Annotated in this window: 54 protein-coding genes, 1 tRNA gene and 1 pseudogene (1 of these 56 running past the window's edge); 22 read left to right on the plus strand and 34 right to left on the minus strand. The window is 64.0% G+C overall.

All coding sequences use genetic code 11. From position 1 onward, the window contains the following. The 5 genes from ACR9YP_RS01310 to ACR9YP_RS01330 all read right to left on the minus strand — a co-directional run. Positions 1–249, minus strand: partial view of an efflux RND transporter permease subunit gene (locus ACR9YP_RS01310; protein ID WP_474218832.1) — the start only. Its footprint begins 2,889 nt before the window's first position; the window shows 249 of its 3,138 coding nt (coding positions 1–249); its start codon is at positions 247–249; its stop codon lies off the left edge, out of view. A gap of 173 nt (positions 250–422) precedes the next feature. Continuing rightward, entirely contained in the window at positions 423–1,520 is a 1,098-nt protein-coding gene (locus ACR9YP_RS01315) for an efflux RND transporter periplasmic adaptor subunit (protein WP_474218833.1), read from the minus strand. 18 nt (positions 1,521–1,538) lie between these two features. Continuing rightward, positions 1,539–2,402 carry a class I SAM-dependent methyltransferase gene (locus ACR9YP_RS01320; protein WP_474220988.1) on the minus strand — a complete coding sequence of 288 codons (864 nt, stop codon included), beginning with the start codon at positions 2,400–2,402 and terminating at the stop codon, positions 1,539–1,541. 208 nt (positions 2,403–2,610) lie between these two features. After that, entirely contained in the window at positions 2,611–2,988 is a 378-nt protein-coding gene (locus ACR9YP_RS01325; RefSeq protein ID WP_474218834.1) for an antibiotic biosynthesis monooxygenase family protein, read from the minus strand. A gap of 56 nt (positions 2,989–3,044) precedes the next feature. After that, entirely contained in the window at positions 3,045–3,938 is an 894-nt protein-coding gene (locus tag ACR9YP_RS01330) for an NAD(P)/FAD-dependent oxidoreductase (RefSeq protein ID WP_474220990.1), read from the minus strand. Positions 3,939–4,137: 199 nt separating this feature from the next. Here ACR9YP_RS01330 and ACR9YP_RS01335 point away from each other — a divergent pair, with 199 nt between their 5' ends. Then, on the plus strand, positions 4,138–4,821 hold the full coding sequence (locus tag ACR9YP_RS01335) for a TetR/AcrR family transcriptional regulator (protein ID WP_474218835.1): 684 nt from the start codon (positions 4,138–4,140) through the stop codon (positions 4,819–4,821). A 20-nt stretch (positions 4,822–4,841) separates the two neighbouring features. On the opposite strand, the gene ACR9YP_RS01340 is transcribed toward ACR9YP_RS01335, so the two are convergent. The 6 genes from ACR9YP_RS01340 to ACR9YP_RS01365 all read right to left on the minus strand — a co-directional run bounded on the left by ACR9YP_RS01340 (position 4,842) and on the right by ACR9YP_RS01365 (position 10,344). Beyond that, positions 4,842–5,006 carry a hypothetical protein gene (locus tag ACR9YP_RS01340; protein WP_474218836.1) on the minus strand — a complete coding sequence of 55 codons (165 nt, stop codon included), beginning with the start codon at positions 5,004–5,006 and terminating at the stop codon, positions 4,842–4,844. Positions 5,007–5,064: 58 nt separating this feature from the next. Next, positions 5,065–6,021 carry a Vgb family protein gene (locus ACR9YP_RS01345; RefSeq protein ID WP_474218837.1) on the minus strand — a complete coding sequence of 319 codons (957 nt, stop codon included), beginning with the start codon at positions 6,019–6,021 and terminating at the stop codon, positions 5,065–5,067. Positions 6,022–6,160: 139 nt separating this feature from the next. Next, on the minus strand, positions 6,161–8,410 hold the full coding sequence (locus ACR9YP_RS01350) for a xanthine dehydrogenase family protein molybdopterin-binding subunit (RefSeq protein WP_474218838.1): 2,250 nt from the start codon (positions 8,408–8,410) through the stop codon (positions 6,161–6,163). A 1-nt stretch (position 8,411) separates the two neighbouring features. Then, positions 8,412–8,870, minus strand: a complete 459-nt coding sequence (locus ACR9YP_RS01355; RefSeq protein WP_474218839.1) for a (2Fe-2S)-binding protein — start codon at positions 8,868–8,870, stop codon at positions 8,412–8,414. A gap of 82 nt (positions 8,871–8,952) precedes the next feature. Then, the gene (locus tag ACR9YP_RS01360) at positions 8,953–9,426 is read right to left on the minus strand and encodes a methyltransferase family protein (protein WP_474218840.1); all 474 of its coding nucleotides are present in this window, start codon (positions 9,424–9,426) and stop codon (positions 8,953–8,955) included. 21 nt (positions 9,427–9,447) lie between these two features. After that, positions 9,448–10,344 (minus strand): NAD(P)/FAD-dependent oxidoreductase, encoded by an 897-nt coding sequence (locus tag ACR9YP_RS01365; RefSeq protein ID WP_474218841.1) that lies wholly within the window; start codon positions 10,342–10,344, stop codon positions 9,448–9,450. A gap of 111 nt (positions 10,345–10,455) precedes the next feature. Between ACR9YP_RS01365 and ACR9YP_RS01370 the strand changes: the two genes are divergently transcribed. Continuing rightward, positions 10,456–11,169 (plus strand): TetR/AcrR family transcriptional regulator, encoded by a 714-nt coding sequence (locus tag ACR9YP_RS01370; protein ID WP_474218842.1) that lies wholly within the window; start codon positions 10,456–10,458, stop codon positions 11,167–11,169. An 892-nt stretch (positions 11,170–12,061) separates the two neighbouring features. On the opposite strand, the gene ACR9YP_RS01375 is transcribed toward ACR9YP_RS01370, so the two are convergent. Beyond that, positions 12,062–12,138, minus strand: a tRNA-Met gene (locus ACR9YP_RS01375). 306 nt (positions 12,139–12,444) lie between these two features. Between ACR9YP_RS01375 and ACR9YP_RS01380 the strand changes: the two genes are divergently transcribed. Both ACR9YP_RS01380 and ACR9YP_RS01385 read left to right on the plus strand, forming a co-directional pair. Beyond that, on the plus strand, positions 12,445–13,914 hold the full coding sequence (locus ACR9YP_RS01380; protein ID WP_474218843.1) for a coniferyl aldehyde dehydrogenase: 1,470 nt from the start codon (positions 12,445–12,447) through the stop codon (positions 13,912–13,914). A gap of 18 nt (positions 13,915–13,932) precedes the next feature. After that, positions 13,933–14,031: pseudogene (locus tag ACR9YP_RS01385) on the plus strand (hypothetical protein); the annotation flags it as partial. A gap of 159 nt (positions 14,032–14,190) precedes the next feature. On the opposite strand, the gene ACR9YP_RS01390 reads toward ACR9YP_RS01385, so the two are convergent. Continuing rightward, a complete protein-coding gene (locus ACR9YP_RS01390) occupies positions 14,191–14,952 on the minus strand; it encodes an SDR family oxidoreductase (protein WP_438104500.1) in 762 nt (253 codons plus the stop codon). 135 nt (positions 14,953–15,087) lie between these two features. Here ACR9YP_RS01390 and ACR9YP_RS01395 point away from each other — a divergent pair, with 135 nt between their 5' ends. Both ACR9YP_RS01395 and ACR9YP_RS01400 read left to right on the plus strand, forming a co-directional pair. After that, positions 15,088–15,600 carry a CvpA family protein gene (locus ACR9YP_RS01395; RefSeq protein WP_438104499.1) on the plus strand — a complete coding sequence of 171 codons (513 nt, stop codon included), beginning with the start codon at positions 15,088–15,090 and terminating at the stop codon, positions 15,598–15,600. Between the two features lie 124 nt (positions 15,601–15,724). Further along, positions 15,725–16,507 (plus strand): SDR family oxidoreductase, encoded by a 783-nt coding sequence (locus ACR9YP_RS01400; protein ID WP_438104497.1) that lies wholly within the window; start codon positions 15,725–15,727, stop codon positions 16,505–16,507. Between the two features lie 196 nt (positions 16,508–16,703). Here ACR9YP_RS01400 and ACR9YP_RS01405 read toward each other — a convergent pair whose 3' ends face one another. Continuing rightward, on the minus strand, positions 16,704–17,180 hold the full coding sequence (locus ACR9YP_RS01405) for a DUF3775 domain-containing protein (protein ID WP_438104495.1): 477 nt from the start codon (positions 17,178–17,180) through the stop codon (positions 16,704–16,706). Between the two features lie 125 nt (positions 17,181–17,305). Between ACR9YP_RS01405 and ACR9YP_RS01410 the strand changes: the two genes are divergently transcribed. From ACR9YP_RS01410 to ACR9YP_RS01455, 10 genes are all read left to right on the plus strand, one after another. Continuing rightward, positions 17,306–18,154, plus strand: a complete 849-nt coding sequence (locus tag ACR9YP_RS01410) for an MBL fold metallo-hydrolase (RefSeq protein WP_438110516.1) — start codon at positions 17,306–17,308, stop codon at positions 18,152–18,154. A gap of 240 nt (positions 18,155–18,394) precedes the next feature. Beyond that, complete coding sequence (locus ACR9YP_RS01415; RefSeq protein WP_474218844.1) at positions 18,395–19,237, plus strand: fumarylacetoacetate hydrolase family protein; 843 nt, start codon at positions 18,395–18,397, stop codon at positions 19,235–19,237. Between the two features lie 140 nt (positions 19,238–19,377). Further along, a complete protein-coding gene (locus ACR9YP_RS01420; protein ID WP_438104492.1) occupies positions 19,378–19,989 on the plus strand; it encodes a glutathione S-transferase family protein in 612 nt (203 codons plus the stop codon). Positions 19,990–20,004: 15 nt separating this feature from the next. Then, positions 20,005–20,874 (plus strand): MBL fold metallo-hydrolase, encoded by an 870-nt coding sequence (locus ACR9YP_RS01425; protein ID WP_438104490.1) that lies wholly within the window; start codon positions 20,005–20,007, stop codon positions 20,872–20,874. Positions 20,875–21,088: 214 nt separating this feature from the next. Then, complete coding sequence (locus ACR9YP_RS01430) at positions 21,089–22,237, plus strand: alpha/beta hydrolase (protein ID WP_438104489.1); 1,149 nt, start codon at positions 21,089–21,091, stop codon at positions 22,235–22,237. Between the two features lie 65 nt (positions 22,238–22,302). Beyond that, entirely contained in the window at positions 22,303–23,274 is a 972-nt protein-coding gene (gene mbfA, locus ACR9YP_RS01435) for an iron exporter MbfA (protein WP_370987889.1), read from the plus strand. A gap of 209 nt (positions 23,275–23,483) precedes the next feature. Beyond that, positions 23,484–24,653 carry an IS481 family transposase gene (locus ACR9YP_RS01440; RefSeq protein WP_474217576.1) on the plus strand — a complete coding sequence of 390 codons (1,170 nt, stop codon included), beginning with the start codon at positions 23,484–23,486 and terminating at the stop codon, positions 24,651–24,653. Between the two features lie 140 nt (positions 24,654–24,793). Next, positions 24,794–26,266 carry an amidase gene (locus ACR9YP_RS01445; protein ID WP_474218845.1) on the plus strand — a complete coding sequence of 491 codons (1,473 nt, stop codon included), beginning with the start codon at positions 24,794–24,796 and terminating at the stop codon, positions 26,264–26,266. Between the two features lie 188 nt (positions 26,267–26,454). Next, positions 26,455–26,808, plus strand: a complete 354-nt coding sequence (locus ACR9YP_RS01450; RefSeq protein WP_474218846.1) for a nuclear transport factor 2 family protein — start codon at positions 26,455–26,457, stop codon at positions 26,806–26,808. A gap of 278 nt (positions 26,809–27,086) precedes the next feature. Further along, a complete protein-coding gene (locus ACR9YP_RS01455; protein WP_474218847.1) occupies positions 27,087–28,256 on the plus strand; it encodes an IS481 family transposase in 1,170 nt (389 codons plus the stop codon). Between the two features lie 65 nt (positions 28,257–28,321). Here ACR9YP_RS01455 and ACR9YP_RS01460 read toward each other — a convergent pair whose 3' ends face one another. Both ACR9YP_RS01460 and ACR9YP_RS01465 read right to left on the minus strand, forming a co-directional pair. After that, on the minus strand, positions 28,322–29,410 hold the full coding sequence (locus ACR9YP_RS01460; protein WP_438104485.1) for a Zn-dependent alcohol dehydrogenase: 1,089 nt from the start codon (positions 29,408–29,410) through the stop codon (positions 28,322–28,324). 156 nt (positions 29,411–29,566) lie between these two features. Beyond that, positions 29,567–31,351: an acyl-CoA dehydrogenase family protein gene (locus ACR9YP_RS01465; RefSeq protein WP_474218848.1), complete on the minus strand. Its 1,785-nt coding sequence runs from the start codon at positions 31,349–31,351 to the stop codon at positions 29,567–29,569. A gap of 222 nt (positions 31,352–31,573) precedes the next feature. Between ACR9YP_RS01465 and ACR9YP_RS01470 the strand changes: the two genes are divergently transcribed. Continuing rightward, positions 31,574–32,275, plus strand: coding sequence for an SDR family NAD(P)-dependent oxidoreductase (locus tag ACR9YP_RS01470; protein ID WP_438104482.1), 702 nt, complete (start codon positions 31,574–31,576; stop codon positions 32,273–32,275). Between the two features lie 168 nt (positions 32,276–32,443). After that, positions 32,444–33,274, plus strand: coding sequence for an enoyl-CoA hydratase (locus ACR9YP_RS01475; RefSeq protein ID WP_474218849.1), 831 nt, complete (start codon positions 32,444–32,446; stop codon positions 33,272–33,274). A 45-nt stretch (positions 33,275–33,319) separates the two neighbouring features. On the opposite strand, the gene ACR9YP_RS01480 is transcribed toward ACR9YP_RS01475, so the two are convergent. Both ACR9YP_RS01480 and ACR9YP_RS01485 read right to left on the minus strand, forming a co-directional pair. Further along, complete coding sequence (locus ACR9YP_RS01480; protein ID WP_370987883.1) at positions 33,320–33,943, minus strand: GNAT family N-acetyltransferase; 624 nt, start codon at positions 33,941–33,943, stop codon at positions 33,320–33,322. A 68-nt stretch (positions 33,944–34,011) separates the two neighbouring features. Next, positions 34,012–34,215 carry a DUF1127 domain-containing protein gene (locus tag ACR9YP_RS01485; protein WP_091890623.1) on the minus strand — a complete coding sequence of 68 codons (204 nt, stop codon included), beginning with the start codon at positions 34,213–34,215 and terminating at the stop codon, positions 34,012–34,014. A gap of 110 nt (positions 34,216–34,325) precedes the next feature. Here ACR9YP_RS01485 and ACR9YP_RS01490 point away from each other — a divergent pair, with 110 nt between their 5' ends. Together ACR9YP_RS01490 and tcuC are read left to right on the plus strand one after the other, a co-directional pair. Continuing rightward, positions 34,326–35,225: a transcriptional regulator GcvA gene (locus tag ACR9YP_RS01490; protein ID WP_438104477.1), complete on the plus strand. Its 900-nt coding sequence runs from the start codon at positions 34,326–34,328 to the stop codon at positions 35,223–35,225. 144 nt (positions 35,226–35,369) lie between these two features. Further along, the gene (gene tcuC / locus ACR9YP_RS01495) at positions 35,370–36,698 is read left to right on the plus strand and encodes a tricarballylate/proton symporter TcuC (RefSeq protein WP_474218850.1); all 1,329 of its coding nucleotides are present in this window, start codon (positions 35,370–35,372) and stop codon (positions 36,696–36,698) included. 197 nt (positions 36,699–36,895) lie between these two features. On the opposite strand, the gene ACR9YP_RS01500 is transcribed toward tcuC, so the two are convergent. The 3 genes from ACR9YP_RS01500 to ACR9YP_RS01510 are packed head-to-tail and all read right to left on the minus strand — an operon-like array spanning position 36,896 to position 39,501. Further along, positions 36,896–37,309, minus strand: a complete 414-nt coding sequence (locus tag ACR9YP_RS01500; RefSeq protein WP_438104475.1) for a Rieske (2Fe-2S) protein — start codon at positions 37,307–37,309, stop codon at positions 36,896–36,898. After that, positions 37,309–38,418: an amidohydrolase family protein gene (locus ACR9YP_RS01505; RefSeq protein ID WP_438104473.1), complete on the minus strand. Its 1,110-nt coding sequence runs from the start codon at positions 38,416–38,418 to the stop codon at positions 37,309–37,311. Before ACR9YP_RS01505 ends, ACR9YP_RS01500 begins: the two co-directional genes overlap by 1 nt. Before the next feature lie 24 nt (positions 38,419–38,442). After that, positions 38,443–39,501, minus strand: coding sequence for an amidohydrolase family protein (locus ACR9YP_RS01510; RefSeq protein ID WP_438104471.1), 1,059 nt, complete (start codon positions 39,499–39,501; stop codon positions 38,443–38,445). A 144-nt stretch (positions 39,502–39,645) separates the two neighbouring features. On the opposite strand from ACR9YP_RS01510, the gene ACR9YP_RS01515 reads away from it, so the two are divergent. After that, positions 39,646–40,128: a CinA family protein gene (locus ACR9YP_RS01515; protein ID WP_438104469.1), complete on the plus strand. Its 483-nt coding sequence runs from the start codon at positions 39,646–39,648 to the stop codon at positions 40,126–40,128. 184 nt (positions 40,129–40,312) lie between these two features. On the opposite strand, the gene ACR9YP_RS01520 is transcribed toward ACR9YP_RS01515, so the two are convergent. The 13 genes from ACR9YP_RS01520 to ACR9YP_RS01580 form a co-directional block, all read right to left on the minus strand. After that, a complete protein-coding gene (locus ACR9YP_RS01520; protein ID WP_244551202.1) occupies positions 40,313–40,579 on the minus strand; it encodes a DUF1488 family protein in 267 nt (88 codons plus the stop codon). Between the two features lie 177 nt (positions 40,580–40,756). Then, the gene (locus ACR9YP_RS01525) at positions 40,757–41,368 is read right to left on the minus strand and encodes a tetratricopeptide repeat protein (RefSeq protein WP_438104467.1); all 612 of its coding nucleotides are present in this window, start codon (positions 41,366–41,368) and stop codon (positions 40,757–40,759) included. A gap of 154 nt (positions 41,369–41,522) precedes the next feature. Next, entirely contained in the window at positions 41,523–42,992 is a 1,470-nt protein-coding gene (locus ACR9YP_RS01530) for an AMP nucleosidase (protein WP_370987876.1), read from the minus strand. Between the two features lie 161 nt (positions 42,993–43,153). Next, positions 43,154–44,488, minus strand: coding sequence for an HlyD family type I secretion periplasmic adaptor subunit (locus ACR9YP_RS01535; protein WP_474218851.1), 1,335 nt, complete (start codon positions 44,486–44,488; stop codon positions 43,154–43,156). After that, positions 44,485–46,233 (minus strand): type I secretion system permease/ATPase, encoded by a 1,749-nt coding sequence (locus ACR9YP_RS01540; protein WP_091890656.1) that lies wholly within the window; start codon positions 46,231–46,233, stop codon positions 44,485–44,487. The genes ACR9YP_RS01535 and ACR9YP_RS01540 overlap by 4 nt, the downstream gene beginning before the upstream one ends. Before the next feature lie 254 nt (positions 46,234–46,487). Then, positions 46,488–46,757, minus strand: coding sequence for a GlsB/YeaQ/YmgE family stress response membrane protein (locus ACR9YP_RS01545; RefSeq protein WP_091890659.1), 270 nt, complete (start codon positions 46,755–46,757; stop codon positions 46,488–46,490). Between the two features lie 159 nt (positions 46,758–46,916). Beyond that, positions 46,917–47,894, minus strand: a complete 978-nt coding sequence (locus ACR9YP_RS01550; RefSeq protein WP_438104461.1) for an ABC transporter ATP-binding protein — start codon at positions 47,892–47,894, stop codon at positions 46,917–46,919. After that, positions 47,891–49,306: an amidase gene (locus ACR9YP_RS01555; protein ID WP_438104459.1), complete on the minus strand. Its 1,416-nt coding sequence runs from the start codon at positions 49,304–49,306 to the stop codon at positions 47,891–47,893. The genes ACR9YP_RS01550 and ACR9YP_RS01555 overlap by 4 nt, the downstream gene beginning before the upstream one ends. Then, a complete protein-coding gene (locus ACR9YP_RS01560) occupies positions 49,303–49,500 on the minus strand; it encodes a hypothetical protein (RefSeq protein WP_018321359.1) in 198 nt (65 codons plus the stop codon). The genes ACR9YP_RS01555 and ACR9YP_RS01560 overlap by 4 nt, the downstream gene beginning before the upstream one ends. Beyond that, positions 49,497–50,558, minus strand: coding sequence for an ABC transporter ATP-binding protein (locus ACR9YP_RS01565; protein WP_438104457.1), 1,062 nt, complete (start codon positions 50,556–50,558; stop codon positions 49,497–49,499). The genes ACR9YP_RS01560 and ACR9YP_RS01565 overlap by 4 nt, the downstream gene beginning before the upstream one ends. A 79-nt stretch (positions 50,559–50,637) precedes the next feature. Then, positions 50,638–51,540: an ABC transporter permease gene (locus ACR9YP_RS01570; protein WP_438104455.1), complete on the minus strand. Its 903-nt coding sequence runs from the start codon at positions 51,538–51,540 to the stop codon at positions 50,638–50,640. 4 nt (positions 51,541–51,544) lie between these two features. Then, positions 51,545–52,498: an ABC transporter permease gene (locus tag ACR9YP_RS01575; protein ID WP_438104453.1), complete on the minus strand. Its 954-nt coding sequence runs from the start codon at positions 52,496–52,498 to the stop codon at positions 51,545–51,547. Positions 52,499–52,695: 197 nt separating this feature from the next. Then, complete coding sequence (locus ACR9YP_RS01580) at positions 52,696–54,357, minus strand: ABC transporter substrate-binding protein (RefSeq protein WP_474218852.1); 1,662 nt, start codon at positions 54,355–54,357, stop codon at positions 52,696–52,698. Positions 54,358–54,558: 201 nt separating this feature from the next. Between ACR9YP_RS01580 and ACR9YP_RS01585 the strand changes: the two genes are divergently transcribed. Further along, a complete protein-coding gene (locus ACR9YP_RS01585) occupies positions 54,559–56,154 on the plus strand; it encodes an ABC transporter substrate-binding protein (RefSeq protein WP_474218853.1) in 1,596 nt (531 codons plus the stop codon). Positions 56,155–56,175: the final 21 nt, after the last annotated feature.

Raw genomic sequence — 56,175 nt, forward strand, 5'->3', positions numbered from 1 at the left:
CACCTTCTCGAAATAGGGCAGCTCCTGGAGCTTCTTCTCGATGGGATCGGCGACCTGCTCCTGCATCTCCTGTGCGGTCGCGCCCGGCCACAGCACGGAGACGTTGACCACCTTCACCGTGAAGAACGGATCCTCGGCGCGACCGAGCTTCTGATAGGAGAAGAAGCCGGCGACGCCGAGCACGAGCATCAGGAAGAGAACCAGCGTCGGATGGCTGACGGCCCAGGCCGAAAGGTTGAAGCGCTTCATTGCTCTCTCCGAAAGAAGATGCAGTTATCAAAAAACGACAGTCGCTCTGGTCAAACCATCGTCGCGAGGCAGCGAAGCAACCCAGGGGGCCGGGCAGGTTCTGGATCGCTTCGCGCTTCAGCCCTTGCATTTGCGCGTGGGCCAAAACTCGCCTCGCAACGGACGCGTAAACTCTAGAAGGACAGCGACGACACGACCCGCACCTTCTGGCCGGGATCGAGCTTCTGGACACCGAGGGCGACGATCTTGGCACCCTCCTCGACACCACCAGTGATGATGACGTCGTTGCTGTCGTAGGACTTCACCGCGACCGGCTTGAGCGTGACCGCGCCGTTGTCGTCGACGACGAAGAAGGACGGCTTGCCGCCTTCGTTGAACAGCGCCGACAGCGGCAGCCGTGCGACGCGCTCGGTGGCGGCATCCGACAGCGTCAGCGTCGCAGTCATGCCGAGCGCGACCTTGTCGTCGGCCTCGGGCAGCGAGAATTTTGCAAGGTAGGTCCGCGTGGCGGGGTCGGCGGCCGGCGCGATCTCGCGCAGTTTCGCCGTATATTTCTTGTCCGGCTCCGACCAAAGGGTGACGCTGGCGACGCCCGACCGGGCGCGTCCAACCAGAGTCTCAGGGATTGCGACGACCGCTTCCTTTTCGGCAAAGCGCGCGACGCGGATCGAAGCCTGGCCTGCGGCGACCACTTGGCCAGGCTCGATCAGCGTTGCGGTGACGACGCCGCGGGCGTCGGCAACCAGCGTCGCGTAGGAAAGGGAATTCTTGGTCAGCTCGACCGAGCGGATTGCGCGGTCGAGGCGCGCACGGGCCTCGTCGGCGGCGGCGCGGCTTGAATCCATCGCTGCGTCGGTGGTCCAGCCCTTGGCCTTGAGGTCCTTCGCACGCTGCTCGGCGGCGGCGGCCTGGGCCAGCACGCCGGTGGCAGCGGTCTGCTCGGCGAAGGCCTGCTCGGCCTGGAGCTTCAGGTCGACCTCGTCGAGCGTGGCGAGCGCCTGGCCGACCTCAACGGTCTGCCCGACTTCCACGAGACGTTTTGCGACCTTGCCGGCGACACGGAAGCCGAGGTCACTCTCGATCCGGGGTCTGATGGTGCCGACGAAGCTGCGCTCCGGGGTCTCGGCGTCGTAATGGGCGGTGGCGACCAGAACCGGACGCGGCGGTTCGGCGTTTTGCACCACGGTATCGTTGCACGCGGCCAGGGTAGCTGCCATCAGGGCCAGCGACACGCCCGCCAAGAGCCTGGAATAAGTGGACAAAACGGGCATCTCCCCTGCTAATCGATATCAGCTTGCTGGATTGCGCGCCGTGACGATCCACGCCGCGCTCTCGATCATCAGCGACCGCTCACCGGGACGGCCCGCGAAGGCGGCACGAACCGCGGCCGAGGCGCGAGCGCGGATGTCGTCGGGCTGATCAGCGAGCACGCGCGACAGCGGGCCGACCTCGAACGTCATCTTCACCGCGTCGTCGATCGCCGCATCCCGCGTCGCGCCCTCGCCAAACGGGACAAGAACATCGAAGGGCGCGATAGCGATGTCGGTGAAGCCGGCCGCCATCAGGATCCGATCCACGCGCCCCGGGTCGCCGAACGAGAATGGACCGGGCGCTTCGGGATCGGGCGGCGCCGTCGGCGGGACGATCCCCCTGATCGCGCCCATCGGCAGGCGCATCCAATCGTTCTCGGCTACGCCGCGCCAGCAGACGAACGCGACCCGCCCGCCCGGCTTGAGCGCGCGACGCATATGGGCGAACGCCCCCGTCGGATCGCCGAAGAACATCACCCCGAAACGCGAGAACAGGATGTCGAACGCCCCCTCAGGCAACTCGGCGCTGCTGGCGTCGGCCACTCGGAACAGGGCCGGCGTATTCTGTGGCGCGAGCGCGCGCGCTCGGGCGATCAGCGGTTCGGATATGTCCACGCCCAGCACTTGGCCTCCCGCGCCGACGCGGTCGGCCAGAGTCAGAGTCGACGCGCCCGCGCCGCAGCCGACGTCCAGCACACGCTCGCCCACCGCGGGCGCGGCGGCTTCGATCGCGGCCTGGCCGAACACCGCCAGCCTGGCGTCGAGCTGGGCCTGGTGGGCGATCCAGCGCTCCCCGCTTTGGCCATTCCAGTCGGCGACGCGATCGGCATTGTGCTGTGCCATGACATATCCTCGTTCTAATTCGTTCTTGGCTAAGCTGTCCGATGCCAAAGCGCGCATCGTCTCCAGCGAGTGGCAAGGGCGAACAGGATGAAGCGATCCATTCTTCGCCGATCCTGGCTCTGTGAGCGTCGTGATGTTGAGCTGGATCATGTTCGCGGCATCGGCGAAGAGCGTCAGCGTGTCGGCTCAAAAGGCGCCATTTCCGGAGTCAGGCCGTGCAAAAGCCGGAGACGGCGACCTTCTGGAACAGGTGCGGGCTGGCTACGACCGATGAAGGATAGGCCGAAAGCTTCGCGACGAACTCGGGCTGGGTGAAGGCGGTGCGGACCGTCTCGGTGGATTCCCACACCACATAGTTCAGGTAAGTCGGGCTATCGCCGATCGCTCGATGCAGTTGCATAGAGATGAAGCCTGGTTGCTTCGTTATGATTTCGGCAGCCGCCTTGAAAGCGTCCAGGAAGCCCGCTTCGTCGGCGGGATCGACCATGAAGAGGTTGATGAGCACGACAGGCGCGGCCGCGATACCGAGTTGGCGGTCAAACGGAAATTTCTCGTCCAGGGGCTTGAATGGTTTGATGGCGGCCATGGTGGCGCTCCCGTTGATTGTGCGATTGAAACCGGCGAGATCGATGCTGCTTGCTCTCAAACCACCATCGACTGCTGGGCGAAGATACCCGCCATCGCGCCCTGCGATGATGCCTGCGTCACCGAGGGCAAAAAGGGCGTGGTGAGGTCGCCGGCGGCGTAGATGCCGGGCATGCTGGTTTGGCGGCGCTCGTCGACCTTGAGGATGATGCCGAGGGGCGTATCGACCGTGGCGAGGCCCAGCGATTCATGCAGGCTGGCGGACGGCTTGTTGCGCGGATGTGCGAACAGGATGTCGACCGCGACATCGGGGCCGGTATCGGGCTTGACGGTGGCGTTATGGGCCCCGCGTCGGGCGATCCCGGTAATCCGGCCATCGACGACGGGTATGTTGCGTCGCGCCAGATCAGCCCGGACATCGGGCGGAATGTCATGACCATTGGCGAACAGCGTCAACCTGTCGGTCCAATCGTGGAACAGCCTGACCTGATTGTGCGACTGCGGGCCGGACCAGATGAGGCCCCAATGCTGGCCGGCGACTTCAAAGCCGTCGCAATAGGGGCAGGGCACGATGGACGTGCCCCAGCCTTCGGCGTAGCCCGGAACATCAGGCATCTGGTCGGCGACGCCGTAGCTCAGGATCAGACGACGCGCCCGAAGGCTTTCGCCATCGGACGTGAGGACGTTGAAATCGTCGATGGCGCCCGAGACGCTTTCGGCCCGGCTACTTACCAGCTTGATCGCGGGATAACGCGCCAACTGCCGCCGCGCCTCGGCCAGGATGTCCAGCGGCGATTTGTGATCGTGGCCGAGCAGTCCATGCGAGTGGCCGGCGAAGCGGTTGCGCGGCAGGCCGGTATCGAGAACGGTGACCTTGCGGCGGGCACGGCCGAGCTGCAGGGCGCCAGCGAGACCGGCAAAGCTGCCGCCAATGATGATGACGTCTTCCATGGTGGGCTCCGTGTTGGGGATGGGGGAGGACGCGTTGGGCTTGGCGGTGGCCTGAGCGCGCGCGAGGCCGATGGTCGAAAGCGCAGCCAACTTCAGTAGGGCTCGTCGTTGCATGGAAGTCACCGTGGGCTTGCACATTTCAGATACTATGTGGTATCGTAATGCCAGAATTAGAATACTGTCAAGTACTGGAATTGTCGTGACCGAAAAAATCCAGGGCCGGCGCGGCCGGCCCGCCAACGAGGCGCTTGGCCAAACGATCGTCGACGCCGCGCGCGAACTCTTTGTGGAGTTGGGTTTTCAAGCGACGACATTGGACAAGCTCGCCCAGCGGGCGAAGATATCCAAGCTCAGCATCTACAGGCACTTCGAGAACAAGGAGGCGCTGTTCGGCGCGGCCATGGCGGCCGGCTGCCATCAGTTGTTTGCACCACAAGCCCTTCTTGAAGGCGTCGACGGTTCAGCCGAAGATCAGCTCACGGCGGTGGCATCATTACTGCTTCGCACGCCGTTGAGATCAGACGTCCGCAGTGTCGAAGCCATGGTCATGGCCGACAAGACGAATCAAAAGTCGTTAAGCAAGCTCCATTTCGAAGCCGGCCCCGCCCATGTCATCGCCGAAATCGAGGCCCTGTTACGTCAGTTGCACGCGAAGGCACTTTTGAACGTGCCCGATCCTCTCCGGTCCGCCCGCTTGTTTGCCGCGCTTTTCAAAGGATCCGATCTCCTGATGATCGCACGCTTTGATCAGGCGAGAGCAGAGGACGACAACGAAATCAAATTCTATTGCCAGTCGGCCGTCGCCATGTTCATCGCCGCGCATGGCGGCAACGACTATGCGGGCGGATATTTGCCTGCGCCAAGGTCAAAAGACAAAATTTGAATCGTGCGTGACCGATGTGGTCAAAAACCGCGACCGGTTTGAAATTCATGGAGGCTGAAGCGCTTTCGATTGGCAACAAGATCGCGGAAAAATACGCTCGTTGAACTATCGGTTGCGATATCAGTCCGCACGATGATCCCCGTGATGGCGCGGAAATAGTCCTGGATCGCGGGCGTGCTCTTCAAGGCGCCGCCCGCGAAATCCGTCTCGATCGCGCCGGGCGCGACGAGGATCTCGTGCCGGTCAGGGAGCCTCGATTGACCGCAGCTGGAAGGTCGGCGTCTGGCCCTTCTTGGAAGGATCCATGAGATAGCCAATCTGGCCTTCCGCTACCCAAAGCTTGTCGCCGACGCGCGCGACGCCTGTTGGTCCAGCGAATTCCTTGATCGTTTCGATTTGGGCCCGATCCCCGACGATCGTGACCTTAGAAAGCGGACCGGTGCCTTCAACCATCACGAATCCGGTCTTGTCTGCCCTAAGACCGTCCGGGAACTTGATCGGGCGCGACGTCTCAAGCTTCGTGACTGCACCAGCGACTCCCGATTTGGATTCGATGCGGAAGAGTTCGCCGCTTTGGAAGGTGTTGACGTACAAAGCGCCATCCGGCCCGAACGCAATCCCATCAAGCCCCCCCTTCAGCTTTGCGTCCTGGACCCAGACGTCGAGCTCGGAAGACCCTTTCTTCAGGCGAAGGATCTGCGGCTGCAGAGTATTCGTGACGTAGAGCGCTCCGTCCGGCCCAATCGCGAGATCGTTGCAGAGCGAAGGTTTCGCGGGCAATTGCACGCTGATTTTTCCCTCCCCGGTTTTGAGGTCAAACCCCTTAACGAACGAGCCTTCGATCGTGTTTGGACCTTTGACGCCGAGTGGGGTGGCATCGTTCGAACATACCCAAAGAAGCCCTGACGTCTCGTCGGCGAGAACGCCGAACGTCGATCGCGTATCGAATGTCCCCGGCTTGATCCAGGCTTCGGCCTCGGAGGCGCCCGGCTTGACGCGCGCGATTCCGCCGTTCGTCAAGCTGCTGGCAAAGAGCGTTCCATCCGTTGTCGCTGCCAGACTTTCCGGGAACGGCGATCCCGATAGGATCACGGTCTGCGATCGGGCCTCACTCGCAGCCGAGGCCGCGACTAGGCCTACCACCGCTGCGATGACCAGGTGGGACAGGTTTTGAAATAGGTCTGATTTGTTAGCGCACATGCGTTCCTCCAAGCTGATTATGTGGTCGACGTCACTTCTGAGGGATGTTGAGTCACTCAACCCAAGATTTTCGGCTTGCGTGAGGGAAGACGGTGGTGCTCGGGCAAGCACCGGCAAGTGGGCGATAGAGCTCAACCCATCAAGCGAAATTGACGCTTCTGTTGAGAGGCAATTCGCGTACTCGCTTCCCGGTGAGAGCAAAGATCGCATTGGCGAGAGCCGGTGCCGCCGGCGGTACCGGAGGTTCACCAATTCCTCGCACGTCCCCACCAAGCTCCAACCCCTTGACGATGATTTCCGGCGCCTGATGGAATCTCATGCCTTCGAACAGGTGAAAGTTCGTCTGGACCGGCGCAAAGTTTTCGTAGGTCAGCTCGCAGTTCATGGCATGGCCCAAAGCCCAGATGATGCCACCCCGCACCTGCGCTTCGAAATTGACGGGGTCCAGAATGCGCCCCACATCGCAAACGGCATAAACCTTGTCGATCTTGATGCCTTGAGGCGCGTAGCTCACCTCGACGACTTGAGCCATTGGCACGCCGAAGGACAAAGTCAGCGCCACGCCGCGGGCTCGTCGATCGTCGATTCGCGAGCCTTTCCAGGCGGAAATATCACGCAAGGTATGCAGCACCTTCTTGGACGGCTCATGATTGCAGAGACGAATAAGCTCTGCCATCGGATCCGCGCCCGCGGCATGGATCAGTTCGTCCAGGAAGGAGGCATGGTGAAAGCCATTGGCGGACGCTCCAACCGATCGCCACGGGCTGACTGGCACCATTTCCTTCGCCTTGTAACCCGTCACACGAAAGTTCGGTATTGCGAAAGGTTGGTCCCAAATACCGTTGACGCTTGAAACATCGGGGCCGGGGGGAACGGGCGCCTGCAACCGATTGAACCAGGACGCTCCCATCGATTGTCCCGCCACATCGATGCTCATGCTCTCGACCATGCCATCGCGAACCGTTCCCTTGGCCCGCGAGAGTTGGATCGGACGCGGATAGTCGTGCCCCATGTTCTCTTCACGGCTCCAGGTCATCTTGACCGGGACGCCTTCCATGGCCATTGCGAGTTCGATCGCCTGCAACGCGTAGGTATCGTCGAGCCTTGCCCCGAAGCTGCCGCCCATCAGCTGAGCGTGCACATAGATCTTCTCTTCCGGCAGTCGCGTCAGCTTTGCCGCATGCCCACGGAGGAAGACCGGGATCTGCGTTCCCGTCCAGATGTCGAGCCGTTCCTTCGTGTAGAGTACGACCGCATTCATGGGCTCGAGCGGCGCGTGGGCCAGATATGGGGTCCGATACTCCGCCTCAATCGGCTTGGACGAGCCGGCGAAAGCCTTCTCGACATCACCGTCATTGCGAAGCCGGCTGTCCTGCTGGTCCTTGGAGAATGAATTCTCCAGCACCTTCCACATTCCCGCCGAGTCGGCTGGATAAGGAGGATCATTCCATTCGATCTTGATGGCGGCTGCGGCCTGAAAGGCTCTCCAGGTGTTATCGGCAATGACACCCACACCGTCTTTGATCGGGACGATCTTTTTGACGCCTCTCATCTTCTCTGCGCTGGAGGCATCATATCGTTTGATCGTGCCTCCCATGCCGGGATTGGCGCGGACGGTGGCGTACACGACCCGGTCCGGACGAATATCGATCCCGTATTGTTGCGTACCGGTAGACTTGGGGACGATATCGATCCGGCGCATCTTCTTGCCGATGTAGCGCCACTCCTGTTCCGGCCGGAGCGTGACATCAATCACGGGTGCAAGTTGCGCTGCCTCAACGGCCAGCTCCGCGTAAGTGAGGGACTTGCCATCGGGCAAGATGACCTGACCGTCCCTGGTTTTCAATTGCGATCGGGACACGCCCGACCTTCTGGCCGCCGCCTCCTTCAAAGTCTCGCGCGCGACCGCGCCCGCCATGCGGAGTTTTTGATAGCCGTCGGGTACGGTGGAGGAGCCTCCTGTGATCTGCATGCCGAGAATGCGGCTCAACACTTCGCCACCTCCCCGCGCCCCACGCGCCATCATGCCATCGTCGATCGTGGAGAAGGGCAGACTGTCGTCCATCACCCGGCTGTTGAAGTAGGCCGGACTTGGTGGACCAGGATCGATGCGAACCTTGTGCGGATCCACGTCAAGCTCTTCGGCGATCAGATGAGCCTGGATGGAATACGCGCCTTGGCCCTTGTCGGCGCGCGGAGTGATGAGCGTAACGCCCTCGGCGTCGACGCGGACGTAAGGCGTGATCGCGGCTTCCCCCGCCTTGAGGTCCTTGAGCAGGGGATTGGGAGGATCCTGGCGCAATCGGTAATAGCCGAAGGCGACGCCACCGGCGATCGCAGCGGAGCCGATCAGGAACGTGCGTCTTGCAATCGTCTTGAGCCGCGCCACGCTATTTCCCCTTCATCATCTGGGCTGCCGTTTTGACGGCGCTGTGGATGCGCGTGTAAGTCCCGCATCGGCAAAGATTTCCGTCCATGGCGTCGGAGATTTCGGCGTCCGAGGGATCGGGGGTTTTGGACAGCAGGGCCGCTGCGGTCATCATTTGGCCGGACTGACAATAGCCGCACTGCGCTACCTGGTGCTCGATCCAGGCCTGCTGAACGACGTGCAGGTTCGCGGGAGTTCCTAGACCCTCGATCGTCGTGATGCTGCCGCGGACCTCGCCAGCGTTGATCGAGCAGGAGCGAACGGCGGTACCGTCGATATGAACGGTGCACGCACCGCAAAGGCCCGCACCGCAACCGTACTTCGGTCCCGAGATACCAAGCTCGTCCCGCAGCACCCAAAGGAGCGGCATTTCCGGTTCGACATCCAGATCGTAGCGCTTACTGTTGACGGTCAACTGCATTGCGAAGCTCCTGTAGTTGCGAACAACGACACCTGCCCGCCTGTCGAAGCGGAAGGCCCCGCAGGCGGCAGCTGCGGAATAGTCAGAGCCAGCGGCGAACCTCGGCCTTGTAGCGGCGGTAGTCGTCTCCGAACTTCGCTTCGAGATAGCGCTCCTCGCGGGCGATCACCTGCGTCTGGATCGCGATCAGCACCAACGGGAGCAAGGCGAAGGCGATCGGCCCGTCGAAGCCGATCGCAAGGCCGGCATAGTTAAGCGCCATTCCGAGATACATGGGATTGCGGGTCCACCGATAAGGGCCGGTCGTTGCGATGAGGGTCGTTGGCTGCGACGGCGGAACGTTGGTGCCAAGCCGCCGGAACAGCCCAGCCGCCGCAAGCATCATCGCCGCGCCGGCCACGAACAGCAGCGTGCCGGTCGCGAACAGCAACCGCCCGTCGATGCCGAAAGAGCGCAGAGTGACGAACCGCTCCGCCGCCAGCCCCAACAGTAGCGCTCCCAGATAGATGAAGGGCGGAGGGAAGCGCACACCCGCGCTGTCCGATTCGACCGCCATGCTCATCTCCAATCTGCGCTCTCAAACCACCATCGACTGCTGGGCGAAGATACCCGCCATCGCGCCGTGCGCTGATGCCAGGGTGACCGAAGGCGGCGTGATGGGGTTGGCGAGGTCGCCGGCGGCGTAGATGCCGGGCATGCTGGTTTGGCGGCGCTCGTCGACCTTGAGGATGATGCCGAGGGGCGTATCGACCGTGGCGAGGCCCAGCGATTCATGCAGGCTGGCGGACGGCTTGTTGCGCGGATGTGCGAACAGGATGTCGACCGCGACATCGGGGCCGGTATCGAGCTTGACGGTGGCGCTATGGGCCCCGCGTCGGGCGATCCCGGTAATCCGGCCATCGACGACGGGTATGTTGCGTCGCGCCAGATCGGCCCGGACATCGGGCGGAATGTCATGACCATTGGCGAACAGCGTCAACCTGTCGGTCCAATCGTGGAACAGCCTAACCTGATTGTGCGACTGCGGGCCGGACCAGATGAGGCCCCAATGCTGGCCGGCGACTTCAAAGCCGTCGCAATAGGGGCAGGGCACGATGGACGTGCCCCAGCCTTCGGCAAAACCCGGAACATCAGGCATCTGGTCCACGATGCCATAGCTCAGGATCAGGCGGCGCGCCCCAAAGCTTTCGCCATCGCCAGTGAGGACGGAGAATTTGTCGATGTTGCCGGAGATGCTGTCGGCCCGGGCATTGACCAGCCTGACCGTGGGATAACGCGCCAGTTGCCGCCGCGCCTCGGCCAGGATGTCCAGCGGCGGCTTGTGATCGTGGCCGAGCAGGCCATGCGAGTGGCCGGCGAAGCGGTTGCGCGGCAGGCCGGTATCGAGAACGGTGACCTTGCGGCGGGCACGGCCGAGCTGCAGGGCGCCGGCGAGACCGGCAAAGCTGCCGCCGATGATGATGACGTCATCCATGGTGATGGGCTCCGTTGGAGGATAGGTTGCAACCTACCCGTCTTGCACATTTCAGATACTTCATGGTATCATAATGCAAGAATTGAGATACTGTCAAGTACTGGAATTGTCGTGACCGAAAAAATTCAGGGCCGGCGCGGCCGGCCCGCCAACGAGGCGCTTGGCCAAACGATCGTCGACGCCGCGCGCGAACTCTTTTTGGAATTGGGTTTTCAGGCGACGACCTTGGACAAGGTCGCCCAGCGAGCGAAGATATCCAAGCTCAGTATCTACCGGCATTTCGAGAACAAGGAGGCGCTGTTCGGCGCGGCCATGGCGGCCGGCTGCCAACAGTTGTTTGCCCCACAGGCCCTGCCTGAAGGAGTCGACAGTTCGGCCGAAGATCAGCTCATGGCGGTGGGATCATTACTGCTTCGCACGCTGTTGAGACCGGACGTCCGCAGTGTCGAAGCCATGGTCATGGCCGACAAGACGAGTCAAAACGCGCTGAGCAAGCTTCATTTCGAAGGCGGCCCCGCCCATGTCATCGCCCAAATCGAGGCCCTGTTGCGTCAGATGCACGCGAAGGGTCTTCTGAACGTCCCCGATCCTCTCCGGTCCGCCCGCTTGTTCGCCGCGCTTTTCAAAGGATCCGATCTCCTGATGATCGCACGCTTCGATCAGGCGAGAGCAGAGGACGACAACGAAATCGAATCCTATTGCCGCTCGGCCGTCGCCATGTTCATCGCCGCGCACCGTGGCAACGACCACGCGGGCCGAAATTTGCCTGCCTCGAGGTCAAAAAAACAAAATTTGAATCGTGCGAGACCGATGTTGTCAAAATAACCGAGACCGGTTTGGGACGTCAGCATCATTCCTTTGACAAACTCCCTCGGCGAGCGCCGCATATTGCGCCACAAGATCGATCGGCATTGACGGCCTCAATGGATCGATCATCGGGATGTAGAGATACTTGGCATCTTCGAAGAAGCGCTCGGGAGGCTGAGGCATCCAGGTACTTGTCTTCCGCTGGCCGAAAATCGGCTCACCGCGCGCATCTCGACGGGTTGACTGGCCACCTCGAGAAGGGAGATTCCCGGGCGGCTCCATCTGCCGACAGGACATGAAACCTTGCATCTCCGGCTTCAGGTCGAGGTCGAAGTAGCGCTCACTCGCAGGCACGGACTCCGCAACGATCGTAAGATCATCGAAGCCCAGCTTGCGACCCTGAAGATGAAGGCGCCTTCGGGACCTCAGTGGACTCACGAAACATTAACGTCGCAGCTTCCGAAGTCTATGCTCACGGTGCTGTCTGCGAGTCGCCATCTATCGATTCGGCGAGATAGCGGCGCCTGAGCGCTTTGGCTTGTTGCTTCAAACTGCTCGCGTGCCATTTGACGGCCGATCAGGCGAGCGAGCGTCCTGAGGAGCTTATCTTCGCGGATGGAAACAACACGGGCTTCAGTGTCCGAGATCTCCTCGTCCCTTTCCCCCATGACCCAATGAAAATCCAAGGACCGCCAAGACAATCGGTGCTCGGTCAGCAAGCGCTATGTTTTCTGATCAAACGGCCAAGCTGACCGCCGCTGGAGAACGGACATTCGCAAGTGACGACACGACGTGTGGTTGCGGGGTGATTTGAACCTATAAGCTAAGTCATTGATGTTATTGGGGCCGATTTCGGGCACAAAAAATTACCCCAGCAAGTCATTCAGATTGCTGGGGTTCTCAACTAAGTTGGTTGCGGGGATAGGATTTGAACCTATGACCTTCAGGTTATGAGCCTGACGAGCTACCGGGCTGCTCCACCCCGCGTTAAACACTTGCTTTGCCTTCGCCAAAATGCCGGGGACAGTGAGGTAAGGCCGACGCTGTTGGCTTGCTCCGTCCGTCCCAAAGGCTTCCTTGGAAGGCAACCCCGGGCAACGCCCATCGGGTGCGGGGCGTATGTATCAAGGCGGGCTGCCTTTGGAAAGGGCTGCGGGAACGTTTTTTTCGACTTTATGACAGCGGATGGACCGATTTTGGGTCCGTTTGGCATGCACTTGCCAGGAGTTCCGCAAAGGGCCAGCTTGGCCGCAACAAAATCAGGGCCGGACGCCCATTTTAGGGAGGAACGCCATGGACCGTACTTTGGACCCTACCTTGGACCCTGCCTTGGACCAGTCCCTGACAGGCACCCCGCTGCGGGCGCTGCAGGATGCCTTCCATGCCATGGTCGCGCGGTCGCGGGCCGAGCCGGCGCCTGACCTGGCCGAGCGGCTCGACCGGCTGGCGCGGCTGCGCGCGGTGGTCGCGGACAATGAGGAGCGCTTCCGGCAGGCGATCTCGGCCGATTTCGGCCACCGCTCGGCGGTCGAGACCACGATTGCCGAGACCATGCTGGTGTTCTCCGAGATCCGGCATGCCACAAAACACCTGAAGAGCTGGATGACATCACAGCGGGTCGCGACCGCGCTGCAATTCCTGCCCGCGCGCAACCGGCTGATGCCGCAGCCGCTCGGCGTGGTCGGCATCATCGCGCCCTGGAATTATCCGCTGCAGCTCACGCTCGCGCCCGCGATCGGCGCCATCGCCGCCGGCAACCGTGTCATCATCAAGCCGAGCGAGCTCGTGCCGCACTTCTCGGCGCTGCTGAAGGAAACGGTCGGGCGGAGGTTCGATGCCACCGAAGTGCTCGTCACCGGCATCGAGGACGAGATCGCAAAGGGCTTTGCGCACCTGCCGTTCGATCATCTCGTCTTCACCGGCTCGACGCGGGTTGGGCGGCTGGTCGCGGAGGCCGCGGGACGCAATCTGACGCCTATTACGCTCGAGCTCGGCGGCAAGTCGCCGGCGATCATCGACGCCTCGGCCGATCTCAATGAGGCGGCCGAGCGCATCGCCTATGGAAAGCTGCTCAATGCTGGGCAGACCTGCATCGCGCCGGACTATGTGCTGGTGCCGGAGAATTCGGTGCAATCCTTTGCCGAAAAAGTGCGCGCGCAGATGCGGCGCATGTTCGGCACCGATCCCGCCAACAAGGACTACACCTCCGTCATCTCCGACCGACACTATGCGCGGCTCGAAGGCCTCGTCGCGGATGCGGCCCAGCGCGGCGCCAAGCTCCTGCAACCGGCAAGGCCTGACGATCCCAACTGGAAGGCCCACCGCAAATTCCCGCCGACGCTGATCCTCAGTGCGACCGAAGCGATGGCGGTGATGCAGGAGGAGATCTTTGGGCCCGTGCTGCCGGTGCTGGGCTATCGCGATCCGGACGACGCCATCGCCTTCGTCAACGCCCGCGACCGGCCGCTGGCGCTGTACTGGTTCGGCAAGGACAGCAACGCGCGCGACGAGGTGCTGTCACGCACCATCTCCGGCGGCGTCACAATCAACGACTGCCTGTTCCACTTCACGCAAATCAACCAGCCGATGGGCGGCGTCGGCGCATCCGGCACCGGCGCCTATCACGGCGAGTGGGGCTTTCGCACCTTCAGCAAGCTGAAGCCGGTGTTCTATCGCTCCAAGTTCAACCGCCTCGCCGACCTCTATCCGCCCTATGGCGGCAAGATCGCGCGGCTGGAGAAGTTGATGCGCTTCATGTCGTAGGGGCTGCAAGCACCGTCATTGCGCGCCGTCGACGCCTCGATCATGCCGACGCTGATCGGCGGCAACACCAACGCGCCGACCATCGTGATCGCGGAGAAGGCGACGGAGATGCGGTAGCTCTTCTCCCTCTCCCCGTTCTTACGGGGAGAGGGTTGGGGTGAGGGGCCTCTATCCGCGAACTCGGTGAGAGACGGACTCGCGGAGGCTCCCCCTCACCCGGAATTTGCTGCGCAAATTCCGGCCTCTCCCCGCACGCGGGGAGAGGCGAAGACGCGCTCAATTCAGCAAGAACCCGCCGTCCACGGTGACCACACTGCCCGTCATGTAGCGCGAGGCGTTCGACGCCAGCAGCAGGATCGCGCCGTCGAGATCGGATTCGGCGCCGACGCGGCGCTGCGGGATGCGTTTGGCCAGGCGCTCGCCTGCCGGCGTCGACCAGAAGGCGTGGTTCATCTCGGTGTCGATATAGCCGGGCGCGAGCGCGTTGATGCGGATGTTCTGCCCCGCGAGCTCCAGCGCCATCGCCCTGGTCGCCTGGATGATGCCGGCCTTGGAGATCGCGTAGGGCGACACTGCCTTAAGCACGCCGGTGCCGAGCACGGAGGCGATGTTGACGATATTGCCCGACTGCTTGCGCGCGATCATGCGCCGCGCCACTTCCGTCGCGAGGAAATAGGCGCCCTTCAGATTGGCGCCGATCACGGCATCCCAATCGGCCTCGGTCTGCTCGGTCGCGAGTTTCTCGATGGCGATGCCGGCATTGTTGATCAGCACGGTGACGGGCCCGAGCGCGGCTTCCACCGCATCGACCGCCCTGGCGATCGACGCGGTGTCGGTGACGTCGAGCGCGACGGCGGCGGCGCGGCCGCCCTTGCCGCGGATTTCTTCTTCCAGGCTTTTCAGCTTGTCGGTCTGCCGCGCCGCGAGCGCGACGGATGCGCCATGGGCCGCCAGCACCCGGGCAAATTGCCGCCCCAGCCCCTGGCTCGCGCCGGTTACGAGGATGGTTTCTTTACTGACGTCGAACAGGTCTGACATGACGATTTCCTTGGGCGTGATCGCTGAGCTTTTGCAGCCATCAATACAGACGATTTTAGCGATCTGAAACCGGAATGATCGGTTCGGCGTTCATTCGTTCCAGCGCGGCAACGTTCCCCGAGGTGAGCTCGCAGCATGAACAGTTTCGATCTTGTGGTCTATGCGGCACTCGCCATCGCGGTCGGCCTCGGATTCAGGACCGGGCTGCTGCGCAGCGCCATGACCATCCTCGCCTATCTCCTCGCCGCGCCGATGGCGGTGGCGTTGATGCCGCTGATCGCGCCGCAGATCGCAGCCAATCCGAATTCGCCGCTGCTCCAGAACTGGATCTGGTTCTTCGCCATCTTCGTGGTGGTCGGCATGCTGCTCGGGCATATCGGCCGTGTCGCGCTGAACGACACCATCGGCGAGGCCGGCATCGGCGACCGGCTCGGCGGCGCTGCGCTCGGCGCCATCAGGGTCGGCCTCGTCGCCATCACGCTGGTAGCGGTGTTCGACCAGATCGTGCCGGCCAACCGCGAGCCGCCGTTCCTCGCCGGCTCGCATCTGCGGCCGTTGTTCTCGACGGTGGGGCGGATGGGATTCAAATCGCTGCCGCCGGAAGCGGCTGCCGCGATCGACCGGCTCAAGCAGGAGCGGCGCATCTAGGGCGCATTTGCATCGCCGCAGCGCGCGCCATGCATTTTGAAGCGAGCCCGTCCCTTATCAGCGACATCGATGTTGGCTAGAGTGGCCGCATCCAAAACCTGCCTGACATTACGGGAGTGAAACAGTGGATCTTGGGATCAAAGGTCGCCGCGCCATCGTCTGCGCATCCAGCAAGGGCCTCGGGCGCGCCTGCGCCATCTCGCTGGCGGAGGCCGGCGTTCACGTCACGCTGACTGCGCGCGGTGCCGAAGCTCTGAAGAAGACCGCCGACGATATCCGCAAGGCCTATCCTGACGTGACCGTCACCGAGATCGTCGGCGACATTACGACGCCGGCGGGCCGCGAGGCCGTGCTGAAGGCCTGCCCCGAGCCTGATATCCTGATCAACAATGCCGGCGGCCCGCCGCCCGGCGATTTCCGCAACTGGACCCGTGACGATTGGATCAAGGCGATCGACGCCAATATGCTGACGCCGATCGAGCTGATCAAGGCGACGGTGGACGGCATGATGGCGCGCAAGTTCGGCCGCATCGTCAACATCACCTCGGCCGCGGTGAAGGCGCCGATCGACATCCTCGGCCTCTCCAACGGTGCACGCGCCGGCCTCACCGGCTTCATCGCCGGCCTGTCGCGCAAGACCGTGATCAACAACGTCACCATCAACGGCCTGTTGCCTGGCCCGTTCGAAACCGATCGTCTTACCGGCACCGCCAAGGCCGAGGCCGACAAGCGCGGCGTCACGCCGGAGCAGATCCTTGCCGACCGTGCCAAGCTCAACCCTGCGGGCCGCTTCGGCCAGCCCGACGAGTTCGGCTATGCCTGCGCCTTCCTCTGCGGCGCCAAGGCAGGCTTCATCACCGGGCAGAACATCTTGCTCGATGGCGGCGCGTTCCCGGGAACGCTGTAGTCGCGATTGCAGGTGTACTCCCTCGCCCCGTTCTTACGGGGAGAGGGTTGGGGTGAGGGGCTCTCTCCGCCAAGCACGGTGAGAGTTGGACTCGCGGAGACTCCCCCTCACCCGGATTGCATCTTCAGTGCAATCCGGCCTCTCCCCGCAAGCGGGGAGAGGCGAAGAGACCCGCAAGCTGGCTAGTGAAGCAAACTCACCGCTGCTTCGTCGCTTCGTCCTCGTCGCGCTCGCTGGGATCGGAGGAATCGGCGGTGAGACGCTCATTGGCCCAGTCGATACCGAATTCGTCGAGTCCGGCAGCGAGCAGATCGCCCAGCATGGGCTCGCCGAGCAGATAGTGCACCGTTTCACGGCGCGGGCTGCCATACGCGCCCCGCGCCTCCACGGCGCGCGCGCGCAAATCGTCCCAATCATCGATGGTGCCGTCGCCGCGACCGAGCCAGGTCAGCGCGACGAGATCGATCTGCTCGTCCTCGTTCAAGACGATCATGAAGCTGCCGAGCTCGTGGCCGACCGGATCGGATCCGTTGTCCTCGAGGACGCCGATCGAGTCGTCATCGCTCGGGTTCGAGCCGGAATCCGGATCGGAAGCCGCCTCCTTGACGTCGAATTCGCGCGCCTTCTCGATGATGAAGGCGACCTTGTCCGCGGAAATCGCAAGCTCTGGCATGGCTCCTCTCCGGCTTCTTTCCGGTTCCTCGCGATAACGCCACATCACCTCAGATGATCCATTGCGCTTGATGGCGGAAAGTGCGCATGTTCCAACGCAAGAGCAAGAACACGGGGATGCGCCGGATGCAGTGGAAGGTCGGCAAGGTCAGGATCACGAAATTCGTCGAAATGGAGACGGTGGGCTCGACCCGCTTCATCCTGCCGGCAGCGACCAACGACGAAATCCGCAAACTGCCCTGGCTGATCCCGCAGTTCGCCACCGAAGAAGGCCGGCTGAAGATGTCGATCCACTCGCTTGTGGTGGAGACGCCTTCGCGCCGGATCGTGGTCGACACCGGCCTTGGCAACGACAAGCAGGGCCGCGGCGTCCCGACCTGGAACAACCGCAGCACGCCGTTTCTGGAGACCATGACCGCGGCGGGTTTTCCGCCTGACAGCATTGACACCGTGCTGTGCACGCATCTTCACGTCGACCATGTCGGCTGGAACACGAGGCTGGTCGACGGCCGATGGGTGCCGACCTTTCCGAAGGCGCGCTACGTCTTCGGCAGGACCGAATATGAGTACTGGCGCGATTACACGGCCGAGCCGGATAAGGTTGCGGTGTTCAACGATTCCGTGAAGCCGGTCGTCGATGCTGACCAGGCCGAGCTGATCCCGAGCGACCACCGGCTCTGCGAGGAAATCAAGCTGATCCCAACCCCGGGCCACAGTCCCGGGCACATGAGCGTCCTGATCGAGTCCGGTGGCGAGCAGGGGCTTCTGACCGGCGACGTTGCCCATCATCCCTGCCAGATGGCGCATCTCGACTGGTGCTCGGTCGTCGATTCCGATCCCGCTCAATCGGCGGCGACCCGGCACGAGATGTTCTCGCGTTTTGCCGACACGCCGACGCTGGTGATCGGCGGGCATTATTCGGCGGGGCATATCAAGCGGGCGGGAGACGCGTTCAGATTTGTGGCTTTAGGTTGATCTCCGTGTCCCGGACGCGGTGCAGCGTGCAACGCTGCCCCGCTGAGCCGGGACCCAGAATGTCGCGGTTTGGGTCCCGGCTCTGCGCCACACCGCTTCGCGCTGCGTCGCGTCCGGGACACGAAACTCCCACTGAATCCAGAGGGCTGCAATGCGCCGCGCCGTAGGCGGTTGAATTTCCCGCCGCCCTGTTCCATGAAGCTGTTCAACCGATCGGTCCATTCCCAGGGAGAAACGAGAATGAAGCTTGTTCGTTACGGCGAGAAGGGTGCGGAAAAGCCCGGCCTGATCGATAGATCCGGCCAGTTGCGCGACCTGTCGGCGCATGTGAAGGACCTGACCGGTGAGGCCTATTCGCCAGAGTCCCTGAAGAAACTGGCAGGCCTTGACCCCGCCTCGCTGCCCGCCGTGTCGGGCAAGCCGCGGTTCGGCGCACCGGTCACCGGCATTTCGAAATTCGTCGCCATCGGCCTCAATTACAGCGACCACGCCAAGGAGACCGGCGCTGCGATCCCGAGCGAGCCGATCATCTTCATGAAGGCGAACACCTCGCTGTCCGGCCCGAACGACGCGGTCGAGAAGCCGCGCGGCTCGACCAAGCTCGACTGGGAGGTCGAGATTGCCGCGATCATCGGCACCCGTGCCAAATATGTCTCGGAAGCCGACGCGCTGAACTACGTCGCCGGCTATTGCGTCTGCAACGACGTCTCCGAGCGCAACTTCCAGACCGAGCGCCTGGGCCAGTGGACTAAGGGCAAGTCGCACGACACGTTCGGCCCGCTCGGGCCGTGGCTCGCCACCAAGGACGAGATCAAGGACGTGCAGGACCTGTCGATGTGGCTCGACGTCAACGGCCAGCGCCGCCAGACCGGCTCGACCAAGACCATGATCTTCTCCATGGCGAAATGCGTCTCCTACGTCTCGCAGTTCATGACGCTCCTGCCCGGCGACATCATCACCACCGGCACCCCGCCCGGCGTCGGTCTCGGCATGAAGCCGCCCACCTTCCTCAATGTCGGCGACGTCGTCACGCTCGGCATCGAAGGTCTCGGCGAGCAGCGCCAGGAGATCATCGCGGCGTAAGCTGCGACGACAGCTGTTGCCACACCGTCATTGCGAGGAGCGAAGCGACGAAGCAATCCAGACTATTTCCCCGGAGACAGCCTGGATTGCTTCGCTCGCAATGACGAAAACAACTGCCGGATATTCGTCAAGGTACTCCCATGAAACTCACCTTCTCCCCCGCCTCGCCCTTCGCCCGCAAGGTGCGCATCGCCGCGATCGAGCTCGGGCTGATCGACAAGATCGAGCTCGTGCCCGCAACCGTCGCGCCGGGCACGGCCAACGAGGACTATTCACGCATCACGCCGCTGAAGAAGCTGCCGGTGCTGATCACCAATGACGGCGACGTGATTTTGGACTCCTACGTCATCGTCGAATATCTCAATGAGATTGCCGGTGGCAGCCTGATCCCCGGCTACGGTCCGCGGCGCTGGAAGGCCAAGACCAACCACTCGCTGATCAACGGCATGCTCGATTCCATGCTGCTGTGCCGCTACGAGAAAATGGTGCGGCCGCAGGGCCTGCAATGGCAGGCCTGGTCGGACGACCATTGGAACAGGGCTTGGACCGGCATGGCGCGCTTCGAGAACATGCCGGAGGTGCTGAACGGCCCGTTGGACATCTCGCAGATCGGCCTCGTTTGCGTGCTCGGCTATGCCGACTTCCGCTTCGCCGATTGCGGCTGGCGCAAGGCTTATCCGAAGCTCGACGCCTTCCATCAGAAGATGCTGGAGCGGCCCTCCGTGAAGATCTCGGTGCCGCCTCCAGCGTAAATCGCAGGAGCTCTCATGAGCCTCAAATACTCGGTCAGCGATCTCACCATCCATCGCGTCATCGAGCAGGAAGCCCCCTTCTTCTCGGCGCTGGAGTTCATTCCGGGACTGACAGCGGAGGTGCTGGCCGAGAACCGGGCCTGGATGCGGCAGGCCAAGGCACTGGACGAGCAGGACACGCTGATCCTGTGCTTCCAGTCCTACGTGGTGAAGACGCCGCATCACACCATCCTGATCGACAGCTGCATCGGCAACGACAAGCCGCGGCCGCAGCGACCGAAATGGCACTTGAAGACCGACGACACTTATTTGCGCGGCCTCCACGCCGCCGGGGTTTCGGTCAATGACATCGACTTCGTGATGTGCACGCATCTGCATGCCGATCACGTCGGCTGGAACACCCGGCTCGAGAACGGCCGCTGGGTGCCGACCTTCCCCAAGGCGCGCTATGTCTTCGCCAAGCGGGAGTTCGACTACTGGACCGAGAACAATGCGAAGGCGGAGGTCCCGCCCTTTGCCGACAGCGTGTTGCCGGTGGTGGAGGCGGGGCGTCACGAACTCGTCAGCGGCGACCATCAGATCGGCGATCACATCCGCATCCTGCCGACGCCCGGCCACACGCCGGGCCATGTCGCCTTCACCATCGGACGCGGCAAGGACGATGCGGTGTTCTCCGGCGATCTCATTCACTCGCCGCTGCAGGCGCTCTATCCGGAGCTGTCGATGAAGTTCGACGTCGATCAGGCCACAGCGGCGAAAACGCGCCGCAGCTTCCTGGAGCGCTATTGCGACACCGACACGCTGTGCTGCACCGCGCATTTCCCCTCGCCGTCGGTCGGGAAGATCAAGCGCAAGGGCAGCGGATTCGTCTGCGCGGCGGTTTGATCTAGGACGGCTCGCGCTGCGAACTCCATCCTCCCCTGGAGGGGGAGGATCGGTTCGCATGGAGCGAAGCGGAATGCGAACCGAGGTGGGGTGACGGTCTATCCTCGTTGAACACTGCCCGTGGGGAGAGATCACCCCACCCCGCTCGCGCTGCGCGCGATCGACCCTCCCCCTCCAGGGGAGGGTAAGAGCTCCCGCCCTCACGGAGGAAACGATGATAACGCTCCCCGACATCCCCCTTCCCGCCAGCATCCGCACGCGTTACGTCGACGGCATCAACGGCTTGCGCGTGCATGTGCTGGAAGCCGGCTTCGAGACCAAGGGCCGCCCCAGCATCCTCCTGCTGCACGGCTTTCCCGAGCTGGCCTTCTCGTGGCGCAAGGTGATGCCGGCGCTCGCCGCCGCCGGCTATCACGTGATCGCGCCGGACCAGCGCGGCTATGGGCGCACGACGGGATGGAGCGCCGAGTACGACGACGATCTCGCGCCCTTCTCGCTCTTCAACCTGGTGCGTGATGCGCTCGCCTTGGTGTCGGCTTTCGGCTACCGGCAGGTTGATGTGGTCGGACATGATTTCGGCAGCCCGGTGGCGGCCTGGTGCGCGCTGATCCGGCCCGACGTGTTTCGCTCAGTGACGATGATGAGCGCGCCGTTCGGCGGACCGCCGCCGCTGCCCTTCAACACAGCCGACACGCCGGCAAAGCCTGCGGCCGAAGACGCAGTGCATCGCGAGCTTGCCGCGCTGCCGCGCCCGCGAAAACACTATCAATGGTACTATTCGACACGCGCGGCCAACGGCGACATGCACCGCGCGCCCCAGGGCGTGCACGATTTCCTACGCGCCTACTATCATCACAAGAGCGCGGACTGGACCGGCAACAAGCCGCACCCGCTGGAATCGTGGTCGGCGAACGAACTGGCGAAGCTGCCGACCTATTACGTGATGGACCTGAATGAGACCATGCCGGAGACGGTCGCGAAAGAGATGCCGTCGCCGGCCGCGATCGCCGCCAATCAATGGCTGCCCGACCGCGAGCTCGCCTATTACGCCGCCGAATATGGCCGCACCGGATTCCAGGGTGGGCTGCAATGGTATCGCTGCGGCACGTCGGGCGCTTTCAATCACGAACTGCAACTGTTCTCTGGCCGCAGCATCGACGTGCCCTCCTGCTTCATCTCCGGCAAGCAGGACTGGGGCACCTATCAGCGCCCCGGCGTGTTCGAGGCGAAGCAGGCGCGCGCGTGCACAAAGATGCTCGGCTGCCATCTCGTCGATGGCGCCGGCCATTGGGTGCAGCAGGAGCAGCCGGCCGAAGTCAGCCGGTTGCTGCTGGATTTCCTCGCGAAGGCCGGCACCGGCTGATTTGACCGGGGAACCGCGGCGTCCTATATAGTTTAGAATAGTTCTAAACTCGTGACAGGGCCGTCGTGAAGAATTTTGCCGATCTGACCGAGCGCGAGGTGCTTGCGGTCGCGATCTCCTCCGAGGAGGAGGACAGTCGCATTTACATGACCTTCGCCGAGGACCTGAAGGAGCGCTATCCGGATTCGGCAAAGCTGTTCGAGCAGATGGCTGAGGAGGAGCGCGGCCATCGGCACATGCTACTGGAAATGTACGAGCAGCGTTTCGGCCAGCACCTGCCGCCGATCCGCCGCGAGGACGTCAAGGGCTTTTTGCGCCGCCGCCCGATCTGGCTGACCAAGAACCTGGCGCTCGATACGATCCGCAGAGAAGTCGAGACCATGGAGCTCGAGGCCGAGCGCTTCTATGCGAAGGCCGCCGAGCAGGCCGAGGACGTCAACGTCCGCCGGCTGCTCGGCGACCTCGCCGAGGCCGAGAAGAGCCACGAGAACACTGCCGCCAGACTGACGGGCGAGATCCTCAAGCCCGACGTGCGCGCCGAGGAAGACCGGACGCGGCGACGGATGTTCGTGCTGCAATATGTTCAGCCGGGCCTCGCCGGGTTGATGGACGGATCGGTCTCGACGCTGGCGCCGCTGTTTGCGGCGGCCTTCGCCACGCACCAGAACTGGCAGACATTTCTGGTGGGCCTTGCCGCATCGATCGGCGCCGGCATCAGCATGGGCTTTGCGGAAGCGCTCTCCGACGACGGTTCGCTGACCGGGCGCGGCTCGCCCTGGCTGCGCGGCCTCACCTGCGGCGCAATGACGACGCTCGGCGGACTCGGCCACACCGCGCCCTATCTCGTGCCGGACAGCTGGGCCAACGCATTCTGGATCGCAACCGCAATCGCCTGCGTCGTCGTGTTCTTCGAATTGTGGGCGATCGCCTTCATCCGCGCGCGCTACATGGACACACCGTTCCTCCAGGCCGTATTCCAAATCGTGCTCGGCGGCGCCATCGTGCTGGCGGTGGGGATTGTGATCGGGGCGGCGTAGTAGCTTCACCCTCCGTTGTCATCGCCCGCGAAAGCGGGCGATGACAGTACGCCGCGCCAGATATGGTGAGAGCGAGCTCTCCAACGAAGGCCTCTGGAATACTGGATCGCCCGGTCAAGTGTTCAGCCCGGGGACATGACCGACGGGTGTTCGGGGACATAGCCGACACGTCATAGTGCACGGATTTGGCAGTGTGGGAGGCCAAGTCCATGCCCTGGCGAGAGGTGTCGGTGATGGATCAGCGGCGAGAGTTCGTTCGGCTTGCGATGCAGGAGGGAGCGAACCGACGAGAACTCTGTCGGCGGTTCAATATCCATCCCGATACGGGCTACAAATGGCTTGCACGATGGCAGGCCGACCAGGACATCGAGGACCGCTCGCGGCGACCGCATGCGAGCCCGGGACAGACCGATTGCGAGCTCGAGGCGCGCATTACCGCGGTACGCGATGCTCATCCGGCCTGGGGAGCTCGCAAGATAGCTCGTTGTCTCGAGCGCGATGGCTTTCGCGCGCCAGCCGTCTCAACAGTCCATCAGATCTTGCGTCGGTCCGGCCGCATCAAGCCTCCGGCCGGCGGCGCGGTGGCCAGCCAGCGTTTCGAGATGCCGGCCCCCAATCTGTTGTGGCAGATGGACTTCAAAGGCTGGGTTCGGCTCGGCAATGATGCCCAATGCCATCCTCTGACGGTCGTGGACGACCACTCGCGCTATGATCTGTGCCTGCAGGCCTGTGCTGATCAACGCACAGATACCGTGCGCAGCCGCCTGGAGAAGACCTTTCGCCTTTACGGCCTCCCGGAGGCCTTCTTCGTCGACAATGGTTCGCCTTGGGGCGATCCTTCGGGCGAACGATGGACGCGGTTCTCGGTATGGCTGCTCAAGCTCGGCATCGCGGTCATCCACAGCCGCCCATATCACCCGCAAAGCCGTGGCAAGAATGAGCGGTTCCACCGCACGCTCGCGGCTGAGGTGTTCGCGCTGCGGCACTTCCGCGATCTCGCAGAGACACAGCGCGCCTTCGACGCCTGGCGGGAAGTCTACAACTTCGAGCGACCGCACGAAGCGCTCGGACAACAGGTCCCGGCCAGTCGATATCGGCCGAGCCAGCGAGCCATGCCCGATCGATTGCCGGAGGTCGAATACGACAGCCACGAGATCGTACGCCGCGTCTCCACGACCAAGGCCTATGTCAGCTTCAAGGGATGTCTTTGGAAGGTCCCCCAGGCCTTCTGCGGCGAGCGCCTTGCCATCCGCCCCTCGGCAAACGCTGCGCAATACGGGGTCTTCTTCGCCGCCCACCAAGTCGCTATCATCGACTTGGCGAGCGGAAAAAGTGTCGGCTATGTCCCCGAACACCCGTCGGTCATGTCCCCGGGCTGAACATCAAGCCGGGCGATGACAGCGAGTTCTTGAACTCCGTCCGCTCCGTCCCGCCCGAATATCAATCGCGATCAAACAGCCGTTGCGGCATTCGGCCAAACTGCGCATCATCGTCCGACAATAAGAACAGGAGAGGTGCCGTGGCCAAATCGGAATGGAGTTTCAAGAGTGCGGTCGAGCTGTCGGCCGCATTGACCGCGAAGAAAGTCTCGGCGGTCGAGCTCACCCAGGACGCGATCGACCGCATCCAACGTCACGACGGCAAGATCAACGCGATCTGCGTCCGCGATTTCGATCGTGCGCTCGGCGCCGCGCGCGAGGCGGACGGGGCGCTGGCGCGCGGCGAAAGCAAAGCGCTGCTCGGCCTCCCCGTCACCGTGAAGGAGTCCTTCAACGTCGCCGGCCTGCCCACGACCTGGGGCTGGACACCGCAGAAGGATTTCAAGCCGGCGGAGGACGCACTGTCGATCACCCGGGTGAAGAACGCCGGCGGCATCATCCTCGGCAAGACCAACGTTCCCGTCGGCTTGGGCGATTGGCAGAGCTACAACGAGATCTACGGCACCACGAACAATCCGTTCGATCTCGACCGCACGCCCGGCGGCTCATCGGGCGGCTCGTCCGCAGCGCTCGCGGCCGGCTACGGACCGCTCTCGCTCGGCTCCGACATCGGCGGCTCGCTGCGGGTGCCCGCCTTCCACTGCGGTGTCTATGCGCACAAGCCGAGCTACAATCTCTGCCCGACGCGCGGCCATACGCCGCCGCCATTTCCGGCCATCCCGATGGAGCGCGACATGGCGGTGATCGGTCCGATGGCGCGGAGTGCAGCCGATCTGCCCTTGCTCCTGGAGGTGATGGCAGCCCCCGATCCGCTGGACCTCGGCATCGGATACAAGCTCGCGCTGCCGGAGGCGCGACACCACGTGCTGAAGGATTTCCGTGTGCTGGTGATCGACAGCCACCCGTTGCTGCCAGCGAATGCCGACATTCGCGGCGCGATCGAGAAGCTGGCGGGCCGATTGGCGAGCATGGGCGCGCGCGTCGCACGCGAGAGCCCGCTGTTTCCGGATTTCACGGAAGCCTCGCGCCTCTACATGCGCATGCTGATGAGCTTTCTCGGCGCGTTCTTTCCGCCGGACATTCTCGCCGGCGCGCGTGCGGGGGCGGCGCAACTCTCACCTGAGGACAAGAGCCTTACGGCAGAGCGGCTGCGCGGCATGACGTACACGCATCAGGCCTGGGTGTTCGACGAGGGCGCCCGCGCCGGGCTGCGCGCGCAATGGCGGCAATTGTTCAGGACATTCGATGCGGTGATCTGCCCGATCATGCCGACACCGGCCTATCCGCATGATCATTCGCCGCAGCAGGAGACGCGCCGGATCAACATCGACGGCAAGGACTATGTCTATCCGGATCAGCTTGCCTGGCCCGGCATCGCCACGCTGACGGGCCTGCCGGCAACGGCCATTCCGCTCGGTCTGTCGAAGGACGGCCTGCCGGTCGGCGTGCAGATCATCGGGCCGTTCCTCGAGGACCGGACGCCGCTGAAGCTCGCCGAACTGATCGAGCGCGAGTTCGGCGGGTTCGTGCCGCCGAAGATGTTTGACGACTAGTCCTCCCCGTCATTGCGAGCCAAAGGGTCCGCGCGAAGCGCGGCCCGATGACAGGCTCCGCGAAGCAATCCAGGCTGTCACTGCGGAACGATTCTGGATTGCTTCGTCGCAAGGGCTCCTCGCAATGACGGGGTAAAAACAACGTCGAGATTTTGCGCTACGCACATCCCCGAGAGGGAGAAAATAGAATGAGCAACGACCTCGAACAGCTCACCGCGCTCAACCGCGACTATGTCGCCTCCGTGCAGAACTGCGACGTCAAGCGCTTTGACGAGATCCTGGCGCCGGAGTTCTACTGCTCCAATCCCGACAAGACGCTGGTCGATCGCACAGCCTTCCTGGAGCAGACGGCGCGGCCGATCGCGATCCGCAATTTGCATGCGCATGACGTCATCATCCGCATCATGGGCGACTTCGCCATCATCCACGCCGCGACCAGCTACACCACGGCGGATGGCCAGCGGGCGAGTGGGCGATATACCGATTGCTGGGCGAAGACGAACGGGACATGGCTCGCCGTATCCGCGCACGTTTCGCGGTGAGTTGAGGTAACTATCTTTACACTCCGCTGTCATGCCCCGGCTTGCCGCCTTCGCTAAAGCTTCGGCGGCCGAGCACCCTTGTGGCCCCGGCGTAGCCTTGGCGGAGCCGGGACCGGGGCATCCAGTACTCCGCGGCCGCAGTTCGTTCACACAACTTCTGCCGCGGCGTACTGGATCGCCCGGCTTGATGTTCAGCCCGGGGACATGACCGACGGGTGTTCGGGGACATAGCCGACACGTCATAGTGCACGGATTTGGCAGTGTGGGAGGCCAAGTCCATGCCCTGGCGAGAGGTGTCGGTGATGGATCAGCGGCGAGAGTTCGTTCGGCTTGCGATGCAGGAGGGAGCGAACCGACGAGAACTCCGTCGGCGGTTCAATATCCATCCCGATACGGGCTACAAATGGCTTGCACGATGGCAGGCCGACCAGGACATCGAGGACCGCTCGCGGCGACCGCATGCGAGCCCGGGACAGACCGATTGCGAGCTCGAGGCGCGCATTACCGCGGTACGCGATGCTCATCCGGCCTGGGGAGCTCGCAAGATAGCTCGTTGTCTCGAGCGCGATGGCTTTCGCGCGCCAGCCGTCTCAACAGTCCATCAGATCTTGCGTCGGTCCGGCCGCATCAAGCCTCCGGCCGGCGGCGCGGTGGCCAGCCAGCGTTTCGAGATGCCGGCCCCCAATCTGTTGTGGCAGATGGACTTCAAAGGCTGGGTTCGGCTCGGCAATGATGCCCAATGCCATCCTCTGACGGTCGTGGACGACCACTCGCGCTATGATCTGTGCCTGCAGGCCTGTGCTGATCAACGCACAGATACCGTGCGCAGCCGCCTGGAGAAGACCTTTCGCCTTTACGGCCTCCCGGAGGCCTTCTTCGTCGACAATGGTTCGCCTTGGGGCGATCCCTCGGGCGAACGATGGACGCGGTTCTCGGTATGGCTGCTCAAGCTCGGCATCGCGGTCATCCACAGCCGCCCATATCACCCGCAAAGCCGTGGCAAGAATGAGCGGTTCCACCGCACGCTCGCGGCTGAGGTGTTCGCGCTGCGGCACTTCCGCGATCTCGCAGAGACACAGCGCGCCTTCGACGCCTGGCGGGAAGTCTACAACTTCGAGCGACCGCACGAAGCGCTCGGACAACAGGTCCCGGCCAGTCGATATCGGCCGAGCCAGCGAGCCATGCCCGATCGATTGCCGGAGGTCGAATACGACAGCCACGAGATCGTACGCCGCGTCTCCACGACCAAGGCCTATGTCAGCTTCAAGGGATGTCTTTGGAAGGTCCCCCAGGCCTTCTGCGGCGAGCGCCTTGCCATCCGCCCCTCGGCAAACGCTGCGCAATACGGGGTCTTCTTCGCCGCCCACCAAGTCGCTATCATCGACTTGGCGAGCGGAAAAAGTGTCGGCTATATCCCCGAACACCCGTCGGTCATGTCCCCGGGCTGAACATCGAGCCGGGCGATGACACCTGAATTGGGGCGACAAGCCTGAGCAGCCGGCAAACGCCAGTGTCAGCTATCGAACACGATCACGCTGCGCAGCGTCTTGCCGGCTTTCATGTTGGCAAAGCCCTCGTTGATCTCGTTTAGCTTCAGCTTGGCCGAGATCCAGTCCTCCAGTTGCAGCCGGCCGCGCAGGTAGAAGTCAACCAGCCGCGGCATGTCGACGCGAAAATGGTTCGAGCCCATCGAGGAGCCCTGGATCTTGCGCTCGCGCAGGAAGTCAAAGCCGTGCAGCTCGATCTTCTGGCCGAACGGGATCATGCCGACGATGGTGGCCGTGCCGCCCGAAGCGAGCATGGCAAAGGCCTGCTCCGCGGTCTCCTTGCGGCCGAGCACCTCGAAGGAATGGTGCACGCCACCATTGGTGAGGTCGCGCACCTGCTTCACGACGTCGCCGTCGGCGGGGTTGATGATGTCGGTCGCTCCCAGCTTGGTCGCGAGCTGGAGTTTTGCCGGATTGGTGTCGATGGCGATGATGCGGCCGGCGCCGGCGATCTGCGCGCCGTTGATCGCGGCCATCCCGACGCCGCCGCAGCCGATCACCGCCACGGTCTCGCCGGCCGTCACCTTGGCCGTGTTCACGACCGCGCCGTAGCCGGTGATGACGCCGCAGCCGATCAGCGCGGCGAGATCCAGCGGCATTTCTTTGCGGATTTTGACGATCGCGTTCTCATGCACCAGCATCTGCTCGGCGAAGGACGAGAGGTTGAGAAACTGGTGCAGCTTCTCTGGTCTGGACCATTGCATTCGGTTGGAGACGCCCGGCAGCATCTTCACCGTGGTGTCGGTGCAGAGCACGGTGCGCCCCGTCGTGCAGTTGTCGCAGGTGCCGCAGAAGACCGAGAGGCAGGTGACGACGTGATCGCCGGGCTTGACGTAAGTGACGTCGGAGCCGACCTGCTCGACCACGCCGGCGGACTCGTGCCCAAGCACCGCGGGCAGTGGATGCGGATAGAGCCCCTCCATGAAGTGCAGATCGGAGTGACAGAGGCCGGCGACCGCCGTGCGGATCAGGACCTCGCGCGGGCCGGGCTTCGGCAGGCTGACATCCTCGATGACGAGCGGCTGGTTGACTTCATAGAGGACGGCGGCCTTCATCGGTGTTTCCTCGGTGTTGTTGTTTCGTTTTACCTCTCCCATGGGGAGAGGTCGGCGCGAAGCGCCGGGTGAGGGGTTACGCTCCCTCGTGGGACCTGGACCCCTCACCCGATTTGCTGCGCAAATCGACCTCTCCCTACGGGAGAGGTGAAGAGCCTACGCCGCCAGAACCAGTTCGCCAACCTCGCTCATGCTGCCGTCGCGATCGCCGAGCAGCAGCGCGGCGATCTTCTGCTGCACTGGATTTTCCGTCAGCCGGAACGGATCGCTCGGCAACACGCGGTGGTCGATCACGAGACGCGACAGCAACAGCCGGCGCGCATCGCCGCGCATGTCGTGGATGCGATGCCCTTCCCAGGCCAGCGCGACGGCGCTGGCGACATGATAGAGCAGGCTGGTGGCGCGACGCGCGTCCGCCTCATTGTCGGCCTTGCCCGCGACCTCGCGTGCGAAGCCGACGGCACGATCGACAAGACCGCGCAGATTATCACGCCAGGCCTGCGGCACGGACGCGCTGTCGTCGAGCCGGGCATGCAGATCCGCGGCCAGCGCGGATTCCGCGCCATGGCGACCGACCGCGCGCCGCAGCGCATCGATCGCGACGATGTTGCCGGTGCCTTCCCAGACCGAGCCGAGATGGGCATCCCGCAGCAGGCGGGCAGTGGCGAACTCCTCGATATAGCCGATGCCGCCACGCATCTCGAGCGCATCGCCGCAGACCTTTCGCGCATCGCGCGTGGCGCGGAATTTCAGTGTCGGGGTGAGGATGCGCAAGAGTGCCGCCGCATCCTGGCTGCCGGCCTCGGCGCGATCGAGCGCGTCGGCGGTGAGGAAGCTCATCGACAGCGCCTGCTCGACCGGCAGCATGATCTTCAGCATCTGCCGCCGTCCCAGCGGCAGGTCGATGATGCGGTTGCCGAACACCACGCGGTTCTTCGCGACCGTCATTGCGTCGTGATAGGCGCGGCGCATCAGCGCGGCGGATTTGACGCCATTTGAGAGCCGCGACGAGTTCACCATCTCGGCCATCTGTACGAAGCCGCGATCGAGCTTGCCGACCGCATAGGCGATCGCGCCTTCGAGCTTGATCTCGCCCGAGGCCATCGAGCGGGTGCCGAGCTTGTCCTTGAGGCGCACGATCCGGTAGTGGTTCGGCGCGCCATCGTCGAGGAAGCGCGGCATCAGGAACAGGCCGACGCCGCGGGTGCCGGGGCCGGCGCCTTCAGGGCGCGCCAGCAGCATGACGACCTTGGCGTCCGCGTTCGAGCAGAACCATTTCTCGCCATAGAGGCGCCAATGATCGCCCTCCTGCACCGCGCGCGTGGTCAGCGTGCCGACGTCGGAGCCACCTTCCTTCTCGGTCATGAACTGGCCGCCCTGGGTCAGCTTGCTCATGTCCGTTTGCGTGAGACCATCGAGATATTTGGTCTTCAGCGCCTCACTGCCGAAATCCGCCAGCAGCTTGGCGCAGCCGTCGGTGACGTTGATCGGGCAGCCCATGCCGAATTCAGTCTGGTTGAACAGGAAGGTGAAGGCGTGCTTGGCGACCACGGGATATTTGTCCGGCCAGCCCATGATGCCCTTGCGGATCGAGAGCGCGTGGATGCCGAACTCACCGAACGCGGCCCTCTCCAGCTCGCGATAGGCCGGATGATATTCGATCCACTGCACATCGCGGCCGAACTTGTCGCGCTGATGCAGGATCGGCGTATGCCGGTCGGCAAGCCGCGCGCATTCGTCGAGCGGGCCGCCGGCGAGTTCGCCGAGGCGATCGAGATGCGGCTCGATATGGCGGAACAGCGTGTCCGGCAGATGGATGCGCAAGAGGTCCGTCAGCGCGGGATCGGCGCGATAGAAATTCATGCCTGACGTGTCGGGCGCCAGCAGGCCAGACGGCTCGGCCGCGACACGTGCTGGCTGCGCTGGGACCGGCTTGTGCATGATCGTCCTCTTCGTTTCCGCCCGACGGCAATTCTTTGCGCTTGCCGCTTGGAATGATGTCGATCATGCTCCAGAGGCGGATGCGGATAAAGCCGCAAATCGTCAGGGCGGCATGATCGCCGCGGGGGAGCAATTCGCCCTGCGGAATTGTGACCGCCCCGGCTGGTTGTCCGCGCGGACCATGCATAGATCAACGGCTCCCCGTCTCCGAGAGATCACGCCATGGAACACCCAAAATACAAGATCGCGCTCATCGTCGGCGCCGGCGAAGGATTGAGCGCGTCGCTGGCGCGGCTGTTTGCCGCCCAGAACATCCGCGTCGCCCTTGCCGCGCGCAAGATCGAGAAGCTGGGCGCGCTCTGTACCGAGACCGGGGCCAAGGCCTATGCCTGCAACGCTACGGAGCCTGAGGAGGTCGAGCGGCTGTTCGGCCTGGTCGAGCGCGAGATCGGCACGCCCGACCTCGTCGTCTACAACGCCAGCGGCCGCACGCGCGGACCGTTCCTCGACCTGGTCCCTGTCGAAGTCGCGCAGGCGATCGCGGTCAGCGCCTATGGCGGCTTCCTGGTGGCGCAGCAGGCGGCCAAACGCATGCTGCCGAACAAGCACGGCGCGATCCTGTTCACCGGCGCCTCCGCCAGCGTCAAGGGCTATGCGCAGTCGACGCCCTTTGCGATGGGCAAGTTCGCGCTGCGCGGCCTCGCGCAGAGCATGGCGCGCGAATTGTCGCCGCAGGGCATCCATGTCGCGCATTTCGTCATCGACGGCGCGATCCGCAGCGCGGCACGCGCCGAGCCGGCCGACAAGCCGGACTCGATGCTCGACCCCGACGCCATCGCGCAGAGCTATTGGAACGTATTGCAGCAGCCGCGCAGCGCCTGGAGCTGGGAGCTGGAGTTGCGGCCGTGGGTGGAGAATTTTTGAGGCGGTGTTTTGAGGCAATAGCGTCACAACAATCGTCATTGCGAGCGAAGCGAAGCAATCCAGAGATATCTCCGCGGATACAGACCGGATTGCTTCGTCGCCAGCGCAAAATTGCTTCGCAATTTTGTCGCGGGCTCCTCGCAATGACGGGCGAATAAGGGAGGCGACATGACGACGGAAACCACCATCGATACCGGCACCGATGAACTGCTCTGCGTGATCCGCGACCGCGTCGCTGTCATCACGCTGAATCGGCCCGAGGCGCGCAACTCGCTGTCCGACACGCTGACGCCAGCGCTGCGCACGATGATCCGGAGCTGCGACGAGAGTCCTGATGTCGGCGCGCTGCTGCTCACCGGCGCGGGTGAAGCCTTTTGTGCCGGCGGCAACGTCAAGGGCATGGGCGCGCATCGCGATCCGAAGAAGCTGGAGATGCCGCTCGAGGATCGTATCGCCGATCTCCAGGAGCGGCAGCGGCTGCTCACCGGCGCGCTGGTGTCGGTGCGCAAGCCGACGATCGCCGCCCTGCCCGGCCCCGCGGTCGGCGCCGGGCTTGCCATCGCCATGGCCTGCGACATCCGCATCGCTGCGCAATCCGCCTTCGTTGCCACCGGCTACGCCCGCATCGCGCTCAGCGGTGATTACGGCATCGCCTGGCTGCTCACCCGGCTGGTCGGCACCGCACGGGCGCGCGAATTGATGTTCACCGGCGACCGTGTCGACGCTGTCAGGTGCGAGGCCATCGGTCTCGTCAACCGTGTGGTGCCCGACGACAGGCTGCAAGCGGAGGCCTTCGCGCTGGCCAAATCGCTCGCCGAAGGCCCGCGCCTCGCGCTGCGCTACATGAAGGACAATCTCGACGAGGCCGTGCTGTTCGACTTCGAGACCGCCCGGGATCACGAGGCTGAACGGTTGATTCGCCTCACCACGACCGCCGATCACAAGGAGGCGGTGCAGGCCTTCATCGAGAAGCGCAAGGCGGTGTTCACGGGGAAGTAGGTGGCGCAAAAAAATGCCCGGCAGCAAGCCGGGCATCGAGTGGTGTCAGGCCGAGGCTGAGGGGCTGTCGGCCTGACGGGAAAGCGCGGCGAGCCGCCAGCTCGCACAGGGAATGTCTTTCGGTGCGACCGTGATCTCCTTGTCGAAGCGCACCAGCTTCCAATCGTCGGGATGGTTGACGAAGGCGAAGCCGGATTTGCGGGCGAGCGAGATCATGGTCTCGTTGGAGCGCAGCGTGTCGCCAAAGATGCGCTCGGCGCCGAGCGCGGCGGCGCGGCATTCGAGATTCTTCAGAAGCGCGGTGGCGATGCCGTGGCCGTGCCAGCGATCATCGACCGACAGGCCGAACTCGAGCGTCGATGTTTCCGCATGGAGCGCATAGCGCATTTCGGCGACGATGGTCTCGAAGCCGTCGACCATCATGGTCGCGACCGCGGTGAAGCGCTCGCGCTCACCGACCTCGAGGAAATCGTGCAGCAGCCCCTTCGGCAATTCGCTGATCGCGCCGAAGAAGCGGTTGTAGCGGGAGCGGGTCGAGAGCGAGCGGAAATAGTGCTGGAGCTCCTCGGTATCGCGCGGCTCGACGAAGCGAACGGTGACGGCCTCACCCTGCCGGGTGCGCAGCGTATCCGAATATTGCGTGAGATCTTCGAGGCGAAGCGTACTCATGACCGGCACCGTGCGAAAAGGGGACCGCCGGCGCCCCCGTGATCAGGCGGCGCCGGCCTGACGGCCTATCAGGCCCGCCAGAAGGGTTTGTCGGCCTCATAGGCAATGTCGGACCAGGACAGGCCGACGTCCTGTAGATCGCGCGCGGTCCAGTTGGTGAGCTCGCGCCTGTTACGGTAGCGCTCATGCCAGAGGTGGAGGGTGTCGCCGATCTGGTGGAGCAGACCTGGCGCATGATGATTTGTCATCGAATTCTGGGTCAACGTAGACATCTTCAGCTCCTGGAGCTAATTTGACCGCGAATATCTGCCTTCTGCTGCGCCGCGACAAACGACAATTTGTACCTTTTCGCATGAAATAACGTCATGTATCCTGCTGCCAAATGACTGCCAGATTGCCGTCCCTGAACGGATTGCGGGCGTTCGAGGCCGCTGCGCGCCATCTCAGCTTCACGCTGGCGGCGGCCGAGCTGAACGTGACCCAGACCGCGATCAGCCATCAGATCCGAAGGCTGGAGGAGGAGCTCGGCATCCGCCTGTTCGTCCGGCAGAACCGTGCGCTGGCGCTGACGCCGGAGGCGCGGGATTACCTCCCCGGCGTCCGCGCTGCCTTCAACGACCTGCGCCTCGCCACCGATCGGCTGCTGCGCAAGGACGACGACAAGGTGCTGACGGTGTCGACGCTGGCTTCGCTCGCCGCAAAATGGCTGCTGCCGCGGCTCACCGATTTCCAGGAACAGCATCCCGGCATCGATGTCCGCATCACCACCTCGACCAGTCTTGTCGACTTCCAGCGCGACGACGTCGATGCCGCGATCCGCTACGGCCGCGGCCAGTGGCCGGGCCTGCGTGCCGACTGGCTGATGGCGGACGAGCTGTTTCCGGTGTGCAGCCCGTCACTGCTGCGCGGCGACAAGCCGCTGCGCCGGCCGCAGGACCTGCGCAACCATCCGCTGCTGCACACCTCCAACGCCAACAGCGACGATTGGCGGCTGTGGCTGACGGCGGCGGGCCTGCCGGCCGATATCGCCAGGCAACCCGGCATCACCTTCGACATGATCTTCATGACCATCCAGGCCGCGATCGACGGCATCGGCGTCGCGATGGGCCGGACTTCCTACGTGCAGGACGACATCGCCAAGGGCCGGCTCGTGGTGCCCTTCAAGATCGCGCTGCCGGCCGATGCCGGCTTCTACCTGGTCTCGCCGGAGGGCCGCCGCGAGGCGCCGAAGTTGACCGCCTTCCGGAACTGGATGATCGCTGCAACGCAAAATAAAGCCTGAAAAATCATCAGCTTCCTCGGCAAAATCGATTGACTCGCCTCCCACCGTGCGGGAAGGGGTGAGGCAGATTGTCGCAGCATCAATCTGTCGGCTGGCCGTGAGGATGAATTCCGGCCGGCCACGCCTTTCCAAGGGGAGAACACCATGGCTGGATCAGCCGCATCGAATCCACCCGCGATCAAGTCGCGCATCGGCGCCATCCTGCGCGCCACCTCGGGCAATTTCCTCGAGCAGTTCGACTTCTTCCTGTTCGGTTTCTATGCCGCCGCGATCGGCAAGGCGTTCTTTCCCTCCACCAACGAGACCGCCTCGCTGCTCAACACGTTCGGCGTGTTCTGGCTCGGCGCCTTGATGCGACCGGTGGGCGCGATCGTGCTCGGGGCCTATATCGACCGCATCGGCCGCCGCCAGGGCCTGATCGTCACGCTCGGCATCATGGCCTTCGGCACCGTGGTCATCGCGTTCTGCCCGAGCTACGCAACCATCGGTATCGCGGCTCCGATCATCGTGCTGATCGGCCGCCTGCTGCAAGGCTTCTCCGCGGGCGTCGAGCTCGGCGGCGTGTCGGTGTATCTCGCGGAGATCGCAACGCCCGGCAATCGCGGCTTCTACACTTCGTTCCAGTCGTCGAGCCAGCAGGTCGCGATCTTCGTGGCCTCGATCCTCGGCTTCATCCTCTCCGAGGTGATGCCGGCCGACACCGTCGCCGCCTGGGGCTGGCGCATTCCCTTCTTCGTCGGCTGCCTGATCATTCCGCTGATCTTCCTGCTGCGGCGGACGCTGGAGGAGACGCCGGCCTTCCTCGCCATGAAGAAGCATCCGACCGCGAACGAGGTGTTCGCGTCCGCGCTCGCCAACTGGCGCATCGTCATCCTCGGCATGATGATCGCGATCCTGACCACGACGACGTTCTATTTCGTCACGGTGTACACGCCGACCTTCGGCAAGACCGTGCTGAAGCTGTCGACACAGGACGCGCTGCTGGTCACGCTGCTCGTGGCGGTGACCAACTTCATCTGGAATCCAGTCGGCGGTGCGCTGTCCGATCGCATCGGCCGCAAGCCGGTGCTGCTCGCCATCGCCAGCCTCTCGCTCGTCACCGCCTATCCGGCGCTGCACTGGCTGGTGACGGCGCCGACCTTCGGCAAGCTGCTCACGGTCGAGATGATGTTCTCGTTCTATTTCGGCGTCTACAGCGGCACCATGCTCGGTGCTCTCGTCGAGATCGTGCCGGCGCATGTGCGCACCACCTGCTTCTCGCTCGCCTTCGCGCTCGCCGCCGCTCTGTTCGGCACCTTCACGCCATTCGCCTCGACCTGGCTGATCGAGCGGAGCGGCGACAAGGCCTCGCCCGGCTTCTGGCTGATGTTCGCAGCTCTGCTCGGCATCATCGCGGCCTCGACGGTGTATCGCGGCGGCGGCAAGGCGGTGCCGGCCTATGACGTGGTGCCGGAGCCGGTGGCGGGGCATTGAGAGGGCGTCGTTCCGGGGCGCCTCTTACCCTCCCCTGGAGGGGGAGGGTCGGCTCACATTGACCGCAGCGAAATGTGAGACGGGGTGGGGTGACGGTTTCTCCAAAACCAACAGTGCCCGAGTGGAGAGATCACCCCACCCCGCTCGCGCTGCGCGCGAACGACCCTCCCCCTCCAGGGGAGGGTGAAGAAGCGAGACTACAGCTCCACCACCACGTAGTCGCTCTCGACTTTTACCGGGATCGTCTCGGCGACATACGGCCCCTTCACCACGCTGGCGCCCGGTTCGACATTGGCCGGATAGGCCTTCACGCGGAAGCGGCGGGGGTCGCAATAGGACTGGCCGGTGCGGATGTCGAACTCCCAGCCGTGCCAGGGGCAGCGGATGATCTCGCCGAGTTTCGTATATTCGATCTCGCCGGGATCCTTCGATTGCGCGAGGCCGATCAGCGGGCCTTCGCACAACGCCGCGCCCTGATGCGGGCAGCGGTTCATCAGGCCGAAATATTCGCCCTTGATGTTGAAGACCGCGATCGGCCGTCCGTCGATCTCCAGGAATTTTCGCGTGCCCGGCGGAAGCTCGTCGACCGCAGCGATCACATGACGCGCCATCAAGCCAGTCCGTAGAGCTTGCGCGCATTGCCGAGATAGAACGCCTCGCGATTGGTCTCGCTGACGCCGGCCGGCAGCACGCGCGACGGCTCGTCATAGTCCCAATGCGGATAGTCGGTCGCGAACAAGAGCCGGTCCCAACCGATCCAGTTGATGACGTCGAACAGATCCTCGCGCCGCTCCGGGTCTTCCATCGGCTGCGTGGTCCACCACACCTGCTCGCGGATATATTCCGACGGCGGCCGCTTCACATGCGGCACCTCGCCGCGCAGCCGCTGCCAGGCCTTGTCGAGCCGCCACGCCAGCGACGGCGCCCAGCCGAAGCCGGCCTCGATCATCACCATCTTCAGTTTCGGGAAGCGCGCGAACACGCCCTCCAACACGAGGCTCGCCAGCGCCGATTGCTGGCACTGCGAGTGTCCCACCATCTCCTCGATGTAATAGGACGGCCAGCCCGACGGCGTGATCGGATTGCCGCCGAAGCCGAAAGCGTGCACGCCGACGGGAAGGCCGGCCTCTTCCGCGGCTTGATAGATCGGCCAATAACGGCGCTGGCCGAGCGGCTCGACATTGCGGCTGAGCAGCAGCACCTGCACGAAATTCTTGTCGCCGGCGCGCTCGCGGATCTCGGCGGCGGCCGATAGCCCATCCTCATTGCCGACGACGATGGACGCCTTCAGCCGCTTGTCCTTGCTGGTCCATTTGTCGATCTGCCAGTCGTTGATCGCCGAGCACAATGCGGCCGAGAGCTCGTGATTGCGGATACCCTGCCCGGCGTTGAGCGGATTGAGCACGCCGAGCTGCACGTTGTTGGGATCGAGCAGCTGCTTCTGCATGAAGGAGAGGGAGGAACCTTGCGGGCCGCCTTCCGGCGGATAGGCGTCGCGGCGCGAGGCGTTGGGCTGGGCTTTCGGATAGGGCGGGCCTTCCATCATGCCCTGATAGGCATGGACGCCGTAGATATCGAGGTGATGCTGCCAGCGTTTGGCGAGGTAGGGATAGAGCTCGGTGCGGGTGGCGCGGGCCGGATGGATGTCGCAATCCGCGATCGCGGTTTTCGCAGTCAGTGGGGAAGCAGCTTCGGAGCTCTCGCGGAACTGGATATTCATCGCCTTGCCTCCTTTGGCAGCGGGCTAAGTCAGGCGGGGATAGGTCGCATGCGGATTGTCGATCATGATCTTGTGCACGAGATCGGGGGACAGACCTTCGGGCAGCGCGTCCTGGCCGTCGAACTGCCAGTGCGGATAGTCCGTGGAGAATAGGACCAATTCGTCCGACTGCATATGATCAAACAGGCGAATTAATGTCTCAGGTTCCGGCGGCGCATCAAATGGCTGTAACGAGAAGCGGATGTTGCTGCGCACAATCTCCAGCGGCGCGCGATCGACCCAGGGCGTCTCCATCCGCACCCCGCGCCAGAACTTGTGCAAACGCCAGAGATAGGGCGCGATCCAGGAGACGCCGGATTCCAGCATCACCATTTTCAGCCGCGGATATTTGGCGAACACGCCCTCGACGATCAGGCTGGTGAGCTGGGTCTGGAACGCCTGGGCCTGACCGACATAATCCTCGATGTGATAAGAGCCCCACCCCACGGCGGTGGGCGGATTGTGGTAGGCGGAACCGGCATGGATGCCGATCGGTAATTCCAGACTTTCCGCGGCCGCATAGATTGGCCATAGCGCACGCTTGCCGAGCGGCGTGTCGCCCATGACCAGCATGAGCACCTGCACGAAGCGGCGATCCTGCGCGCAGCGCTCGATCTCGGCGACGGCCTTCTCGACGCTTTGCGTGGGAATCACGATCGAGCCACGCAGCCGCGGATCACGATCGAGCCATTCCTTGACGAGCCAGTCGTTCAGCGCGCGGCAGAAGGCCGCCTGCATGTCCTCGGAGAACACCATCTGCACGCCGTAGAGCGGATTGCAGATCGCGAGTTTGAGCTGGAAAGGATCGAGCACATGACGCTGCATGTCCGCCAGGCTTTCGCCAGGCTTGCCGTTCTCGGGGCGCCAATCGGGCCGCGCCACGATCGGCGAGTTCTTCGGATAGGATTGCGAGACGAGATCGACCATGCCGCGCGTCGTCACCTGATCGCGCCAATAATCGTTCAAGTACGGCAGCAGGCTGGTCAGATGCGGCACGGCCGGATGCAAATCGCAATCCACCCCGCCGGCGATCAGGGACGCCATGACGTCTCCCTTCTCACGTTTCCACGCATGTCTCTTCTTGTACCCGCCATTCAAGCAGGCCTGCCCGCCGCCCGCAACTCGGCCAAGGCTTCCGTCATATGCTAGGAAGGCTGAGCACAGTTGCGAGGATCAGAGGTGAAGGACATGAAAGAGCTCGTCGGCATTGCGGAACAGGTCGCGGCCAAGCTGATCGCGCGCAAACAGACCATTGCGGTGGCAGAATCCTCGGCCGGTGGCCTGATCTCGGCCAGCCTGCTCGCCGTGCCCGGCGCGTCCGCCTATTTCGTCGGTGGCGCCGTGGTCTACACCCGCGACGCCAGGCGCGTGCTGATGGATATTTCGGACGACGGCATGAAGGGCTTTCGCTCCTCATCGGAGCCCTACGCGAAACTACTTGCTGAGCGGATGCGAACGCGCTTCGGATGCGACTGGGGCCTGTCCGAAACCGGAGCCGCCGGCCCCACCAGCAACCGCTACGGCGACGCCGCCGGCCATAGCTGCATGGCGGTGGCGGGCCCTGCGGCAGAGGTGATGACGCTGGAGACGGGCAGCAATGACCGGCTCGCTAACATGCAGGTGTTCGCGGCGACGGCGCTGAAATTGTTGCTGAAGAAGCTGGAGGAGTAGCAGGCCGTTTGCGTCGATGGACCGGCCGCGCCTCATCTCCGGTGTCGTCCTGGCGAAAGCCAGGACCCATTACCCCGAATGAGAGTTGTGCGGATGGCGGAGCCACAGCTTCTTCAAACAATATAAGCCGGTGGCAATGGGTCCTGGCCTTCGCCAGGACGACATTGAGGGCGCGTTGTGCGCCTTACCGTCCCAAATGCCGCATAAAGATCCGCACCACATAGCCCTGAAACCTCGGCGCTTCGTCGTAGAGGTCTGACGCGATCCGCTCGATGGTCTCGCGCAGGGACAGGAACTGCGCCTGACGTGCGCTGCTTTCGGTGCCCTGCATGCCCGCGAGCTCGTCCATCGCGGCGTCGCTGATCTGACACTGTACCACATCGCCGTCGTTCAGCATGGTGAAGCGAAAGGCCAGCCGTTCGAGGTCATGGCCAATGATCTTGTCGCGCATGAGTGGCATCAAGTCGTCCCGGTCGAGCCCCCGCGCCAGACAATGCTGAAAATTTCTTCGCTTGTCACCATGTGTAGATGGGTTAGCCCAAGGCGTAACCCACCTATTGTCGCGATAGTGGACTACGCCGAGCGGACTGCGCTTCGTGCAGCCGCGGGCCGGCCCCACCCTGCGTTCTCAGTAAACGAGGGCCGCGCCTGTGGGTTTCTCCAGCGCGTTCGCCAGGGACTTGTACTCCTCGCAATCGGTCCCGCAGATCGCGGCGATGCGGCTCAGGTGAAACATTGCCTGCTCGCGGTTACCCTGCTCGAGCTGCCAAAGCCCATAATACTGCCAGGTCAGCACGTGATTCGGATCGGCCTTCAGCGCGCGCTCGTACCAAATCTGCGACTGCTTGTAGTCGCCGAGCTTGCGATATGAGTAACCGATGAGATTGGCGACGTTCGGATGATCGTCGTGGCCGAGCGCCTTCAATTGCTCGATCGCGACCGCATAGTCGTTGCGCTCGTAGATCGTGTCATAGGCCGCGCGGTAGCCGGCCGCGAATGCGGGATCACCGATGCTGGACTGGTTGTTCGGCTTCTTGCCTTTCTGGGTTGCCTTTGGGTTGGAGCGTTTCGGGTAGGTGGACTGCGCTTTCTGATCCGAATAGGCGCCCGCATAGGGATCCGTGGAGCTGGTGCCACCACCTCCACCGCCTCCTCCACCGCCCGCAGCCAATACCGGCGAAGCGAACAGCGCCGCTGCGAACGTTCCCAGCACGACGACTCTGATCATTGCTGTGATCATTGCTGTCTCCTGCTTCTGACTACGCGGCCCCGGATGACGTGATAACCCTGCTATGGCGGCGATATTCCGGGATGATTGCGTTCTCACGGGGACGCCGGTCTCGGGCGTGCGACAGTCTTGCTGCCAGATCCTGCCGGCAAGCGGGACGGACGCGCTACTGAAACGCGACCTCGGCAAAGCTCCTCAGCTTTCGCGAATGCAGCCGCTCCGATTCCTGCTGCTTCAGCCGCTCCAGCGCCTTCAGACCGATCTCGAGATGCTGTCCGACGCGGCGACGGTAGAATTCGCTGGCCATGCCGGCGAGCTTGATCTCGCCATGCAGCGGCTTGTCGGAGACGCAGAGCAGCGTGCCGTAGGGGACGCGGAAGCGGTAGCCGTTGGCGGCGATCGCGGCCGATTCCATGTCGAGCGCGACCGCACGGGATTGCGACAAGCGGCGGATCACGGCCGGCCCGGAGATCTCCCAGTTGCGGTTGTCGACGCTCGCGACGGTGCCGGTGCGCATCAGGCGCTTCAGTTCAAAACCTTCCAGGCCGGTGACGTCCTCGACCGCCTCCTCGAGCGCAACCTGCATCTCGGCCAGTGCCGGGATCGGTACCCACGGCGGCAGCTCGCGGTCGAGCACGTGATCCTCGCGCACGTAGCCGTGGGCGAGGACGTAGTCGCCGAGCCGCTGCGTGTTGCGCAGGCCAGCGCAATGACCGAGCATCAGCCAGGCATGCGGCCGCAGCACGGCGACATGGTCGGTGACGTTGCGCGCGTTGGATGGACCGGTGCCGATATTGATCAGGGTGATGCCGCGATAGTCGGGTGCGACCAGGTGGAAGGCCGGCATCTGCGGTGCGCGCACGGGCGCCATTCCGCTGATGGCGCCGCCATTGCACGTGATCACATTGCCGGGCGCGACGAAGGCATCGAGACCAGCCTCGCCGGATTGAAGCCGCTGCTGGCAGAGCTGCGCAAATGCGTCGACATAGAACTGATAGTTGGTGAAGATCACGAAGTTCTGGAAATATTCGGGATCCGTGCCGGTGTAGTGGTAAAGCCGACGCAGCGAGTAGTCGACGCGGGCCGCGCGGAACAAGGATAGCGGCTCGGGCGCGCCGGGGTGGAGCTCGAAGGTGCCGTCGGCGATCGAATCGTCCATCGTGGCGAGATCAGGCACGTCGAACGCATCGCGCAGCGATCGCGTGATGACGGAGTTCTCGCTGGTGGTAATGGCGGCCTCGATGTTGATGTCGCGGCGATAGGCGAAGTGGATCGGGATCGGTTCAGTGGACTCGCCGATCTCGACGGGCACCGCGTGGTTCTGGATCAGGAGTCCGATCTGCTCGGTGAGATAGGCGCGGAATAGATCCGGCCGCGTCACGCTGGTCTCGTGCACGCCGGGGCCATGGACGAAACCGTAGGACAGGCGCGAGTCCAGCCGCGCATGCGTCGCGGTGGTGAGACGGACGAAGGGATAGTAAGCGCGAACCCGCATCGTGACCGTTTCGCCGCCAACGTAAGCCTCGAACCGATCGCGCAGGAATTTTGTGTTGCGCTCATAGATCTCTTCGAGTCGTGCGACCGCGAGGCCGGCGTCGGAGAAGGATTCGGTGGCGATGGAGGGTGGGGATTGCATGGTCGACCGCCGGGTTGCTGTTTGCAATCGCAGTATAGCAAACTGACAGCCAAGTCGTCATTGCGAGCGCAGCGAAGCAATCCAGAAATCTCTCCGCTGAGGCAGACTGGATTGCATCGCTGCGCTCGCAATGACGCTGGGAGATGCCGCGCTTTCGTGCGTCACTTCTCCCGGAACGCGCGCATCAGCTGGTCGTGCAGCGGCTTCATCAGATAGGACAGCATGGTGCGGTCGCCGGTCTGGACGAAGGCTTCCACGGGCATGCCGGGAATCATCTTGACGTCGCCGAGGCGGGCGACCTCTTCGGCCGGCATCGAGACGCGGATGGTGTAATAGCTCTGGCCCGTGCGCTGGTCGGTGGTGACGTCGGGCGACACGCGGCTGACGACGCCGTTGAGCTCGGGCGTGGTGCGCTGGTTGAAGGCGGACAGGCGCAACAACGTCTTCTGGCCGATCTGGAGCTTGTCGATGTCGACCGGGTTGACCTTGGCCTCGACCTGGAGATCGTCGGCCTGCGGCACGATCAGCATCAGGGCATCGCCGGCGGTGACGACACCGCCGACGGTGTGCACCGTCGATTGCAGCACCATGCCGTCCTGCGGCGCGCGGATGTCGACGCGGCGGAGCTGGTCTTCGGCGGCAACCTTGCGCTCGATCAGTTCGCCGATCTTGTCGTTGGTCTCGCGCAGGTCCTTGGAGACCTCGCTGACCACGTCCTTGTCGATCTGGATGATCTGGAGCTCGGTCTCGGTGATCTTGCCCTTGGCCTGGGCGCGCGAAGCGATGTATTGAGCGCGCTCGCCGTTGAGACGCGCCGAGTCGCGTTCGAGCTGGGTCAGGCGCGAGATCTGCACCAGGCGCTTGTCGTAGAGCTCGCGCACGCCGGTGAGCTCGTTCTGCACCAGCGCGATCTCCTGGTCCTTGGCTTTCTCCTGGGCGCTGAGACCTGCGATTTCCTCGTTGAGCTGCGTGATGCGCTCGCGCAGCTGCGCTTTCTGCCCGGTGCGGCCGTTGACGCGGACGTCGAACAGCTTGGTTTCGGCGGAGAGCAGCACCCTGACGTCAGGATCGTCGGCGCGCTCGATGAGGCTTTGCGGGAATTCGATCTTGTCGACACCGCGCTGCTCGGCCTGGAGCCGCGCCGCACGCGCCTGCGCGGCGTCGAGATTCTTGGTGACGATGGCAAGGTTGGCCTTTGTGACGGTGTCGTCGAGCCGCACCACGATGTCGCCGGCCTTGACCACGTCGCCATCGCGGGCGCGCACCTCGCCGACCACGCCGCCGGTCGGATGCTGCACCTTCTTGACATTGGATTCGACCACGATCTGCCCCGGCGCGATCAGCGCGCCCGAAATCAGCACCGTGGAAGCCCAGCCGCCAAGACCGACGACCAGGACCAGCACGATCCCAAGCCCGAGCATCAGGTGAAACTTGATCGAATCGCGCACCGTCCTCTTCGCGGCGGGCTTCGGGCCGCCGATTGCCAACGTGCTCATGGCTTGGGCACTCCACCTTCGCTGACGATCTTGATCGGCGCCGGCGGCGTCACGCGCGGCTGGAGCACCTGGGCGAGCACCTGCTCCTTGGGACCGAAGGTCTGCATGCGGCCATCGCGCAGCACCAGGATCTGGTCGACCGCCTCGACGCCGATCGGCCGGTGCGCCACCACGACGACGATGGCGCCGCGCTCGCGCGCCGAGCGGATGGCGCGAGTCAGCGCCTCGTCGCCTTCAGTGTCCAAATTGGAGTTGGGCTCGTCGAGCACGATCAGGAACGGATTGCCGTAGAGTGCGCGCGCCAGCGCCACGCGCTGCGCCTGCCCTGCGGAGAGCGCGGCGCCCTGCTCGCCGACTTGCGTGTTGTAGCCCTCGCGCATCTTGATGATCATCTCGTGCACGCCGGCCTCCTTGGCCGCGGCGATGATCGCGTCGGAGGTGGCCTCGGGATCGAACCGGCTGATGTTCTGCGCGATGGTGCCGCCGAACAATTCAACGTCCTGCGGCAGGTAGCCGATGTGACGGCCGAGCACGTCGCTTGACCATTGGTCGAGCGCCGCGCCGTCGATCCGCACCTTGCCGCGCACCGGCTGCCAGACGCCGACCAGCGCGCGGATCAGCGACGACTTGCCGGAGCCGCTTGGCCCGATCACGCCGAGGCCGTTGCCGGCGGTGAGCGCGAAGGTGATGTCCTGGACGATGAGGCGCTGGTCGCCGGGCGGCACCATGGCGACGCCTTCGACCGAGAGCCGGCTGGTGGGTGCCTGCAATTGGGTCGGCATCGCCTGCGCCGGCATCTGCTCGAGGAGCCGCGTGAGACGCTGCCAGCTCTGGCGGGCCGCGACGAAGGATTTCCAGTGGGCGATGGCCAGATCGACCGGCGCCAGCGCGCGGGCGGAGAGGATCGAGCCGGCGATGATGATGCCGGCGGTCGCCTCCTGATGGATGACGAGATAGGCACCGACCGCGAGCACGGCCGATTGCAGCATCATGCGCAGCACCTTTGCGACCGCGCCGAGACCGCCGGCGACGTCGCTCGCGCGCTGATTGCCGGCCAGATATTTTTCGTTGGCCTCGCTCCAGCGCTGGTTCATGCGGCTGGCCATGCCCATCGACACCATGACTTCGGCGTTGCGGCGGCTGGCCTGGGCGAGATCGTTGCGCTGGGCGGCAAGGCCCATCGCCTCCTTCGCCGGCTGGCGGGACATGAACTCGGTGACCAGCGTCAGACCGACCAGGATGATGGCGCCGACCAGCGCGGTGACGCCGATCAGGACGTGGAAGGCGAAGCAGATGGCGAGATAGAGCGGCAGCCAGGGCAGGTCGAAGAACGCGCTCGGGCCCATGCCGCCGAGGAAGGAACGGACATTGTCGAGGTCGCGCAGCGGCTGGAGGCCCTCGTTGCGGCTGCCGACCAGCAGCGGCAGGCGCACGATGGTGTCGAATACGCGCTTGTTGAGGGCCTCGTCGAGCGAAGTGCCGATCCGCCCCAGAATGCGGTTACGGATCATGTCGAGCACGCCCTGCGCCATGTAGAGGAAGCTGGCGAGGATGATCAGGCCGACCAGGGTCGGGATGCTGCGGCTCGGCAGCACCCGGTCGTAGACCTCCAGCATGAAGATCGACCCGGTCAGATAGAGCAGGTTGATCATGCAGCTCATCAAGCCGACGCCGACGAACGCCATGCGACAAGCGCGCAAGGCGTCACCGAGCTCTGAACGGCGGACGCCAGGGATGGCTGCCATCAGTCTGATCTCTTTCGGGTGAGGGGCAATGCCCCTGATTTCAAAGGCGATTCAGGGTACTCGCCTCGGATTAACATCTGTTTTCCGGCCGTCAACGCAGTCGAATTAATCCGGGGCCCTGATGGGCCACATCTACCCCTGATAGACTTCCGCGCAAGTCCGGAATTTCACAGGCTTGCGGCTTTTTCTTGCAGGCTTTCAGCCTCTTCCCCGGAAAAGGGAGAGGCCGCAAGCTCCGATCTGCCGAACGCCGGCTAGAACCGGCCCCCGCCGCGCACCAGCCGCACCACCAGAAGCAGAATGACGGCACCAATGGCGGAATAGACGATCTCGGAGACGAGCCCGGTGCCGAGACGAATGCCGAGCTTTGGGAACAAGAGGCTGGCCACCAGGGCCCCGGCGATGCCGATCACGATGTCGCCGATGATGCCGAACCCGGCGCCCCTCACGATCTTTCCGGCCAGCCAGCCGGCGACCAGGCCGACGAACAGGATGACGAGCAGGCCTTCGTTGGAAATGTACATAAGTGAGGTCCCTCTGGCGTGAATGGCCGCATGGAACCGGAATCGGGATGAATGGGGTCTGAATGGCGTTCGTGGCTGGCCGGTTGCCGCAGTGCAGACAAAAAATGTCGAAAACAACCCCATGCACAGTAGAGCAGGCCCTGGCCGGTGCGCTCAGTATTACGACAGTGCGGTGACCTGCTCCGCCAGCACGCACCTCGCCGCCCGGCCCGGCCCGACCTCCACATTCGCAGGCAGCTGCTCCAGGCAGCGCGGCTCGGCGAACTTGCAGCGGGGGGCGAAGGAGCAATTGTGGGGTTTTTCGGCCAGCGAGGGCGGGGTGCCGGGAATGGTTTCGAGCCGCGCCCCGCGCTTGGCGCCGTGGATGGTGGAGGCGAGCAGGCCCCTGGCGTAGGGATGCACCGGCGAGCGGACGATGTCGCGCAGGCTCCCCTGCTCCACGATCTGGCCGGCATACATCACCGCGACGCGGTCGCAGATCTCGATGGCAACGCCGATGTCATGGGTGACGAAGATGACGGACATGCCGAACTCGCGCTGCAGCTCGCGCAGCAGCAAGAGGATCTGGATCTGCACGGTGGCATCGAGCGCCGTGGTCGGCTCGTCCGCCAGCAAAATCTTGGGACGGCAGGCCAGTGCGAGCGCGATCATCGCGCGCTGGCGCATGCCGCCGGACATCTCGTGCGGATAGGCATCCAGCCGCCGCTTGGCCGAGGGGATGCGCACGACCTCGAGCATGTCGAGTGCCCTCGCCCGCCCTTCCGCAAAACTCCTGCCTTCATGGCGCACCACGCTCTCGGCGATCTGCGCGCCGATGGTGTAGACCGGATCGAGCGCGAGCGCGGGCTCCTGGAAGATCATCGAGACGGTCTGGCCGCGGAACGACGAGAGCTCCTCGTCGTTCATGGCGAGCACGTCGCGGCCCATCACGTTGACCGTGCCCGAAATTTGCGTGCGCTTCTTCGGCAGCAGCCGCATCAGCGCACGCAACGTCACACTCTTGCCCGAGCCGGACTCGCCGAGCAGGCCCAGCACCTCACTGTTGCCGAGCGAGAGGCTGAGATCGTTCACGGCATAGACCGTGCGCTCGCCGGTGAAGCGGATGTTGAGGCCTGAGATATCGACGAGCTTTGTCATGACGGCAGTTTCGGTATCCGGTCGTGATAGTCGGTGACGCGCTGGAACGCGGCGCCGATGGTGAGCAAGGTGGCTTCATCGAAGGAGCGGCCGATCAGCTGCATGCCTACAGGCAGGCCGCTTTTGGTGAAGCCGGACGGCACCGTGAGCGACGGCAGACCGAGGAAATTCACCGGGCGGGTGAACAGCGTCAGCCGCTGCAACAGCGCCGGCGCGTTCGGACCACCGCCGACATCGCTTTCCTCGATGGTCGGCGCCGGCACTGGGGAAGCCGGTGCGATCACCGCATCGACACCCGCGGTCGCCGCGTTGTGCGCGGCGAGCGCCGAGCCGCGCCAGCGCATCGCCTCCAGATAAGTGATGGCAGGAACGGCGAGCCCGTTCTGAAGCCGCATCAGGACCTGCGCGCTGTAATCCTGCGGACGCTCGATCATCCAGCGTTTGTGGAAGGCGGCGGCTTCGGCCGCGAGCACGAGCTGGCTCGCCGACGACAATTGCCGCTGATCCGGCAGCTCGATCGTGACGATGTCGGCACCCTCGCGCTTGAGCACGGCGATGGTCTCGTCCAGCACGCGCGCGACCTCGCTGTCGAGATCGTCGACATAGAAGGACGCGGGCACCCCTACCTTCAGGCCCTTCAGCGAGCCCTTGGTCGCAGCCACATAATCCGACAACGGCTCGTGGCTACAGGTCGAATCTGCGGGGTCTGCACCGGCCATCAGCGCCAGCAGCAGCGCGCAATCCTCGGCGGTGCGGGCGAGCGGGCCGACCGTGTCGAGCGATTGCGACAGCGGCATCGCGCCGGCACGGCTGACCCGGCCGACGGTTGTCTTGAGGCCCGTGACGCCGCAGAAATGCGCGGGCATGCGGATCGAGCCGCCGGTGTCCGAGCCGAGCGCCGCATAGGTCAGCCGCGCCGCAACCGCCGAGCCGGAGCCCGACGACGAGCCGCCGGTGATGTGCGCGACGTTCCAGGGATTGCGCACCGGGCCGTAATGAGCGTTGTGCCCGGTCGGGCCATAGGCGAACTCGGCGAGGTGCAGCGTGCCGAGCCGGACCTGGCCGGCGTCCTTCAGCCGCTGCAAGGCGGTGGACGTCACGGTCGGCACGAAATCGCGGCGGATCAGCGAGCCGCAGGTCGCGACCTTGCCGGCGTCGTAATACATGTCCTTGTGCGCGAGCGGCACGCCGTGCAGCGGACCACGGACGCTGCCCTTGGCGAGCTCGGCGTCGGCGGTCTCCGCCGCCTTGAGCGCGGCCTCCGCTTCAATCGACATGAAGGCATTGAGATGCGGCTGCCATTGCGCGATACGATGCAGCAGCGCGTGCGTCACCTCATGCGAGGACAGCTGCTTCATCGCGATCGCACGCGCGACCTCAGTGAGCGTCATCAAGGCAGGCTCGGCGCTCATTTCGACACCTTCTGCGTCTGCGCGATCGGATAGAGCGCAGGCTCGAGGTCGAACGGCAGTGTGCCGGCAATGGCCGCAAAGCCTTCGAAGGCAGGCCCGATGGAATTGGAGATGCGGGTCGCGATCTCGTCATCCACGGGAACGCCCGCGATTTGCGCGATCGGTTTGATCTCTTTCGGCGTCGGTCTCGTCATAAGGTCTTCTCCCTCGGCGCGCGGCTATGGCCTGAACCCGGAATCGCCATGTAGCACGCGGCCTCGTGGCCCATATTATCGAGCGCAGTGAGCTTTGGTGTCGCATTTGCGCAGAGCGGCTCCGCAAATGGACATCGGGTGTGGAAGCGGCAGCCCGAGGGCGGATCGATCGGATTGGGCGGATCGCCCGTGATCGGCGGCGTCTCGGTGCGGCTATCAGGATCGGAGGACGGCATCGCCGCCAGCAGCGCGCGCGTATAGGGATGCGCCGGCTGGTCCCAGACCTGGTCGACCGGGCCGAGCTCGACCACCTCGCCGAGATACATCACCAGCACGCGGTCGCTGATGTATCGCACGACGTTGAGGTCGTGGCTGATGAAGAGATAGGTCAGGCCGAACTCGCGCTTGAGATCGGCGAGCAGATTGAGCACCTGCGCCTCGACGGATTTGTCGAGCGCGGAGACGGCCTCGTCCAGGATCACCAGCCGCGGCGACAGCGCCAGGGCTCGCGCGATGTTGACGCGCTGGCGCTGGCCGCCCGAGATTTCGTGCGGATAGCGGCTGGCGAAGTTTTCCGGGCGCAGGCCGACCTTGCCGAGCAGCTCGCGCGCCAGGGTGCGCGCCGCGCCGTCGGCCATGCCGTGGACCTTGGGACCGAAGGCGATGGATTCCTCGATCGTGAGGCGCGGATTGAGCGAGGCGTAGGAATCCTGAAACACCATTTGCATGCCGCGGCGAAGCTCGCGCAAGCTCAGCGACTGGCCGACGGTCATGCCGTCATAGATGATGTCGCCGGTATCGCGCGGCATCAGATGCATCAAGAGACGCGCGGTGGTCGACTTGCCGCAGCCGGATTCGCCGACGATGCCGACGGTCTCGCCCTTGGCGACGGCGAAGGAGACGTTGTCGACCGCGCGCACGGTGCGCTTGGCGGCGAACAGCCCGCCGCGTACGGGGAAATGTTTTGTCAGGCCGGAGACCTGAAGCAGCGGCTGCGCGACGCCGCCGCGGTCTTCGACGGGCTCAAGCATGGTGGTCGGTTGAGCTGCTTCAGACATGGAAGGTATCCTTCACCTCTCCCCATCGGGGAGAGGTGTTCTTTGCTACGGAGACGCTGTTGTTTGACGCACGCATGACCTAGTTCCTGATGTCCATGGCGCTACGCAGGCCGTCCGAGAGCAGATTGAAGCAGATCGAGACTGCGAAGATCATCGCACCCGGCAGCGCGGCGACCCAGGGATTGATGTAGATCGCGGTGCGCAAGGTGTTCAGCATCAGGCCCCATTCCGGCTCCGGCGGCTTGGTGCCAAGGCCGAGGAAGGACAGGCCGGCCGCCAGGATCATCGAGACCGAGATCAGGCTGGTGGCATAGACGAAGATGGCGCCGAGCACGTTGCCGAGGATGTGCACGCGCATGATGGTGAAGGCGCCGGCGCCGGAGGCGCGCGCGGCCTCGACGAAATCCATGTTGCGCACGCCAGTGGTGACGCTCTCGGCGACGCGGGTGATCTGCGGCACGAACACGACGGTCAACGACACGATGGAATTGAGGACGCCCGCCCCGAGCGCGCCGGAGATGGCGATCGCCAGCAGCACGGAGGGGAAGGCGTAGAACACGTCGACCGTCCGCATGATCGCGGTGTTGAGCCTGCCGCCGACATAGCCGGCAACGAGGCCGAGCGAGGTGCCGATGCAGAAGGCGAGGATCACGGGCAAAATGCCGATGACCAGCGACAGCCGCCCGCCATAGATCAGCCGCGCCAGCATGTCGCGGCCGAGCTCGTCGGTGCCGAGCGGATAGCCAGTCGTGCCGATGTGGCGAAGGCGGCGGATCATCGAGCCCTTGTAGGGGTCTTCGAGACCGAGCCACGGCGCGAGGACCGCGGACAGGAAGATCAGCAACAACACGAGCGCGCAGGCCATGCTGACCTTGTCGCGCATGATACGGCGGCCGACGGTCGCCCAATAGCCCCGCGCCCTGGTGGCGGGCGCGGCCTGGAGCGCGGCATCGCTGGTGGCTGACAACGGAAGCTCGCTCATCCCGCTAGCCCCGCTTGATGCGCGGGTCGATCGCGGCTTGCGCGATATCGACCAGCAGATTGAGGAACACGAAAAACAGCGCCAGAATCAGGATCGTGCCTTGCAGCAGCGGCAGGTCGCGCTGGAAGATCGCCGAATTGAGCAGGAAGCCCGAGCCCGGCCAGGAGAACACGGTCTCGATCAGGATGGAGCCGCCGAGCATATAGCCGAGCTGAAGCCCCATCACCGCGAGCGCGGTCGGCGCGGCATTCTTGATGACGTGGCGGAACACGCCGGTTTCGCGCAGACCCTTGGCCCGCAACGCCTCGACGAAATCCTGACTGAGGATGTCGCCGGTGAGCGCACGCACCGTGCGGGTGACGATGCCCATCGGGATCACCGAGGTCGTGATCGCCGGTAACACCAGATATTTCAGATGCGCCCAGTCCCAGGCCCAGGAGTTGGAGCCGCTCGGCCCGGCGCCGACCGCGGGCAGCCAGTTCAGCTGCACCGAGAAGATGATGACGAGCAGCATGCCGAGCCAGTAGTGCGGCACCGAGACGCCGGCGATCGCGAAGGAGGTCGCGACCTTGTCGATCCAGGTCTCGCGAAAATAGCCGGCGATCAGGCCGAACAGGATGCCCATGGTGAAGCCGATGATGGCCGCGGCAATCGCCAGCGTGACGGTGTTGCCGACCGCGCGCATGACCTCGGCCAGCACAGGACGCCCCGTGGCGATGGAATTGCCGAGATCGCCATGCAGCGCGCGCAGCAGCCAAAGCCCGAACTGCACCGGCAGCGGCCGGTCGAAGCCATAGGCGGCGCGCAGCTGCGCGGCGAGCTCCTGCGAGGCGTCGGCCGGCAGCACGGCCACGAGCGGATCGCCCGGCGTGATGTGCACGAGCAGAAAACACACCAGCGCCACGCTGATGACGATCGGGACGACGTAGACGATGCGTCTGGCGATATAAGCGAGCACGTTGAGTTCTTTCTTCCTTCTCCCCTTGTGGGAGAAGATGGCGCGCGCAGCGCGCCGGATGAGGGGTTGTTTCCGCGGATGACATTGCAGCGATCGAGGGGTTCGCATCCGCGGAGAGAGACCCCTCACCCGGCTTCGCTAACGCGAAGCCACCCTCTCCCACAGGGGGAGAGGGTACACTGAGTACGCGGCGCGAATTACTGCGTCATCGACACCGGCGAGAAGTCGATGAACCAGCTCTTCGGCTGCACGACGCCTGTCACCTTCGGGCTCATGGCGCGCGGGCCGACGTCATGGGCGACGTAGAGGAAGGCGGCGTCGTCGACGGAGGCCGCGTGCAGCTCGGCGAGCGCGGCGTCACGCGCGGCGGGATCGAAGGTCTGGCGCGCCTTCTTCACGAGGTCGTCGAACTTGGGGTTGTTGATGAAGCCCCAATTGTTCGACACCGGCGGCGCCATGCCCGATTGCAGGAAGCGCACCAGCGCGAAGAACGGGTCCATCGCCGCATAGGTGACGTTGGTCGCGTTCGCGCCGTTGGCTGAGGGATCCTTGGCGCCGCGGCGCCAGTTGGTGAACAGCGTATTCCATTCGATGACGTCGAGCTGCACGTCGAAATAGCATTCGGCCAGCGCCTGCTGGAGATATTCGTTCATCGGCAGCGGCTGCATCTGTCCCGAGCCGGAGGCGGAGGTCTGGGTCTTCACCGTCAGCTTCTTGTTCGGACCGAAGCCGGCCTCCTGCATCAGCTTTTGCGCAGCCGCCTTGTCATACTTGATCTCGAAGCTCGGCTTGCCGCGCCACGGATGGCCGGGCTCGAAGGTGCCGGTCGCCGGCACCATCAGGCCGGCAAGCAGGCCATCCTTCAGGCCCTCGCGGTCGACACAGAGGTTCGCGGCCTTGCGCACGCGGATGTCGTTCCAGGGCGAGCCTTCGACGCGCGAGAACTGCCACGGCCAGACATGCGGCTGCTCGTTGGCGTAGAGCTTGAAGCCGCGCTGCTTGAGCTCAGGCAGCGCATCCGGCGCGGGGGCCTCGACCCAGTCAACCTGCCCGGAGAGCAGCGCCGCGGTGCGCGCGTTGGCCTCCGGCATCGGCAAGAGCACCATCTTGTCGACCTTGGGCACACGGGCCTTGTCCCAGTAGTCCGCGTTCTTGACCAGCTCGAGCCGTTCGCGCGGGGTGAAGCTCGCCATCTTCCACGGGCCGGTGCCCGAGGCGTCCCTCGCGAAGGCGGTCCAGGCGGCCTGCGACTTCGCCTTGGCGTCAGCACCTTCGGCCTTGTCGTAGAAGGCCTGCCACTTCGCCGGGCTCGCCATGAACAAATTGGTGAGGTTGATCGGCAGGAAGCTGTCGGGCTCCTTGGTGGTGAGCTCGACCGTCATGTCGTCGATCTTCTTCGCCGAGGCCAGCGTCGGCATGCGTGAGGCCGTGACGCCGACCTGGCTGGCGTCGAATTGCGGCGCGTCCTGTTTCAAGACCTTCTCGACATTCCACACCACGGCGTCCGCATTGAACGGCGAGCCGTCATGGAAGGTCACGCCGGGGCGCAGCTTGAAGATCCACTTGGTCTTGTCGGCGTCGTCGACCTTCCACTCGGTGGCAAGGCCCGGGATCACCACGCTCGCCTTGTCGGCCGAGGACAGGTCCCAGCCGGTGAGCCCGTCATACATGGTGAGACCGGTGAAGCGGTTGCCTTCAAACCCCTGGTCGGGCTGGCCCAGCGTGCGCGGAATATCGGCGGCGGTCATGCCGATGCGCAGCACAGTTTCGGCGCTAGCGACGCGCGGGAATGCGGCCGCCGTGCCGAGCGCCAAGAGTGCGATCAGCGCGGCATGTGTCTTGTTCTTCTTGATAAGCATCGCCTCAATCCTTTTCCGGCTTCGATGACTATTTTTGATGCAATCGTATGCAATGGCTATGCCAAAAGAGAAACTTATTCTGCCATTTGTCACTGCGACGACAAGTCCTTGTGAGGCGCGCGCGGGCGAACGCATCGCCCTGCCTATTCTGGCATCAAGATTGCAGGTTTGCTCCCGATATCTCCTGGGAGCTTTGGGCCAATGCGTATTCGACTGTCGACCTGTCTCGCCGTGCTTGCGCTGGCGGCCTCCGCAATCTCGGCGCGCGCCGAAAGTGTCGTGCGCTACGGCATCTCGATGGCGGACATTCCGCTGACGACGGGCCAGCCCGATCGCGGCGCCGGCGCTTATCAGTTCACCGCCTACACGATCTACGATCCCTTGGTGGCCTGGGAGATGGACGTCGCCGATCGCCCCGGCAAGCTGGTGCCGGGGCTCGCCACCGAATGGAAGGTCGACGATGCCGACAAGACCAAATGGCGCTTCACTTTGCGCAAAGGCGTGAAGTTTCACGATGGCAGCGAGTTCAATGCCGATGCGGTGATCTGGAATCTCGACAAGGTGCTCAACGACAAGGCGCCGCAATTCGACAAGCGGCAGAGCGCGCAGGTGAAGACCCGCCTGCCCTCGGTCGCGAGCTACGCCAAGATCGACGACTTCACGGTGGAGATCACAACCAAGACGGTCGATTCCTTCTTTCCCTATCAGATGCTGTGGTTCCTGGTGTCGAGCCCGGCGCAATACGACAAGCTCGGCAAGGACTGGGACAAGTTCGCCAGCCAGCCCTCGGGCACCGGACCGTTCAAACTGACCAAGCTGGTGCCGCGCGAGCTTGCCGAGCTCACCAAGAACCCCGACTACTGGAACAAGAAGCGCATCCCGAAGGCCGATAAGATCGTGCTGGTGCCGATGCCGGAGGCGCTGACGCGCACCAACGCGCTGCTTGCGGGGCAAGTCGACCTGATCGAAACGCCCGCGCCGGATGCCGTGCCGCAGCTGAAAGCCGCCGGCATGAAGCTCGTCGACAACATCACGCCGCATGTCTGGAATTATCATCTCAGCGTGCTGCCGGGCTCGCCCTGGACCGACATCCGCCTGCGCAAGGCGCTGAACCTCGCGATCGATCGCGAGGCGGTGGTCGGGCTGATGAACGGGCTGGCAAAGCCAGCCAAGGGACAGGTCGATCCGTCCAGCCCGTGGTTCGGCAAGCCGAGCTTCGAGCTGAAATATGATCTTGCCGCAGCCAAGAAGCTGGTCGAAGAGGCCGGTTACTCCAAGGCGAAGCCGCTGAAGACCACCTTCATCATCGCGCAGGGCGGCACCGGCCAGATGCTGTCGCTGCCGATGAACGAATTCCTGCAGCAGAGTTTCAAGGAGATCGGCATCGAGATCGACTTCAAGGTCGTCGAGCTCGAGACATTATATACACACTGGCGCAAGGGCGCGGCCGACGAGATGAATGCCGGCATCACCGCCAACAACATCGCCTATGTCACCTCGGATCCGCTCTACGCCATCGTCCGCTTCTTCCATTCCGGGCAGATCGCGCCTGTCGGCGTCAACTGGGGCGGCTACAAGAACCCTGAGGTCGATGCGTTGATCGACGAGGCCAAGCAGACCTTCGATTCCGCCAAACAGGACGCACTGCTGGCGCAGGCGCATGCGCTGATCGTGAACGATGCTGCGCTGGTCTGGGTGGTCCACGACACCAATCCGCACGCGCTGTCGCCGAAGATCAAGCAGTTCGTGCAAGCGCAGCACTGGTTCCAGGATTTGACAACGATCGGGGTGGAGTGAGGCGGGCCCTCAGCTTCGACA

This window comes from Bradyrhizobium sp. BR14999 (assembly GCF_056106085.1).

What these genes read in the sequence shown, in the direction of transcription:
- ACR9YP_RS01440 (WP_474217576.1), top strand. Translation starts at nt 23,484, where the DNA reads ATGCCCTGGCGAGAGGTGTCGGTGATGGATCAGCGGCGAGAGTTCGTT.
- ACR9YP_RS01565 (WP_438104457.1), bottom strand. Translation starts at nt 50,558, where the DNA reads ATGTCTGAAGCAGCTCAACCGACCACCATGCTTGAGCCCGTCGAAGAC.
- tcuC (WP_474218850.1), top strand. Translation starts at nt 35,370, where the DNA reads ATGGCTGGATCAGCCGCATCGAATCCACCCGCGATCAAGTCGCGCATC.
- ACR9YP_RS01585 (WP_474218853.1), top strand. Translation starts at nt 54,559, where the DNA reads ATGCGTATTCGACTGTCGACCTGTCTCGCCGTGCTTGCGCTGGCGGCC.
- ACR9YP_RS01345 (WP_474218837.1), bottom strand. Translation starts at nt 6,021, where the DNA reads ATGTGCGCTAACAAATCAGACCTATTTCAAAACCTGTCCCACCTGGTC.
- ACR9YP_RS01460 (WP_438104485.1), bottom strand. Translation starts at nt 29,410, where the DNA reads ATGAAGGCCGCCGTCCTCTATGAAGTCAACCAGCCGCTCGTCATCGAG.
- ACR9YP_RS01505 (WP_438104473.1), bottom strand. Translation starts at nt 38,418, where the DNA reads ATGAATATCCAGTTCCGCGAGAGCTCCGAAGCTGCTTCCCCACTGACT.
- ACR9YP_RS01450 (WP_474218846.1), top strand. Translation starts at nt 26,455, where the DNA reads ATGAGCAACGACCTCGAACAGCTCACCGCGCTCAACCGCGACTATGTC.
- ACR9YP_RS01320 (WP_474220988.1), bottom strand. Translation starts at nt 2,402, where the DNA reads ATGGCACAGCACAATGCCGATCGCGTCGCCGACTGGAATGGCCAAAGC.
- ACR9YP_RS01405 (WP_438104495.1), bottom strand. Translation starts at nt 17,180, where the DNA reads ATGCCAGAGCTTGCGATTTCCGCGGACAAGGTCGCCTTCATCATCGAG.
- ACR9YP_RS01510 (WP_438104471.1), bottom strand. Translation starts at nt 39,501, where the DNA reads ATGGCGTCCCTGATCGCCGGCGGGGTGGATTGCGATTTGCATCCGGCC.
- ACR9YP_RS01540 (WP_091890656.1), bottom strand. Translation starts at nt 46,233, where the DNA reads ATGGCAGCCATCCCTGGCGTCCGCCGTTCAGAGCTCGGTGACGCCTTG.
- ACR9YP_RS01555 (WP_438104459.1), bottom strand. Translation starts at nt 49,306, where the DNA reads ATGAGCGCCGAGCCTGCCTTGATGACGCTCACTGAGGTCGCGCGTGCG.
- ACR9YP_RS01355 (WP_474218839.1), bottom strand. Translation starts at nt 8,870, where the DNA reads ATGCAGTTGACCGTCAACAGTAAGCGCTACGATCTGGATGTCGAACCG.
- ACR9YP_RS01480 (WP_370987883.1), bottom strand. Translation starts at nt 33,943, where the DNA reads ATGAGTACGCTTCGCCTCGAAGATCTCACGCAATATTCGGATACGCTG.
- ACR9YP_RS01420 (WP_438104492.1), top strand. Translation starts at nt 19,378, where the DNA reads ATGAAACTCACCTTCTCCCCCGCCTCGCCCTTCGCCCGCAAGGTGCGC.
- ACR9YP_RS01390 (WP_438104500.1), bottom strand. Translation starts at nt 14,952, where the DNA reads ATGTCAGACCTGTTCGACGTCAGTAAAGAAACCATCCTCGTAACCGGC.
- ACR9YP_RS01580 (WP_474218852.1), bottom strand. Translation starts at nt 54,357, where the DNA reads ATGCTTATCAAGAAGAACAAGACACATGCCGCGCTGATCGCACTCTTG.
- ACR9YP_RS01475 (WP_474218849.1), top strand. Translation starts at nt 32,444, where the DNA reads ATGACGACGGAAACCACCATCGATACCGGCACCGATGAACTGCTCTGC.
- ACR9YP_RS01465 (WP_474218848.1), bottom strand. Translation starts at nt 31,351, where the DNA reads ATGCACAAGCCGGTCCCAGCGCAGCCAGCACGTGTCGCGGCCGAGCCG.
- ACR9YP_RS01315 (WP_474218833.1), bottom strand. Translation starts at nt 1,520, where the DNA reads ATGCCCGTTTTGTCCACTTATTCCAGGCTCTTGGCGGGCGTGTCGCTG.
- ACR9YP_RS01535 (WP_474218851.1), bottom strand. Translation starts at nt 44,488, where the DNA reads ATGAGCACGTTGGCAATCGGCGGCCCGAAGCCCGCCGCGAAGAGGACG.
- ACR9YP_RS01520 (WP_244551202.1), bottom strand. Translation starts at nt 40,579, where the DNA reads ATGCGCGACAAGATCATTGGCCATGACCTCGAACGGCTGGCCTTTCGC.
- ACR9YP_RS01515 (WP_438104469.1), top strand. Translation starts at nt 39,646, where the DNA reads ATGAAAGAGCTCGTCGGCATTGCGGAACAGGTCGCGGCCAAGCTGATC.
- ACR9YP_RS01560 (WP_018321359.1), bottom strand. Translation starts at nt 49,500, where the DNA reads ATGACGAGACCGACGCCGAAAGAGATCAAACCGATCGCGCAAATCGCG.
- ACR9YP_RS01425 (WP_438104490.1), top strand. Translation starts at nt 20,005, where the DNA reads ATGAGCCTCAAATACTCGGTCAGCGATCTCACCATCCATCGCGTCATC.
- ACR9YP_RS01410 (WP_438110516.1), top strand. Translation starts at nt 17,306, where the DNA reads ATGCAGTGGAAGGTCGGCAAGGTCAGGATCACGAAATTCGTCGAAATG.
- ACR9YP_RS01360 (WP_474218840.1), bottom strand. Translation starts at nt 9,426, where the DNA reads ATGGCGGTCGAATCGGACAGCGCGGGTGTGCGCTTCCCTCCGCCCTTC.
- ACR9YP_RS01570 (WP_438104455.1), bottom strand. Translation starts at nt 51,540, where the DNA reads ATGAGCGAGCTTCCGTTGTCAGCCACCAGCGATGCCGCGCTCCAGGCC.
- ACR9YP_RS01485 (WP_091890623.1), bottom strand. Translation starts at nt 34,215, where the DNA reads ATGTCTACGTTGACCCAGAATTCGATGACAAATCATCATGCGCCAGGT.
- ACR9YP_RS01415 (WP_474218844.1), top strand. Translation starts at nt 18,395, where the DNA reads ATGAAGCTTGTTCGTTACGGCGAGAAGGGTGCGGAAAAGCCCGGCCTG.
- ACR9YP_RS01500 (WP_438104475.1), bottom strand. Translation starts at nt 37,309, where the DNA reads ATGGCGCGTCATGTGATCGCTGCGGTCGACGAGCTTCCGCCGGGCACG.
- ACR9YP_RS01470 (WP_438104482.1), top strand. Translation starts at nt 31,574, where the DNA reads ATGGAACACCCAAAATACAAGATCGCGCTCATCGTCGGCGCCGGCGAA.
- ACR9YP_RS01325 (WP_474218834.1), bottom strand. Translation starts at nt 2,988, where the DNA reads ATGGCCGCCATCAAACCATTCAAGCCCCTGGACGAGAAATTTCCGTTT.
- ACR9YP_RS01380 (WP_474218843.1), top strand. Translation starts at nt 12,445, where the DNA reads ATGGACCGTACTTTGGACCCTACCTTGGACCCTGCCTTGGACCAGTCC.
- ACR9YP_RS01330 (WP_474220990.1), bottom strand. Translation starts at nt 3,938, where the DNA reads ATGGAAGACGTCATCATCATTGGCGGCAGCTTTGCCGGTCTCGCTGGC.
- ACR9YP_RS01365 (WP_474218841.1), bottom strand. Translation starts at nt 10,344, where the DNA reads ATGGATGACGTCATCATCATCGGCGGCAGCTTTGCCGGTCTCGCCGGC.
- ACR9YP_RS01490 (WP_438104477.1), top strand. Translation starts at nt 34,326, where the DNA reads ATGACTGCCAGATTGCCGTCCCTGAACGGATTGCGGGCGTTCGAGGCC.
- ACR9YP_RS01395 (WP_438104499.1), top strand. Translation starts at nt 15,088, where the DNA reads ATGAACAGTTTCGATCTTGTGGTCTATGCGGCACTCGCCATCGCGGTC.
- ACR9YP_RS01455 (WP_474218847.1), top strand. Translation starts at nt 27,087, where the DNA reads ATGCCCTGGCGAGAGGTGTCGGTGATGGATCAGCGGCGAGAGTTCGTT.
- ACR9YP_RS01545 (WP_091890659.1), bottom strand. Translation starts at nt 46,757, where the DNA reads ATGTACATTTCCAACGAAGGCCTGCTCGTCATCCTGTTCGTCGGCCTG.
- ACR9YP_RS01430 (WP_438104489.1), top strand. Translation starts at nt 21,089, where the DNA reads ATGATAACGCTCCCCGACATCCCCCTTCCCGCCAGCATCCGCACGCGT.
- ACR9YP_RS01550 (WP_438104461.1), bottom strand. Translation starts at nt 47,894, where the DNA reads ATGACAAAGCTCGTCGATATCTCAGGCCTCAACATCCGCTTCACCGGC.
- ACR9YP_RS01525 (WP_438104467.1), bottom strand. Translation starts at nt 41,368, where the DNA reads ATGATCACAGCAATGATCAGAGTCGTCGTGCTGGGAACGTTCGCAGCG.
- ACR9YP_RS01530 (WP_370987876.1), bottom strand. Translation starts at nt 42,992, where the DNA reads ATGCAATCCCCACCCTCCATCGCCACCGAATCCTTCTCCGACGCCGGC.